Raw genomic sequence first — 57671 nt, 5'->3', positions numbered from 1 at the left:
GCGCCTGCCAGACGCCCGATTTCCGTCCCGCGCCGACACCGGGGGCCAACCTGTTCTAGAATTGGCGGGTTCAGGAATCGATCCACCCCCAGCCCATGCCCTTTGTCGTCACCGAAAACTGCATCAAGTGCAAACACACCGATTGCGTGGAAGTGTGCCCCGTGGATTGCTTCCACGAAGGCCCGAACTTCCTGGTGATCGACCCGGATGAGTGCATCGACTGCACCCTCTGCGAACCGGAGTGCCCGGTCAACGCGATCTTCCCGGAGGACGATGTTCCTGCCGGCCAGGAAAGCTTCGTCGCCCTCAACGCCGAGCTGGCGAAGGAGTGGCCGGTGCTGACCGTGCGCAAGGACCCACCCGCCGACGCCGGCGAATGGGACGGCAAGCCGGACAAGCTGAAGCTGCTGGAGCGCTGAGAAGCGCCCGCGGCGGTAACGAAAAGGGCGCCCACGGGCGCCTTTTCTGTTTTCCGGTAAACGCCAACCGCAAGATCCGGTATGCCAACCTTGCGATCCGGTAGGTGCCAACCTTGGTTGGCACAGAAGCGCCGACCAAGATCGGCCTCTCCCCGGGTGGGTGCGGACCTGGGCCGCACCCACCGACCGGCCCTTACTGGGCCAGCTTCGCCTTCAGCGCGGCGATCAGCTTCACCGGCGCTTCGGCGGTGGCCGGCAGGCCACGCGGATCGACCGCGGAGATGTAGGCGCCAGCATCGACGGCGACCACGCGGACCAGGAAGTTGCTGCCTTCGTAGGCCACGTCGTACGAGCCCAGCAGCTGCGCGCGGCTGGCGATGGTCACGCCTTCCACGCCTTCCAGCGCGGTACCAACCTTGGCGAAAGCTTCATCTTTGCCACCGGCGATGGTGAAACCGGTGTTGCCCACGGCCGGGGCCGCGGCCACCGGGGCTGCCGGCTTGGTCGCCGACGCCAGCGTCGGCACCTTGTTGTCACCAGTGGTGGTCGGCAGGTTCAGGTCCGGCGGCACTTCCAGCGGACGCATTTCCGGGGCCAGAGCGTAGTCGCCCTTGACACCACGCTTGAAGCAGCCGGTGGTGCCGGCGGCGACGGCCACGGCAAGCAGCGCGTAGGACAGCACGCGGACAGTGGAAACGGATTGACGCATGTGAATCTCCTGGGTCAGACCAAGACGGAAGGTCAGTGGCTGGAAAGGGCTTCGAGGGCGGCGATGTCGCCGGCAAGGTGGTCGGCCGCCGGATGATGCGGCGCCGACAGTGGCAGCAGAGGCAGGCGCAGATCGTGGCCGATGCCGATACGGCGCAGCAGCGCCTTGACCGGGATCGGGTTCGGTTCAACGCCGCAGAATTCATGGAACGGCTGCAGGCGCGCATCCCAGGACTCGGTGGCCTCGTGATCGTGGGCGGCGGCAAGCTCGCACATCCGGCGGTAGGCGCCGGGCAGCACGTTGGAGCCGACCGAGATCAGGCCGTCGATACCGGCCCGGATCGAACGCGCGGCCGTACCGTCGTCGCCGCTGAGCACGGCGAACTGCGGGCTGCGCAGGGCGAGCAGCGCCTGCACCCGGCCGGTGTCGCCCACCGCCTCCTTGATGCCGACGATGTTGGGGTGGCTGGCCAGTTCGGCCACGGTGTCCGGCTGCATGTCGCAACCAGTACGGCCTGGCACGTTGTACAGCACGACCGGCAACCCGCCCTGGTCGGCGACCGCGCGGTAGTGGGCGATCAGGCCGGCCTGGGTCGGCCGCACGTACGGCGGGGTGACCACCAGCGCATGGCTGGCGCCGAGCGCAGCGGCACGGCGGGTCTGTTCAATGGTTTTGGCGGTACCGGACAGGCCGGTGCCGGCCATGACCGGGATGCGGCCGCCGATGCGCTCGACCGCGCTGGCCAGCAGCAGGTCGTACTCGGCATCGGTGAGGGTTGCTGCTTCGCCGGTCGAGCCGGCAACGACAACGCCATGGACGCCACCTTCCAGTTGCAGGTGCAGCAGGCGCTGCCAACCGTCGGGATCGAGGGCGCCGTCGGCCCGGAACGGGGTCGCCAGCGCGGTGATGAGGCCGGAAAGGGACAAGGACGTGCTGCTCTTGGCTGGGAAGGGAAAACGCCCGCCACGAAAGGCCGGGGGTGACCTGAATGTTACTTGCGGCGCGAAAGCACGGGCAAGTATGCTGGACACCGGTGGATCCCCGCCTCTGGCGGGCATTCAGACTAACGCATGCATTACCCGGAATCGCCTTGACCGACACCACCCCGCGCCCCGCGCCGAGCGAAAACCACCTCCTGATCAACGCCTACACGACGCATCCGGAGTCCCCCCTGCTGTCCGTCACCCGCCGCATCGCCGACAGCGGCTGCAATCTGGTGGACGCACGCCTGGCCACGGTCGGCCGCGATGTGTCGGTCACCGCCCTGGCCACCGGCTCGTGGGACTCGGTGGCCAAGCTGGAGGCGATGCTGACCCGGCTGGAGCGCGAGGAAGGCCTGAAGCTGGTCTGGTACCGCACCGCCGCCAAGCAGGCGCAGTCCAACCTGCTGCCGTACATCGTCGAGGTGATCGCCGCCGACAAGCCGGGCATCCTGTTCCAGCTGGCCGATTTCTTCGACCGCCAGGGCATCACCATCGAGAACCTGCAGAGCACGCGCTACCGCGCCATGCAGACCGGTGCGGAGATGTTCAGCGCGCAGGTCACCATCGGCGTGCCGGCCAACATGCACATCGCCGCGCTGCGCGACGATTTCCTTGAATTCTGCGACCACCTGAACCTGGACGCGATCATGGACCCGATGAAATTCTGATTCTTCGCGCGCCTCTCACGGGCGCGTGGCGTTTCATGCAATTGTCGTAGAAAGAACCCAGGCTCGACAGAAGGACCTCATGAACAACGGCGATACCCTGGACAGCACCACCCTCTCCCTGCCGCTGGCACTGTCCGGTGGCGAACAGGCCACTCTCGGCGACTACGCCGGCCACTGGCTGGTGCTGTACTTCTATCCCAAGGACAGCACCCCCGGCTGCACCACCGAAGGCATCGACTTCAACGCACTGCTGCCGAAGTTCAAGAAGGCAGGCGCGGTGGTACTCGGTGTCTCGCGCGACTCGGTGAAGTCGCACGACAACTTCTGTGCCAAGCAGGGCTTCAACTTCCCGCTGGTCAGCGATGGCGACGAAGCGCTGTGCAGCGCCTTCGACGTGATCAAGATGAAGAACATGTACGGCAAGCAGGTACGTGGCATCGAACGCAGCACCTTCCTGATTTCCCCCGACAGCCGCATCGTGCAGTCCTGGCGCAAGGTCAAGGTTGCCGGCCATGCCGATGCCGTTCTCGCCGAACTGAAGGCCTCCCAGTCCAAGTGAGTCCCACTGCCTACTGTGTCTGCCATCACCCTGCCCCGCAGCAGGCCGTGGTGGTTTTTCCCTGTCCGTAACCAGGAATCGACGATGACCCGAGGCAAGCGCATCTACGTGCTGGATACCAACGTGCTGATGCACGATCCCACCGCGCTGTTTAAATTCGAGGAGCACGACGTTTACCTGCCCATGCAGGTGATCGAGGAGCTGGACAACGGCAAGAAGGGCACCTCCGAGGCGAGCCGCAACGCCCGCCAGGTGAGCCGCTTCCTCAATGAGCTGGTGCAGGAATCCGGCCTGGACAACCTGGCCGACGGCATTCCGCTGCAGCGCCCCAATGGCCTGCAGCTGCGCGGCAAGCAGAGCGCCGGCAAGCTGCGCTTCCAGACCAGCCATTTCGACGCGGGCAAGAGCTTTGGCAAGGTCATTCCCGACAATGCCATCCTCGGCGCGATCCTGGCGCTGAAGGAAGAAACCCCGGACCTGCCGGTGGTGTTCGTTTCCAAGGACATCAACCTGCGGATCAAGGCCGCCATCGCCGGCATCGTGTCCGAGGACTACGAGAATGACCGCGCGCTGGACGATTTCAGCCTGCTCTACACCGGCGCCACCGAGCTGCCGGAAGACTTCTGGAGGCGCCACGGCGACGACCTGCGCAGCTGGAGCGACAAGGGCCGCACGCATTACGAAATCCTCGCGCAGGATGGCGAGGAGTGGTACCCGAACCAGTACGTCTACCTGCCGGGCGAAGACGAAGTCGAGCTACGCGTCAGCCGCGTGGTCGGCGACGGCAAGGTGGTGCTGTCGCTGGTGGATGATTTCCGCCACGGCAGCCACGCCGTGTGGGGCATCAGCGCCCGCAACCGCGAGCAGAACTTCGCGCTCAATGCACTGATGGACCCGGAGATCGACTTCGTCACGCTGCTGGGTACCGCCGGCACCGGCAAGACCCTGCTGGCGCTGGCTGCCGGCCTGGCGCAGACGATGGACCAGCAGCGCTACCGCGAGATCATCATGACCCGCGCCACGGTCAGCGTCGGCGAGGACATCGGTTTCCTGCCCGGCACCGAGGAAGAGAAGATGACGCCGTGGATGGGCGCGCTGACCGACAACCTGGAAGTGCTCACGCACAATCAGGAAGGCGGCACCTGGGGCCGCCAGGCCACCAACGACCTGCTGGCCAGCCGCATCAAGATCCGCTCGATGAACTTCATGCGCGGCCGCACCTTCCTGTCACGCTACCTGATCCTGGACGAGGCGCAGAACCTCACCCCCAAGCAGATGAAGACGCTGATCACCCGTGCTGGCCCCGGCACCAAGATCGTCTGCCTGGGCAACGTGGAGCAGATCGACACGCCCTACCTGACCGAGACCACCTCGGGCCTGACCTACGCGGTGGATCGCTTCAAGAACTGGCCGCACAGCGCACACATCACCCTGCGCCGTGGCGAGCGCTCGCGCCTGGCCGACTACGCTTCGGAGGTGTTGTGAAACGCCGCACCCGCCTGCTGCTGCCCACGGCTGCGATCACCCTCGCAGCCGTGCTCGGCGCCTGCACCACCACGCGCGGCCCGGCCAGCGTGCCGACCGCCGAGCGTACCGGCCAGTCCTGGGTGGTCACCCGCCCGATCATCGCCGCGCAGGTGCTCGACACCTGCTCGCGCGCCAGCCCCGGCCGCGAGGCCGGGCGGGTCAGCGGCTACTGGGCGCCCAGCCGGCAGCAGATCGACCAGCTGGAAGCGCAGCTGTCGTCGCTGGAATCACAGGTACCGAAGGTGCTGGACTTCGACCGCCAGTACGTCGGCATTGAAAGCGCCGGCAAGCGGCTGATCTACATCAACGCCTTCCACCTGCCCGACGACAGCGGCATCAATCCGGCACGGGAAGCGATCCGCGTCTGTGACGGTGGCACGCAGTTCTGGGGCGCGGTGTTCGACCCGGCCAGCAACACCTTCAGCGAGCTGCAGTTCAACGGCGGCCTCGGCGGGCCCTGAGGGCCCCCGCCGATGGGAATACGCCTGCCCACCTGGGTCTGGATCGGCGCGGTCGCGCTCTCGTGCGTGGCCGGCATGGTCAACGTGGTCGGCTTCCTCGGTTTCGAACACCAGGCGGTCAGCCACATGACCGGCAGCACCAGCCAGCTCGGCATGGCACTGGCCCAGGGTGACTGGCGCGCGGTCGGCCACCTGTGGGGACTGCTGATCGCGTTCTCGCTGGGCGCGATGCTCAGCGGCCTGCTGATCCAGGACAGCACCCTGCAGCTGGGCCGGCGCTACGGCGTGGCGCTGGCACTGGAATCGGCGCTGCTGCTGGTCGCCATTCCACTGTTCGAACAACACCAGATCTGGGGCGCGCTGGCCGCCGCCATGGCCTGCGGCCTGCAGAACGCGATGGCCACCACCTTCAGTGGCGCGGTGGTGCGCACCACCCACCTCAGCGGCATGTTCACCGACCTCGGCATCGGCCTGGGCCACCTGCTGCGCGGGTTGCCGCTGCAGGTACGACGGCTGACCCTCAGCGGCCTGATCATCAGCGGCTTCCTCGCCGGCGGCATCATCGGCGCCTGGTTGTTCATGCGCTGGCAGTACGACGCCCTGCTCGCCCCGGCCCTGCTGACCGGCCTGACCGGGCTGGGTTATGTGCTGTACCAGCAGTGGGCGCGTTGGCGGCATTGAATCAAGGACATCCACGCATGGCGTGGATCTACCTTCCCCTCCGGGACCACGGCACAATCAACTGATGAGCCCGACCACTCCCGTTTCCGCCCTCACCATCGCCGGCTCCGACTCCGGCGGTGGCGCCGGCATCCAGGCCGACCTGAAGGCCTTCGCCGCGCACCGTGTGCATGGCCTCTCGGCGATTGCTGCACTGACCGCGCAGAACACCCGCGGCGTCATCGCCGTGCACGTGCCCCCCATCGAGTTCCTCCGCGCGCAGCTGGATGCCTGCTTCGACGACTTCGACATCCATGCGGTGAAACTCGGCATGCTGGCCAACGCCGAAGTGATCCATGCCGTCGCCGATGCACTGGAAAAGCATCGCCCGCCGCACGTGGTACTGGACCCGGTGATGGTCGCCACCAGTGGGGCACGCCTGCTGGAAAACAGTGCATTGCAGGCCATGCGTGAGCGCCTGATCCCGCTGGCCACGCTGATCACTCCCAATACGCCGGAAGCGGAACTGCTGGTCGGCCGGAAGATCAGCAACGGTGAAGACGCAGAACAGGCCGCCTCCGCCCTGCTCGACCTGGGGGCCGGTGCGGTGCTGCTGAAAGGTGGCCACCTGCATGAAGGCAACCGCGTGATCGACCGCTACTTCGACGGCGTGAGCAGCGAAGAGTTCATCCATGCCCGCCTGCCGCTGGACGCACATGGCACCGGCTGCACGCTGGCCTCGGCCATCGCCGCGCAGTTGTGCAACGGCCTGAGCCTGGCCAATGCCTGCGAAGCCGGTATCGACTACGTTGCACGCGGCCTGCAGCAGGGCTATGCCCCCGGCCGCAGCGAGGTGCTGGTGCTGGATCACTTCGGCGCGGCACCACACGCATGAGCCTCACACCGGACGTCCTCGCCGTGCAGTGCGCTGATGGCCATCGCTACGAAGTGATCGCCTGCGTGCCTGCACAGCCCATCGCGCGCCTGCTGTGGTTGCCTGCGCTGGGCGTGGCCGCACGTCACTACCTGCCACTGGCGTTGGCGCTGGCGGCGAAGGGCGTGGCGGTCTACCTGCATGAGTGGCGAGGCAATGGCAGCAGTTCGCTGCGTCCGTCACGCACGCAGGATTGGGGCTATCGCGAGGTACTCGAACAGGATCTGCCGAGCAGCCAGGCGGTACTGGCCGCAGCGGACGACGACGCCGGTGCCCTGCCCTGGGTCATCGGTGGACACAGCCTCGGTGGGCAGCTGGCCTGTGTGCACGCCGGCCGCAACCCGCACGACTTCAACCGGCTGTGGCTGGCTGCCAGTGGCTCACCGTTCTGGCGCGGGTTCCCGCCACCGCGTGGCTGGCTGCTGCCATTGGTCTACCGCTTCCTGCCGTGGATCGCGCAGCGCCAGGGCGTGCTGCATGGCCGTCGCCTCGGCTTTGGTGGCACCGAAGCGCGTGGACTGATTGCCGACTGGGCACGCGTGGGCCTGAACAACCACTACGCCGCGGCCGGCATGGATGAAGACCTCGACGCGCAGATGGCACGCGTGCATGGCAGCGCACAGGCGGTGCTGATGGAGCACGACTGGTTGGCACCCACCGGATCGATGCAGACGCTGCTGGCGAAGCTGCCGAATGTGGACGCGCAGCTGCGCGTGCTGTCCGCGCAGGAACTGGGCACCCGCGCCGATCATTTCGCGTGGCTGAAGGCCCCTGATGCCGTGGCTGACAGCTTTTTCATTCAGTTGGATGAAAATTTTCACAAAACTGTTGACGGTACGCGCCGACATCCGCATAATTCCGCTCCTGTCGCAGGGCGCCCGTAGCTCAGTTGGATAGAGTACCTGGCTACGAACCAGGCGGTCGGGAGTTCGAATCTCTCCGGGCGCACCATTACACCGAAACAGCAGGCCTTGGCCTGCTGTTTTTTTTATGTGTGTTTTTTTGGCAGGGTTGCACCCTGCACCTGCAGAAGCCACAGCCGGAGCAACAGCAACAGCACGCATTCCGTGGGGTGGCGGGGCGGTGTCGGATTGCGGGGACGCCGTGAACCCTGCCTTGGGGGCTTGGCCGCGGCATCCATGCCGCGGACACCCCGCAATCCGACACCGCCCCACCTCTGACAGATTTCCGCGATCTGATGGATCCACGCCATGCGTGGGTGAATCTCCATCGAGTTCGAGTATTTCGATAATTGATCGAAGAGCATCCACGCATGGCGTGGATCTACCGTGTCGACCAAGGTCGACACCTACCAGAGCAGTACGCCGTTCCGACAGATCGCGGAAAACTGTCGAAGGCGGGGTGGGCCCGGTTGCGGGAGTGTCCGCGGCATGGATGCCGCGGCCAAGCCCCCATGGACGGGTTTACGGCGTCTCCCGCAACCGGCCCCACCCCGCCATCCCTCAGGAAACCAGCTTCTGCTGTTGCTGTTGCTGTTGCTGTTGCTCTGGATCGTAGCGGGTGCAGGGCGCAGCCCTGCCAAACCCCTACCCTCTGGCCATTGCCTGCCACCACTGCGACAGCAGCTCCGGCCTGCGCAGGCGCTCGCGCCACCAGCGCAGTGCAGCGCCATCCTCGCCGGTGCGCCAGGCCAGCCAGAAGGTCTCTTCCGGTTTGTGTTCCTCCACCTCACGGATCACCAGCTGGCCACGCGCCACTGCAGCGCGCGCGCACGGTTCGGGCAGGAAGCCGAAGCCCACGCCTTCGCACTGCAGCTTCAGCTTGCTGGCCATGTCCGGCACCGTCAGCATCTCCTGCCCCATCAACAAGCCGACCGTGCGCGGCAGCAACCTGCGCGCGGAATCAGAGACCGCGATCGCGCAGTGCTCGACCAGCTGCTCTCGACCCAGCACGCCCGGCACTGTGGCCAACGGATGATCGGGCGCGACCGCGAACACGAACTCCACCGTGCCCAACGGCTCGACCACGTAACCGCCGCCGCTGGGCCCCTCGCCGGGCGCGCCGACCAGCAGGTCGGCACGGCGGTCCAGCAGGGCCTCCCAGGTGCCGGACAGTGCCTCTCCGATCAGCCGCAGCCGGGTCGGCGCCTCCGCCTCACGAAACGCGGCGATGTCCGGGCCGAGCAGCCAGGTCGGGAACACCGAGTCCACCGCCAGCGTCAGTTCGGTCTCCCAGCCCGACGCCACCCGGCGCACCCGCAGTTCCAGCTCCCGGGCGGCGCGCAGCAGGTGCCGCCCCTCGTCCAGCAGCGCGCGTCCGGCCTCGGTCGGCTCGGCACGCGGGCCGATCCGGTCGAACAGTTGTACGCCCAGGTCCTCCTCCAGCTTGGCCACGGTGTAGGAGATGGTCGAGGGCACCTTGTGCAGGGCCTTGCCGGCGCCGGCGAACGAGCCGCGGCGGTCGATGGCATCCAGGATCTGCAGGGCATCGAGGCTGAGCTTGAGCATTCGAATTTTTCGATGATGGCTGTCAAAACTATCCGTTTTTCAAACCCCGGGCGCAAGCGGATACTTCTCTGCAACGGGGAAACACAGCGGCTACCGGCCCACCCCGCCCCATCGAAACCATCGAACAAGGAGATTCCATCATGCTGCAGATCCGCAAGAGCGCTACCCGTGGCCTGGCCGAGCATGGCTGGCTGTCCTCGCGCCACACCTTCTCCTTCGCCAACTACTACGACCCGCGCTACGTCAGCTTCGGCCCGCTGCGGGTGATCAACGAAGACAAGGTGATCGGCGGCCAGGGCTTCGGTACCCACAGCCACAGCAACATGGAAATCATTTCCTACGTGCTGGGCGGCGCGCTGGAGCACAAGGACTCGATGGGCACCGGTTCGGTGCTGCGCTACGGCGACGTGCAGCGCATGAGCGCCGGCAGTGGCGTCAGTCACAGCGAGTTCAACCACTCGGCCGACGAGACCGTGCACTTCCTGCAGATCTGGATCTTCCCGGACACCGAGAACATCACGCCGTCGTACGAGGAGACCCATTTCGCGCCGGAGACCAAGCGCGGCCAGCTGCGCCTGATCGCCTCGCCGGACGGTGCCGACGGTTCGCTGCGCATCCACCAGGATGCCCGCATCTTCGCCACCATCCTCGATGGCGGCCAGAAGCTGCACCATGCGCTTGGCAACGGTCGTGGCGCCTATGTGCAGGTGGCGCGTGGCCAGCTGCAGGTCAACGGCATCACCCTGGAAGCCGGTGATGCGCTGCAGGTCAGCGACGAAGCGCAGTTGACCCTGGAAAACGGCAACGACGCTGAAGTGCTGGTGTTCGACCTGCCGCTGTAACGACAACGCCCGCGATGCTGCAGAGCATCGCGGGCGTACGTGTAGAGCCGAGCCCATGCTCGGCTGCGGTGCGACAGCCAGCCGAGCGTGGGCTCGGCTCTACAGGACCCGCGTCAGAACCTGTAGTTCACGGTGAGCCGTACATTGCGCGGCTCACCCCAGGTGTAGGTGCTGTACCAGTTGAAGATCGTGTAGTACCGCTTGTCCAGCAGGTTGTTGACGTTGACCGTGGCCGACAGGCGATCGTTGAACTGGTAGCGCGCCATCGCGTCGAGCAACCAGTAAGGCTGCGTGCGATGCACCACCTTGGCCTGCGTGGCCGGATTGGTGATCTCGCCGAAGGTCGAATCCTGCCAGCGCGCGCCACCACCCAGCGTCAGCGCCTGCCAGGCACCGCGCAGGCGATAGCGGGTATGCAGGCTGAACTGGTTCTCCGGTTCCAGCGTGGTCACCTTGGTGCCCGCCTGGCGGGCGATCTTGTGGGAGAACCCACCCTGCACCTGCCAGCCCTCGCCCAGCTGACCCGACATTTCAAGCTCGTAACCCTTGGTGCGCACGCCCATCAAGGCGCGGTAGGCATCCTGGCCATCCGGTGTCTTGCCGCCGGTGGGCTGGGCGAAGTTGTCCTGATCAAGCTGGAACAGCGCCGTACTGGCATTGAGGCGTCCATCGAAGAACTCGGCCTTCAGCCCCATCTCGTAGCTGCGGCCTTCCAGCGGATCCAGTGCCTTGCCCTGCTCGTCACGCTCGCCCTGCGGCTTGAAGATGGTGCTGTAGCTGGCGTACACCGAGTAGTGCTCACCGAGGTCGTAGACCACGCCGGCATACGGCACATAGACGCCGGTTTCGCGTGTATCCGGCGAGCGGTAGCTGGCCAGCCGGCTGCCGACGATCAGCTTCAACGGATCGGCCACGTCGAAACGGCCGACCACGTACAGCCCGTTCTCACGGGTCACTTCATTGTTGTCATAGGTGCGCTGCCACTGCGGTTCGGCAATGTCACCATTCCAGCTGCGGTAGTCCGGCACGGTATCCGGGAAACCCGCCTGAGGGCCGTAGCCGGTATTGGTCCAGCGCTTGCGCGAGGCACTGCCACCGACCACCAGCTCATGCTCGCGGCCGAACAGGCCGAAATGCCCACTCACATAGAAGTCGGCGGCATTGCTGACGGTCTTGCCGACGTACTTGCCGAGCCACAGGCTGACGCCTTCGCCGGTCAACGGATCCGGATTGCCGGCGGCGGCACCGGCCAGTGCGGCGTCATAGCCGTTGACCTGATGGTTGAGCTGCAGCTTGGCAATCCAATCGTTGGCGAACGTGTGCTCCAACGTGGCGAAACCGGTACGCACGTACTGGCGCCAGCCGGCCCATTGCGCACCATTGTTGAACGAGCGAGGCATGCGGTTGAAGTTGCCGGCGCTGTCCAGCAGCGGAATGCCGCCCCACGTGGAGCCCTTCGGGTCGCTGTCCATCACGTCGCCACCGATCGACAACAGCGTGCGCTCGCCCAGATCGGCTTCCAGCACTGCATAGCCGACCTTGCTGGCGCGCTGGTAGTGGTCCAGGTTGGAGTGCTTGTCTTCCCAGGCCCCCACGGCACGGCCACGCAGGCGGCCATCGGCAGTCAGCGGACCACCGACATCGAGCTCGGCGCGGTAGTCGTCCCAGCGGCCGACACCCAGTGAGGCGCTGCCGGCGAAGTCCTTGCCCGGCTTCTTGCGCACCAGGTTGATGGTCGCACCCGGATCGCCCATGCCGGTCAACAGGCCGGTCGCGCCCTTGAGCACCTCGATGCGGTCGTAGATGGCGGTATCGCTGAGCGTGTTACCGGCGGAGTACGCCGAATTGCGCGACATCGGAATGCCGTCGTACTGGAAGTTCTGGATCGCGAAACCACGCGCGTAGTACTCGGTGCGTTCGCTGTCGTAGGTGACGATGCTGATGCCGGGGGTCACCCGCATCACGTCGTCGATGCCGTGCAGGCCGAAGTCATCCATCTGGGCGCGGGTGATCACGCTGATGGTCTGCGGGGTCTGCCGTGGCGTCAGCACCAGGCGGGTAGCGGTGGCAATGGTGCCGGGCGTATAGGCGCCGCTGCCCTCGGTGATGGTACCGAGCAGGTTGGCGGTGACCTGTACCGTCTGCAGGGTCTGCGATGCAGGCGCCTGGGAATCCTTGGCTGGATCCGTGCTGGACTGGGCAGCAGCAATACTGCTGCTGGCCAGTGCAGCGATCAGCAGGCCCTGCGCGAGCGCCTGCGGCAACGCGCGGCGACGCGGCAAGGGAAACGGAGCATGGGCAACAGGCACGGACAGCACGGCGGGACCTCCACGATAGGGTGGGATCCTCTGGCGGCGGCTGGAGGGAAGAGAGGGACGCGGCCGGATAGCCGCAGGCGCAGGAGTGTACTCCCCTGCGCCCCGGCTGTCGTGCGGTGTGCTGTCGTGCGGTGCGCTGTCGTGCGGTGTGCTGCCGCGGGGTCAGCCGCCGATGGCGGAACAGGCTTCCAGGATCAGCGCCGTCACTTCCTTCGGCTGCGAGGCCAATGAGGCATGGCTGGCATCCAGCTCCAGCACGCGCTTGGGCTGCATCCTTGCGGCCATGGCCTTCTGGTTTTCCGGCGCGATCATGCGGTCGTGGCGGGACAGCTGGTACCAGCTCGGCACGTGCTTCCACGCCGGATCGCTGACCGCATCACCGAAGGTACTGGCCAGCGGCGCCTTCTGGGTCACCGCCATCACCCGGCCCTCGTCCTCGCTCAGATCCTGGCAGAAGCTCTCATGGAACTTGTCCGCACGCAACCACAGGTAGCCATCGCTGTCCGGTGCCAGGTTCGGCGCCGCCTCCGGCAGGTGCTGCTGGGTGATGCCACCGGGACTCTCGCCGGCATCAGGCGCGAACGCGGCGATGTAGACCAGGCCCTTCACGTTGGGCTCGTTGCCGGCCTGGCTGATCACCGCGCCGCCATAGGAGTGGCCGACCAGCAGTACCGGCCCGTCGATCTGCCGGATCATTTTCCGGGTTCGCCCTGCGTCGTCGGCCAGCGACGTCAGCGGCAGCTCCACCGCCTGCACACGGTCGTGGCCGTTGCGATGCAGTTCCAGGATCACCTTGGCCCAGTGTGCGGCCCCGCCCCAGAATCCATGGACGAGGAGGATGGTCGGTGTCGTGCTCATGTACGGATCTCCGGCAGCGGCCGGCGGGATGCCGACCGTGCAGCCACTGTCCGTGGGCCACGTTAATCGCCAGTGACGCGATCGGGTCACTGCAATCGTATGCGTCGCCCGATGTCACGCATGGCACTTGCCGAGCCGACCTGAAAACGTTTCCATAAACGTCCCTTGGAGCTTCGCATCGCGCATGACGCCTTCATCCCCACGTGCCCAGCAGCACGCCACCCGCGCCGCCTTCTTCATTCCCGGATTCGCCACCGCCGCGTGGGCGCCCATGGTGCCCTACGCCAAGGCCAAGGCCGGACTGTCCGACGCCAGCCTCGGCGCCGTGCTGCTGTGCCTCGGGCTCGGCTCGCTGCTGGCGATGCCGTTGGCGGGTGCGCTGACCGGGCGACTGGGCTGCCGCCGGGTGATGGTGATCACCTGCGCGATGATGCTGTGCGCCCTGCCCCTGCTGGTGCTGGCGCCTTCGCCGGTGGCACTGGGCGCGGCACTGTTCGTGTTCGGCGCCGGCGTCGGTGCGCTGGATTGTGCGATGAACATGCAGGCGGTGGCGGTCGAGCGCGACGCCGGGCGCGCGATGATGTCCGGCTTCCATGCCTTCTACAGCATCGGGGGCTTCGTCGGCGCCGGATGCATGACCGGCCTGCTGATCCTGGGTACACCGCTGTGGCTGGCCGCGCTGGTTTCGGTGGCGGCGCTGCTGCTGGTCGCGGTGCTTTCGGCGCCGCACTGGCGTCCGCAACGGATCCTGCACGAAGGACCGTTGCTGGCGCTGCCGCACGGCGTGGTGCTGTTCATCGGCATGCTGGCCTTCGTGGTGTTCCTCGCCGAGGGCTCGATGCTGGACTGGAGCGCGGTGTTCCTGGCCGAAGTGCGGCAGGTGCCGCGTGACCAGGCCGGCGCCGGCTTCGCGCTGTTCACCCTGGCGATGACCGCGATGCGCCTGTTCGGCGACGGCATCGTCGAGCGCCTCGGCCGCACCCGCACCCTGGTCTTCGGCGGCATCACCGCCGCAGCCGGTTTCACGTTGGCCACCCTGGTACCGTCGTTCCCGGTGGCGCTGGCGGGCTATGTGCTGGTCGGGCTGGGCTGCGCCAATATCGTGCCGGCACTGTTCTCGATGGCCGGTCAGCAGCGGGCGATGCCGGAGAGCATCGCCATCACCGCAGTGACCACGCTGGGTTACGCCGGCATTCTCGCCGGCCCCGCAGCGATCGGTGCGCTGGCACACGGCACCAGCCTCGGCTTCGCCTTCCTGTGCGTGGCCGCATTGCTGCTGGGCGTCGCGGCGTCTGCCCGCTCGCTGGCACGACGGGTGGCCTGACAGAAAAAGGGGACGGAGGGGATTAAGTCGTTTGCAGCACACCTGTGGCAGATGCGACTTAATCCCCTCCGTCCCCTTTTCTCAGCTGCGCGTCAGCCACTCGGCCTGGGCCGGCAACTGGGGAGCCGGGCAGGCGCTCTGCGGATGGTGCTCGTCGCGCGCCATCCAGTCATCGACCACGCCGGCCAGCAGGTCCAGCCGCAGCGGCAGGGTGATGTGGTCCTCGCCGCGCATCTCGATGTAGTGCGCGCGCGGGTTGGCCTGGGCCAGTTCGCGCCCTTGGCTGACCGGAATGTGCTGGTCGCCCTGCCCGTGCAGCAGCAGCACGCAGGCGCGGGTATCGGCCAGCGCGCGCGCTACATCCACGCGGTCCAGATCGACGTCGATGCGGCGGCTGGCGGCGGCGATCACCTGGTTGATGTCCTGGCCGCCATAGCGCCAACGCGCGTACGACGCCACCGCCTGCGCCTTCAGGCCTTCCGGCTGCAGTCCCATCAGGTGCGGGATCATCGTGCGGATCGCTACGCCGGCATTGGCGAACGATTCCATCGCCACCACGCCTTCCACCTGGTCACCGAGCTTGTCGGCGGTGAACACCGCCGTGGCCGCACCATAGGACACGCCAAACAGGTACAGCGGACCGGTCACTTCACCACGTGCACGCAGCTCGCCGATCACATCGACCACGTCATCCGATTCATAGGTGCCATAGCCCGACGGCCCGGTACCGGACTGTCCATGGTTGCGCAAGTCGAGCGTGACCACGCGGTAGCCGGATTCGGCCAACTGCAGCGACCATGGCAGCATCGAATCACCGTTCATCATCCAGCCGTGCAGCAGCACCACGGTGCCGCGCGGTGCCTGCGCGCGGAACGGCTGCGGTACTGCCAGGCTCAGGCCGGTATCCAGCGGCAGGCCGTTCTCGTGGCGCTGCGGCAGGTAGTGGTAACGCGCGCCGTAATCGCCAGGATCGAACACGCGCCAGAAGATCGGCACGCCATCGCGGCCGGGCGCAAAACCGTGGCGGTTGGGCAGCTCAGCGATGGCCGCAGCAATGCGCGGGCGATCGAGCAGGGTCGATACGCCACCCGGCGCGATCAGCCGATCGGCGAGCGAGGTGGACGAGGCATTGATCGAGGACGAGCATGCAGCCAGCCACAGGCCGGCGCACGCCAGCAACAACAGCAGCAGGCGCTTCATGGGCAATCAGGGAAAAGGTGCGACAGCGTGGCAGGTTAGCGATGCGGGCGTGGGCCATCTATCGCGCGCGGATGACGGCTTGATGACAACGCAGGAACGATTCAGCTTGGTGTGAACGCTGTATCCGTTCAGTCATTGATCCGGATCAATGAACGCGCGCGCGGCATTGCCCACAGTGCCGCCATGCGCACCTCGTTCAAGCTCGCCATTGCCCTGGCCGCCACGCTGGCCGCCGCCTACGGCATCGCCCGCACCACGCCCTACTGGTTCGCACCACGACAGTCGGCGCAGGTCGACATCCACGATCCGACCCTGATCGCGCAGGGACAGTACCTGTCGCGCGCCGCCGACTGCGCGGCCTGCCACACCGCGCCGGGCGGCAGGCCGTTCGCCGGTGGCCTCGGCATGCAGACGCCGATGGGCACGATCTACTCGACCAACATCACGCCCGATCCGGACACCGGCATTGGTGCCTATGACTACGCCGATTTCGAACGCGCGGTGCGCCGCGGCATCCGCCACGACGGCCAGCCGCTGTATCCGGCCATGCCGTACGCCTCGTACGTGATCGCCAGCGATGCCGAGATCAAGGCGCTGTATGCCTATTTCATGGGCTCGGTGCAGCCGGTGAAGCAAAGCAACGCCGACAGCACGATTCCATGGCCGGCCAACATGCGCTGGCCCCTGGCCTGGTGGCAGCTGCTGTTCGCACGCCCGCGCACGTTCAACCCGGATCCGTCGCAGGATGCCGGCCAGCAGCGCGGCGCCGAACTGGTGGAAGGCCTGGCCCATTGTGGCGCCTGCCACACGCCACGCGGGCTGGCCTTCCAGGAAAAGGCGATGGCCGACGATGGCGGTCGCCAATTTCTGTCCGGCTCGGTACTGGAAGGCTGGTACGCGAAGAACCTGCGCAACGAATCGACCGGCCTGGCCAGCTGGAGCGAGGGTGAGATCGTCGATTTCCTGCGCACTGGCCGCACCGATCGCTCTGCGGCCTTCGGTGGCATGGCCGACGTGGTCGAGCACAGCACGCAGTACCTGTCCGACGCCGATCTGCTGGCCATGGCCCGTTACCTGAAACAGCTGCCGGCCCGCGAAGGACGTAGCGCACAGTGGTCGCCCGGTACCGACACCACCACCGCCGCACTGCGCAGTGGCGACTATCGCGTGGCCGGCTCGCTGGCCTATGCAGAGCACTGCCAGGCCTGCCATCGCGCCGACGGCCGCGGCATGCCACGGGTCTACCCAGCACTGGCTGGCAACTCGATCGTGTTCGCCGATGATCCCAGTTCGCTGGTGCAGGTGACCCTGATCGGTGGCCGCACGCCGCATACCCCGCACGACCGCATGGCGTTCACCATGCCCGGTTTCGAGCGGCTGCCGAATGCACAACTGGCACAGATCCTGACCTTCATCCGCAGCAGCTGGGGCAACCAGGCCAGCGCGGTCAGCGAGGTAGACGTGGCGAGGATGCGCCGGGTGGTGCGTGACAAGCCGGTGCATTACGTTCCGCAGGAGGCTGCACGATGAAGCGTTCGCGCAAACGTTCCCGCCTGCTGCCCGGCAGTGCGATCGCCGTTGTGCTGCTGGCCGGTGCCGGCACCCTCGCCTACCGCCATCTGTACCCGGACCTGGATGCCGCCGTGGCCAGCGCGATCGATATGCTCGACGCGCAGGGCACGGTGGTCGGCCAGTACCACGCCCCCAGCGCCGAGGAAATTGCCGGGCTGGGCAATGCCGGGTCGGTGATGCTCGGCCGCCGCCTCCTCAACGAGACCGCGCGGCTGCTGCCGGACAACGTCGGCAACGATCTGAACTGCAATTCGTGCCACATGGCCGAGGGCAAGCGGCCGTTCGGCAACCACTACTTCAATACGGGTGGTGGTGCCTACCCGCGCTACATGCCACGGCCAGGCAAGGTGATCGGGCTGACCGAGCGCATCAATGGCTGCCTGCAGCGCTCGATGAACGGCAAACCGCTGGCCAAGGACGCGCCGGAAATGCGTGCCATGCTGGAATACATGACCTGGTTGAGCCGTCCCGTTCCCGAAGGTGCGCGCGTGGCGGCACCCAGCGAAGGGCCGATCGACAGCTCACTGACACCTGATCCGATCCGCGGCCAGGCGCTGTACGCCGCGCAATGCGCCGCCTGCCACGGTGACAACGGCGAAGGCCGGCGCGATGCCAGCGGTGATATCGCTTTCCCTCCTCTGTGGGGTGACCGCAGTTTCAACATCGGCGCGGGCATGGCGCGGCTGTACAAGGCCGCCGGCTTCGTCAAGCACAACATGCCGCCGGCAGTGACCCGCGAGCCCCCGCTGGGACAGCAGGTGATGCCCGACCAGGATGCGGTGGACATTGCCGGCTATTTCATCAACCAGCCGCGGCCGGATTTTGCCAACAAGGGTAAGGACTGGCCACGCGACCCGAAACCCAAGGACGCGCGGTACTGAAGCAGGCAGCAGGTGCCGGCCGTCGCTCAACACGATTCCTGCATCGCCACGTCATGCCGATGTCATTGGCGCTGCCGACACTCCGGGGCTTCCCTCCTCTGAAGGTCCGGTCTCGATGCGAACGTCTGCGCGCTTTCCCCGTGTCTCGCTGCTTGCCCTGCTGATCGCCCCCGCACTGGACGCCCTTGCCGAAGCACCGCAGGGCGATGCCGCTGAAGCGCGCAGCAGTGAGGCCCGCACCCTCGACCAGGTGCAGGTGATCGGCCAGGCCACCAGCTACGCCAAGACCTCGGTGCGCGCGGAAACGCTGAACCGCCAGACGGTGATGAGCAGCGTCAACGACGCGCTCAACGAGGTACCTGGCGTGGTGGTCAGCGAGGCCGATGCCACCGGCTCGTCGGTGTGGGGTACGCAAATCAGCATGCGTGGCTTCGTCACCAACCGCGACACCCAGCAGATCGGCACTACCATCGACGGCCTGCCCAATGGCGGCTCAGGTTACGGCGGCGGCTCGCTGGCCAACCGCTACATCGACACCCTGGACCTGGAAACGGTGGAAGTCAGCCAGGGCACCGCTGATATCTCCTCGCGCTCGAACGAAGCCCTCGGGGGCACCCTGAACTTCCTTACCAGCGATCCGCTGCAGGACAGCCGCCTGCGCTTCGTGGTCGGCGCCGGTGACAACGAGGCACGCAAGTACTACGTGCGCTACGACACCGGCCTGCTCGGCGGCCACACCCGCGCCTGGGTCAGCGCTTCCTCCGCGCGCGTGCACGACTGGATCGACGGCAGCGGCAAGACCAGCAACGACCACATCGCCGGCAAGTTCATCACCGAACTGGACCGCTGGACGCTGACCGGCTACCTGTCCTACAACGATGCCGACGAGCCGGAATACACCAGCGTCTCACCGAAGGGCTTCGCCACCAATCCGGATCGTGACAACCTGGTGGGGACCCTCACCGGCATTCCCTACCTGGACCAGAACTACCGCTCCGGCTCGCGTGCACTGCGCGAGAACACCTTCGGCTACCTGCGTGCGGCCTTCGACGGCGGCAACGGCTTCAAGGCCTCGGTGGCCGCCTACGGGCACCGCATGCAAGGTCGTGGCGATTGGCTGCCCCCCTACCTGGCACAGGTCAGCGATGAGGGTACGGGCCGCCCCGAATCGGAATACGTCGGTGGCAAGACCGTGTATGGCGGCAGCAACCGCGGCCAGATCTTCTTCGTCAATCCCGATGGCAGTGCCGCCCAGCGCCTGGCCAGCTGCACCCCGCGCCTGGGCTTCACCGCCGAGTATGATCCAAACTGCTACGCCGGCAACGTGCTGGGCGCGCAATCGTATCGCCACACCCACTACGACAACGACCGCATGGGCGTGACGACCGACGTCGAGTGGCGCCAGACCTTCGGCGCAGTCGACAACACGATCCGTGGCGGCCTGTGGGTGGAGAAGCTGGACCGTTCGGCACGCCGCGACTGGCACCGCCTGCTCAACGTCGGCCAGGACATCGCCTTCGACCATCAGCCGTACTGGGTGCAGTTCGAGGACAAGTACAAGGTCGACGAGCAGATGTACTACGTCGAGGACGTGGCCCGCTTCGGGCCGTTCAGTGCACGCTTGGGCGTGAAGCAGTTCTTCGTCGACCAGTCGCGTCGCCGCGTGATCGGCGCCAGCGACCACGTGACGTCCGATTCCAAGTCCGATCCGCTGCTCTCCACCGGCTTCACCTGGGCGCCGGGCGTGGAAGGCATGGAGCTGTTCGCGGGCTTCTCGCAGAACTTCGCCGCCATTCCCTCCGGCGTGCTTGGCGAGACTGATCCGCAACGCTTCCGCAACGTCGAGCCGGAGACCGCCGACAACATCGAAGTGGGCATGCGCATCAGCCGCTGGCCGCTGACCGCCTCGGTGACCCTTTACAAGATCAAGTTCGACAACCGCATCGTCTACCTGCCGGCAGGTTTCGTCAGTGGCATCGACTATCTCGGCGAGACCGACGGCGTCTACGAGAATTTCGGCGGTGTGGAAAGCAACGGCCTGGAAGCCGCGTTCGGCTACGGCTGGGACAACGGCTGGCGCCTCAACGCCGCCTATACCTACAACCGCTCCAAGTACCTGGGCAGTGGCGATGCCGCGCGCGATACCCAGCTGGGCATCGTCGATGGCGCCAAGGTGATCGGCCAGCCCGAACAGACCCTGGTGCTGTCGGCCGACTGGCAGGGTGAAAGCTGGAACCTCGGCCTGTCCGGCCGCTACCTGGGCACGCGTTACCTTGATGCAGCCAACGTCAACAAGCTGCCCTCGGCCACCGTGTTCAACGCCAACATCGGCTTCGACCTGCAGGGCCTGTCGCCGCGCCTGAAGGGCATGGGCGCCAACCTGGTGGTGAGCAACCTCACCGACAAGCGGTATCTTGCAGGGGTGGATGGCCGCGACAACGCCTTCATCGGCGCACCGCGTACCGTCGGCATCTCCTTCCGTGTGGACCTGTGAGTGAACCCGTGACCGATATCGGCCGACGCCGGTTGTTGCAGGCCGGCGCTGCCGCCGGCCTTTCCCCCCTGCTGCCCAGCATCGCCCGGGCTGCAGCGATCGCACCCGCCGCGCAGACGCGCAGCCTGGAAGACCTGCAGCACATCGTGGTGTTCATGCAGGAGAACCGCTCGTTCGACCACTACTTCGGCACGCTGCCGGGGGTACGTGGCTTCGGCGACCGCTTCGTGGCCCCGGCCGCCGCGCTGCAGGCCGGTGACCGCGCGCGCAGCCTGTGGCTGCAACCCGATGCCAGCGGCACGCGCGCGATCGCACCGTTCCCGCTGGATACCGCTGCGCACTTCGGCTACATGCGGGTGGAAGGCACGCCGCACACCTGGCCTGATGCACAGCGTGCCTGGGACCATGGACGCATGGGGCAATGGCCGAAAGCCAAGCAGAACCATTCGATGGGCTATTTCCAGCGCAGCGACCTGCCCTTCCAGTTCGCCCTGGCCGATGCCTTCACGATCTGCGATGCCTACCACTGCGCGATGCAGGCAGGCACCAACCCGAACCGGGTGTTCCTGTGGACCGGCCACAACGATGCACAGGCCCGCGCCGGCGGCCCGGTGATCGCCAATTCGCATGACAACTTCCCCGAACACGGCGGGCATCCGGCGTCGTACCGCTGGACCAGCCATGTCGAGCGCCTGCAGAAGGCCGGCGTGTCCTGGCAGATCTACCAGGACATGGCCGACAACTTCACCGACAACCCGCTGGCCGGCTTCGAGGCGTTCCGTCGGGCGTACAGCGCTGCACCCGGGCATGATCCGCAGCTGCGCGCACGCGGTGTCAGCACGCGTGGCCTGGCACAGCTGCGCCAGGACGTACTCGACGGGCGCCTGCCGCAGGTCAGCTTCATCATCGCCGACGCGGCCGGCAGCGAGCACCCCGGGCCCTCCAGCCCGGCGCAGGGCGCGGCCTATACCGCGCGCGTGCTGGATGCGCTGACTGCCGATCCGGAAGTCTGGAGCCGCACCGCGCTGTTGCTGATGTTCGACGAGAACGACGGCTTCTTCGACCACATGCCTCCGCCGGCTCCTCCTTCACCAGTGGGCACTGGCTGGGCGGGTGCGTCTTCGGTCAGTACCGAAGGCGAGTACCACCGCCATCCTGCGCCGGGTGATGAGAAGTACGACCTCGCCGAACTGCGCGGCCGCCCGTATGGACTGGGCCCGCGCGTGCCGCTGTATGTGATCTCGCCGTGGAGCCGGGGTGGCTGGGTCGATTCGCAGGTGTACGACCACACCTCGGTCATGCGGCTGATCGAACGACGCTTTGGCGTGGCCGCACCGGACATCTCGCCGTGGCGCCGCGCGGTCTGCGGTGACCTGACGGGTGCCTTCGACTTCGCCCAGCGCGATACCCGCCCGTTCGTCCGCAGCCTGCCCGATGTGAGCGCGGTGGCCGCACGTGCCGCTGCCTTGCCAGGGCGTACCGTGCCGGCGCTGCCGGAGGGGCTGAAACCAGCAAAGCAGGAAATCGGCGTACGCCCGGCGCGCGCCCTGCCCTATCGACCACAGGCATCGATCGCTGCGGTGGACGCCTCGGGTGTGGATCTGGCGCTGGCCTGCGAAGGTGCAGCGGCGGTGCTGCATGTCTACGACCGGCTGCGGCTGGATGCGGTGCCACGCCGCTACACGCTGCTGCCGGGTATACCGCTGCGCGAGCGCTGGCCGCTCGATGCGCAGGGCCGCTATGACCTGTGGCTGCTGGGCCCAAACGGCTTCCACCGCCACTTCCAGGGGGCGGCCAAGGATCCTGCCGTGCAGGCTTCAATCGATCGCGCGGATAGCCAATTGCGGCTGCACCTGCGCAACCTGGATGACAGCGCACAGCAGGTGCGTGTGCAGGCGGGCGCCTACGCCGGCCACATGCCCGAGCAGACGGTGGCCCTGCCGGCGCGCGCGGAGACCACGTTGGCGTGGGACGCAACGCCCACCGCAGGCTGGTACGACCTGCACATCGGTGCGGGCGACAGTACCCTGCGCCTGGCCGGCCGCGCCGAGGATGGGCGCCCCGGCACCAGTGACCCGGCGATGGGCAGCGAGCCATTGCGGTTCGAACACGATTGAGCAACCCGGCCGTTGTAGAGTCGAGCCATGCTCGACTCTACACGGGGGCTGGCCTGATCAGGCCTCCTGCAGCCCCGGCCGGCCGTGTTCCACCGCATAGCGCTTCCAGCTCTGCACCGCGCCATTCGGCTGCATCACGGTGTCCATCGTCTTCATGTCGCCGATCCACGCGTCGCGGGTGACATCGCACAGCACGTAGCCACGCTTGTCGGTGGTCGCCTTCAGATAGGGGCTGTGCGCAAGCTGGTTCCTGGCATACGCGTCCACACCCTGGCCATCGGCGCCGGAAGTGATCGACGTGGCGAGGAACTCGCTGGAGACCACACCCGAGTCACGGTAGTCCTGCACCAGATCGCTGGCATAGTGGCGATGCGCGTCGCCGCAGGCGGTCACCACGTTGCCGAAGCCCACCTTCTGGATGTGGTCAAGCAGGCGCCGGCGGCTGTCCAGGTAGCCCGACCACTGGTCATCGGACGACTGCACCACGCCGTCCTTCTCGCGCATGTAGTTGCCCAGCGCCACCTGGTGGGCGATGGTGTGCCAGCGCGGTGCGGCATCGGCCAGGCCGTCGAACAGCCAGCGCTCCTGCTTCGCCCCCACGATGCTGCGCTCCGGCGATTCCACCTCCTCACGCAGCGCCATGTTCACCTGCTTGCTGCGGTACTGGCGGGTATCGAGCAGGTGCAGATCCATCAGCGTGCCGTAGCGTGCGCGCCGGTACATCTGCATGTGGCCATTGCGAGGGAATGCCGAACGGCGCAGTGGCATGTTCTCGTAGTAGGCCTGGAACGCCTGTGCGCGGCGCAGCAGGAACACTTCGCTGGGCGTATCGTCCTGGTCTTCGGCACCAGCCCAGTTGTTGTCCACCTCATGGTCATCGAAGGTGACGAACCAGGGTGCCGACGCATGCGCGGCCTGCAGGTCGGCATCGCTCTTGTACTGGGCGTAGCGGCGGCGGTAATCGTCCAGCGTGTAGGTCTGCGGCCCGACATGATTCCGCAGGTTGGTGAACGGCTGGCCGTTCATCTTCCGCAGGCCCGGCTGGCTTTCGCCTTCGTAGATGTAATCACCGTAGTGGAAGACGAAATCCAGCGGCTCCTCGGCAATACGCCGCCACGCGGTGTAGTGGCCTTCTTCGTAGTGCTGGCAACCGGCCACCGCAAAACGCACGCGATCCACCACGGCCGTGGCTGCGGGCAGCGTGCGGGTGCAACCGACCGCACTGGCGTGGCCGCCGATGGTGAAGCGGTACCAGTAGGGCCGTCCAGGCGCCAACCCGTCCAGCTCCACGTGCACGGCGTGCCCAAGCTCGGGATGCGCCATTGCCGAGCCCTGGCGTACCACCTTGCGCATGCCATCGTCTGCTGCCAGTTGCCATTCGACCACCATCGGTCGGGTCGGCATGCCGCCGCCGAACACCAGTGGCTCAGTTGCCAGCCGTGTCCACAGCACCATGCCATCGGCCGAGGGATCACCCGAGGCCACGCCCAGGGTGAAGGGTGTGCTGGCGAAGCGCGGCTTGGCCAGCAGGTTGCGCGGGTTCAGCGCGGTGGCATCGGCCTGCGCGGCCAGCGCGTGTGCGGTGCCCATCCAGGCGCCGGCGGCAGAGAGGCCGGCCAGGGCCAGGAATCGCCTGCGATTGATCGTATCCACGGCTGTGCCCTCAGTTGTAGATGATGTGGAAGTAGAAGAAGCGGCCGTAGTCGTCGATCTCGGTACGGAAGCGCCCGTTCGGACCGGTGCTGTAGGTCGGCTGGGTGTTGAACAGGTTCTTGGCCTCGTACTTCAGCGTCACGTGCCTGCTGACCTTGTGGCTGAAGCCCATGTTGAAGGTCATGTAAGGGTCGTAGTACGAATCCAGCCACTGGGTGTCGCCGAAGTCGACCAGCATGCGGCTGCGGTAGGTGCCGGACAGGCGCAGCTGCGCGCTCTTCCACGGCATGCGCCAGATCACCGAACCGTTGAGCGACCAGTCCGGCTGGTACAGCAGCCGGTCCAGGCGGCGCTCGGTGCCATCACTGATGCGGTAGTTGGTCTGGCCTTCCAGCCGCGTGGCGTTGAAGTACATGTCGAAACGCTGGCGGCCCCACTGCAGGTTGCGGTTGGCCACCGCGAACTCGACACCGCGCAGCGTGGACTCATCGGTGTTCATCGGCTGAGTCACCCGGTAGCGGGTATCACCCACGTTCTCGAAGGTGGTCAGGGTGTAGATGTCGTCCTTGATCACCTTGTCGAACAGCGCCACCGAGACCAGGCCGTTGTTGCCGTTGAAATACAGGTCCCACGCCAGGTCGATATTGGTGGAACGGCGCGGCTGCAGGTTGGCATTACCCTGCTTGATGCTGCAGAAGCCCCTGCCCTCCTCGTCATCGCCGCAACTGGTGCTGGTGGCCTGGGCGATGTTGCTCGGCGTCGGCCGGCCCAGCGTTCGGCTGGCGGAGAAGCGCAGGCGCTGGTTCTCGGTAAGCTTGAAGGTTGCATTCAAGGAGGGCAGCAGATTGTTGTAGCCACCGCTCGTGTTGCGGAAGGCGGAGGTATAGGTAGTGCCGCCATCATCGCTGAACGGGCTGTAGGCATCGAAGCGGGTGTGGTCGTAACGCAGGCCGCCGATCAGCAGCAGCCGGTCCCAGGCGTAGTGCGCGGATACATAGGCATTGGTGATGTCCTCCACATACTTGTAGTCACTGGTGACGTTGGCATTCGGATACGCCGCATTGTTGTTGCCCAGTTTTGGCAGCAGTTCCTCGTTCCACTTGCGGTTGTCGATCAGCGGAAAGCCCGGCACGCTGCCCAGCAGCGTCGAACCCGGGTACAGGTAATCGTTGAGCGTGGCACTGCTCTTGAAATAGTCGAAGTCGATGTCCTGCCAGATCTTCAGATGGCGGTACTCGGCACCGGCGGCCAGGCCGAAACCTCTCGCATCGGCATCGATGTTGTAGCTGAAGTCGGCGCGCAGGTTGTCGATGCTCTCCTTGGCATCGCGCGGGGAGACGTAGGCCTGCGCCGGATTGAGCTTGAATGCGGAACTGGTCAGCAGGCTGGAATCGGAAACGGCCACCGCGTTGGGGAAGCCGTGGCTGTCATTCTCGTAATCGACGAACAGATTGCTTGGGTAGGCGCGCACCCCCCAGTAAACCTGGTTGTTGTGGAAGGTCTCTTCGGTATGGCCACCGCGCAGGGTCAGCTGCGATCGATCACCGATATCCCAGTTGAAGCTGGCGATGGCACCGCGGTTGTTGCGGTCCCAACGGTCGTGCCGGTTCTTGATGTAGATGCTGTTGATCTGGGTGGTGCCGCTGTTTTCGGTCTGGTTGCGTATCGGAAACTTGGCGTTGCCGTACAGATCGGTCTTGTTCATCGTCGAGTTCTCGTAGAACCGGTACGAGTACAGCAGCAGCGATGCGTAGAACGGATCATCCGAGGGCTTCCACTCAAGCTTGGCGGAGCCACCGAAGTTGGTGATGAAGTTGGTATAGGTGCCGGTGCTGAAGTTGCCAGGCGCACGCAACCCGTTCCAGCCCTTGGCCTCGTCCGGACCCGTGGTACCGTCGGTGAGGTATTTGCCAGCGTCGTTGTAGTAGTAGTTCGACTCCACCCAGCGCTTGACGCTGTTGCGCGAACGCTGCTCATAGCGTGCCACCGCAACGATGCCGAACGACTGGTCGACGCCGAACTGGTTGGAGAACACCATCTTGGCGCTCTTGCCGAAGTGGCCCAGGGTCTCGTGGTTGCCGCCAGCGCTGCGCTCGACGTTGGTCTCGGCGGTGGAATAGATGCCTGCCACATCGGCAAACACGTACTTGCCGGACCGATCGAAGGCGCTGCGGCTGATGATGTCGATCACGCCGCCGATCGCATCCGGGGCCTGCTCGGCACTGAAACTCTTGTAGATGTCGGTACGGGTGCCGATGTCGCTGGGAATCAGCTGCAGGTTGTTCATGCGCTCGCCGGAGCCACTGCCTCCCACGCTGGCAATCGCGATGCCATCGATGGTGGTGTAGTTGAGGTTGGCCTGTACGCCGCGCACGGTCACGTAACGTGGCTCACCGGCATCTTCCACCGCACTCAGGCCTGGCGCGGCCATCAGGCTTTCGGCCAGGGTCTCGTCGCCGTAGCTGTCCATCTCGTCATACACCACCGAATCCTTGATCACCGGCGACGACTTCTTCTGGTCGATGACCTCATGTGCGGCAATCACCTTCACCGTGTCCAGGGTCGGCGCCACCATCGCCTCGGCCTCGCGCGGCTTCGGCGGGGCCGGCTTCGGCGCGTTGCGTACGGGTGCCGGATCGATTGCGATGACATTGCCATCCACCACGGTGTAGCCCAGGCCGGTACCGGCCAGCAGTGCATCCAGCGCCTGCTTGACGGTGGCACCGCGCGGCACCGCACCGGCCATGCGGGCATCACCGCCGGCCGAGTACAGGAACTGCACCCCGGAACTGCGCGACAACTGCTCCAGCGCACGCGCCAACGGCTGCGCCTCGATCGGCGCCGAAACGCGGGCCTCGAGACCATCGGTAGTGGCCGCAGCCGCCGACGGCACGCTGCAGGGAGACAGGGCGAGGATGATCGACAGGTAGAGCGTGTTGCGCATCACGGGTCCTTGGAAGAGAGAAGGCAGCAGGTGCCGCTGCGCGGATCGGCAGCGGCTTCTCCCAAGTAAGAGCCCGCATCCACTGAAGTGGAGAACGCGGATTCGATGAATTTTTTCTGACAGTCCACGACCACACGGGCCTCAGCGGCTGCCAACCCGCACGGTGTCGCCTTCGCGCCTCACCACGAAGCGCGGGTCGCGTTCGAGGAAGGCCTGCAGCGCACCGATGCGATGCGCATCGAGGCTGCCCGACAACCGTGCCGATGCCGCACCTTCGTCCAGCACGCGCACCTGCACCTGGTTGTGCCGGTTGAAGGCAGCGGCCACCTCGTCCAGCCGCTCATCCAGGAAGGACACTTTGCGCCGCTGCCAGTCCAGCAGCATCGACAACGGTACATCCAGCGACTCCACCGCATGGCTGCGCGCGTCGACCTGCACCACCCGGCCTTCGCCCAGTTGCGCAAGGCGCCGGGCGTCCGCGCCCTGGCTCCATACCTCCACCTCGCCGGAAACCACGCCGATGCGCGTGCCCTGCAACCGTCGGGACACATCGAACACCGTGCCGATATCGCGGATCTGCAAGCCGTTCACCTGCACCTCGAACGGCCGTCGGTCACCGGCGATATCGAACGTGGCCTCACCCTGCAGCAACTCCACCTTGCGGCTGAACCAGCCCATGCGTACCCGCAGGCGGCTGTCCGCGTTGAGCCGCACCTGGGTCTGGTCGGGCAGCACCAGGTCGCGAAGTTCACCCTGTCCGGCACTGTAGAGCTGCCCGGTGGGCATCACCTGCGGAACCAGGCCCACGCCGAGCAGGGCGATACAGGCTGCGGCGGCCATCACCCACCAGCGCGCACGACCGCGACGCGGTACAGCGCGCGGCGGTGCGTGCACGCTGGCGAACAGCGGCACCACCTTGGCAGCGACCTGCCGTGGCGGCACCAGCGCCTCTTCAGGCAACGGTGATTGCAGCGCCTCACCGACCTGCCGGTGCAACGCGAGGGCTTGCATGTAGGCGCGCACGTGCTCCGGCGAGTGCTTCATCCAGCCCAGGAACGCAACCCGCTCGGCCTCGCCCAGTGTTCCGTCGCGATTGCGCAGGAACCAGTCCATGGCCTCGCAGGCGATCGTGTCGTCGACTACGGGCGATGAGGTCCGGTTCATGTGTGCTCCCTGGCGCCCAGCGCCTTCCTGCAGGCCTCCAGCCCCTTGCCGATGTGCTTGCGCACCATGTGCACCGACACCTGCAGCTGCTGACTGATGGCCGGGCAATCCAGCCCGTCGCGGTAGTGCAGCTCCATCACCCGACGCGTGGTTGCCGGCAGTCGTGCGATGGTGCTGCGGATATCATTCCAGCGCTGCGCACGCTCGAATTCACCTTCGATGTCTTCTTCGCTTTTCAGCACTTCGGCCAGCAGATCGACGTCTTCCAGCGGCGGCAGCGACGACCGCGCACGCGCATGCTCGCGCGCGAGGTTGGCCGCCACGGTGAACAGGTAGGCTTCCGGGTTCTCGACCGCACCGGCATCTTCGCCGGTGCTGCGCAGCAGGCGAAGATAGACCTCCTGCGCCAGGTCTTCGGCATCCTCGCTGGCCGAACCGCGACGCAGGAAGAAGCCACGCAGCAGCCGGCGCCGCAGCGCGTAGCTCTTCTCCCAGATCCTCACGCTGTTCACGGCCGGCCAACCACCCCGAGGCTGGAAAGCCCCGCAGGGTGACCGCCATCGATGACAGTGGCGTTTCAACGACCGGCGGGCAGCCGCTGGAGTGCCGCCCCTGCAATGTCCCGACGGCCGTCGTTTACCGGAACCCGCCCAACGCCTGGCGCGCTGGTTGCCCATCGTCGCCTGGTGCCTGCTGGGCGTCGGCGTGGCGATCATCCCGGTGTTCCTGCCGGGGCTGTCCCCGGCCTGATCAGCGGCCGCGCCCAGCGCATCGACCCATGATAAGGTGCGCGGCACCAACCCTTGCTTGCCAGAGACCCAAGCCCCGCCCGCCTACCGAAGCGTAGGGGGCAGGCCTACGCTTGTCTTCTCGGTGGCCGCCACGGTCGCCCTTCGCGTCACGGCCCCCGCCGTTGCGACCCCGCTCCAGTGCCGTGCGCCCTGCCGGTGTTGTCGCCCAGGCAGACGTCCGACCGGCGCCCTCTGGAGACAGCCATGAACCAAGCCCTCATTCCCTTCGATACCGATCCACTGGAAACCCAGGAGTGGCGTGAATCGCTGGAGGCGGTGATGCAGGCCGGCGGCCGGCCGCGCGCGCACTACCTGATCGACCAGCTGAGCGATCTGGACGCGCAGCAGCACGGCGACCTGCATACCCGTGCCTGGACCGCCTATGTCAACACCATCCCGCCCGAGCGCCAGCCGGCCTACCCGGGTGACCTGCCCATCGAGCGCCGCCTGAACGCGATGATCCGCTGGAACGCGATGGTGATGGTGCTGCGTGCCGGCATGCACTCCAACGTCGGCGGCCACATCGCCACCTACCAGTCGGCGGCTGTGCTGTACGACGTGGGCTTCGATCATTTCTTCCGTGGCCGTACTGACACCTTCGACGGCGACATGATCTACATCCAGGGCCACTCCGCGCCGGGGATCTACGGCCGCGCGTACGTGGAAGGCCGCATCGATCCAGCGCGCATGGACAACTTCCGCCGCGAAGCCGGCCGCGAAGGCCTGTCCTCGTATCCGCACCCGCGATTGATGCCGGAGTTCTGGCAGTTCCCCACCGTGTCGATGGGGCTGGGCCCGCTGACCGCCGCCTACCAGGCGCGCTACATGCGTTACCTGGAGTACCGCGGCCTGAAACAACACCAGGGCCGCAAGGTCTGGGCCTTCCTCGGCGACGGCGAAATGGACCAGCCCGAATCGCTGGCGGCAATTTCCCTGGCCGGCCGCGAGCGGCTGGACAACATCGTGTTCGTGGTCAACTGCAACCTGCAGCGCCTGGACGGTCCGGTACGCGGCAACGCCAAGGTCATCCAGGAACTGGAAGGCACCTTCCGCGCGGCCGGCTGGAACGTGATCAAGCTGATCTGGGGCAGTGGCTGGGACGACCTGCTGGCCCGCGACCACAGCGGCCTGCTGCGCCAGCGCATGATGGAGTGCGTGGACGGCGACTACCAGACCTTCAAGTCGCAGAGCGGCGCCTACGTGCGCGAACACTTCTTCGGCCGTTACCCCGAGCTGCTGGCGCTGGTCGCGCACATGAGCGACGACGACATCTGGGCGCTGGCACGTGGTGGCCACGATCCGCAGAAGGTGTACGCCGCCTACCAGCAGGCGGTGAACACCCGCGGCCGGCCGACAGTGATCCTGGCCAAGACGGTCAAGGGCTTCGGCATGGGCGAGGCCGGCGAAGGCCAGAACATCAACCACCAGCTGAAGAAGATGAGCGCCGACGCGGTGCGTGCCTTCCGTGACCGCTTCAACCTGCCGGTCAGCGACGAGCAGCTGGAGGAGATGCCCTACCTGCGCCCGGAACCGGGCAGCGCCGAGGCGGCTTACTTCGCCGAGCGCCGCCGCATCCAGGGTGGGCAGTTGCCAGCGCGCCTGGCCAAGGTCGATCCCCTGCCGCTGCCACCATTGTCGATCTTCAACACCCAGCTGCAGGGCAGTGGCGATCGCGGCCAGTCCACCACCATGGGCTTCGTGCGCATCCTCACCAGCCTGTTGAAGGACCCGGAACTGGGCAAGCTGGTGATTCCGATCGTGCCCGATGAATCGCGCACCTTCGGCATGGAAGGCCTGTTCCGCCAGATCGGCATCCACTCCTACCTGGGCCAGCTGTACACCCCGCAGGATGCCGGCCAGCTGAGCTATTACAAGGAAGCCAAGGACGGTCAGATCCTGCAGGAAGGCATCAACGAATCCGGTGCGATCTGTTCATGGATCGCCGCCGGCACCGCCTACAGCAACCACGGCCTGGCGACGATTCCGTTCTGCATCTTCTATTCGATGTTCGGCCTGCAGCGCGTCGGTGACCTGGCCTGGGCCGCTGCCGATGCGCGTACCCGCGGCTTCCTGCTCGGTGCCACGTCGGGCCGCACCACGCTGATGGGCGAAGGCCTGCAGCACGATGATGGCCACAGCCATGTGCTGTCGTCGGTGATTCCGAGCTGCGTGTCCTACGACCCGACCTACAACTACGAGCTGGCGGTGATCATCCATGACGGCCTGCGCCGCATGTATGTCGACCAGGAAGACATCTACTACTACATCACCGTGCTCAACGAGAACTACCCACAGCCGGCACTGCCCGAAGGCGCCGAGGCCGGCATCCTGAAGGGCCTCTACCTGCTGCGTCCGGCAGCCGCCGATGCCGCCTCGCAGCCACGCGTGCAGCTGATGGGCAGCGGCTCGATCCTGCGCGAAGTGGAAGCCGCGGCAGAACTGCTGCAGCAGGACTTCGGCATCGCCAGCGATGTGTGGAGCGCGACCAGCCTGACCGAACTGCGCCGCGACGGCCTGGCCGCCGAACGCTGGAACCTGCTGCACCCGGCCGAGGAACCGCGCGTACCCTACGTGCAGCAGTGCCTGCAGAGCCATGAAGGCCCTGTGGTGGTGGCCACCGACTACATGAAGATCGTCGGCGACCAGATCCGTCCCTTCATCAACGACCGTCGCTTCACCGCACTCGGCACCGATGGCTTCGGCCGTTCCGACACGCGTGAGTCGCTGCGCACGTTCTTTGAAGTGGATCGCCACTTCATCGTGCTGGCAGCCCTGAAGTCGCTGGCCGACGAAGGCCGCATCGAGCGCTCGCGGATGCAGGAGGCCATCGACACGTATGGCATCGACACCGGCAAGCGCGACCCGGCGACGGTGTAAGGTGCCGGTGCCATGCCCGCGGAGTTCCTCCCCGTGGGCATGGCGCAGGCGGCGCCGCTACGGTATCCGCTTGAACAGGTTGGTCTGCAGGATCGGCGTACCGTCGTGACCGTAGAACGCCTTGGTCTCGGTCATCGTCGTACGGTCGGCCGCCACGGTATAGATGCGGGTGGAGGCCGGCGTGCCATGGTCCACCAGCTGCATCACCAGGGTGTTCGGCGCCGGCAGTTTCAGGTTGGCCTTGTCCGCGCCGTAGGTGCCGGACAAGGGCCCCGGCGTACCATCGAGCGCCAGCGCGCCGTCGGATTTCATGGTCTTGCCGTCGTGCAGGACGATGTCCACGTGTGAACTCCAACGACCCGCACCGGCGTCCTTGAACTCCAGCACCACCTGCTTCGGGCGCTGCGCTTCGGGTAGCGCAGACGTGGCGATATCCAGCGACCAGCGCCCCAGCAGCGGGGAAGGCGACGCTTCCACTGCGAGCGCCGGAACGGCGGGTAGCGAAAGCGCAGACAACAACACAGCGGACAACAGCTTCATACGTTGCTCCGTTCCAGTGAAGAAGGCGCTGCGTGACGCGTGATGGGGCAGCAGGGCGAATGCTGCGCGCCTGCGGCAGGCGGTGCAAGCCACTCGCTGAATGCCCGGCCACCCGTCATGTCAGGACCATGTCACACAGGGGTAGTAGAACGATCCAGCATCTCCGGCTCTTCCCCCCAGTACACGGCGTTGAACGCGCAGCCCTCGCCACGGCACCTCTATGCCGCCGGCCACTTTGCCCGCACCCTGGTCTGGTCGTTCGTGGATCTGGTGCTGGGCTACTACCTGCACGCCCGGCTGGGGCTGTCGGCGGCCCACACCGGCCAGCTGCTGGCCATTTCATTTGCCTACAGCAGCCTGCTCGATCTGCTGCTGGCCGCCGTATTCAGCCGCCTGCGCAACCAGCAGCGCGTGGCCCTGCGCCTGCAGCTCATCGGCGGGCTCGGCACGGCCGCCAGCGCCTGCCTGCTGTTCAGCCCGGGCAACGCGGCCGAGACCGTCTTCCTGCCATTGCTGGTCGCATCGTTGCTGTTCCGTAGCTGCTATGCGGTCTACGACGTGGCGCAGAATGCGTTGACTTCGTTGCTGCCCCGTGACGAGGACGAGGCCATGCGCTATGTCTCCACGCGCGCCGTGGTGGTACCCATTTCCAAGCTGTGCATTGCCGCGGCGCTGTTCGGCGTGGTCGGTCCGCCTGCGTCCCAGGGCAGTGGCAACGCGTTGCTGATCTGCATGATCATCGGCGTGCTGATCGCGGCCGCTGCGCTTCCCCTGGCCTGCGTCGCAACGCCCCCACGACCCTCAGCAACCAGGACGTCCGCTGCTGTTGCCCTGCCCCTGCCGGCGCTGCTGCCTGTTCTGCTGGGCGCAGCGGCAGAGACGGCGCTGGTAGGCCTGGCCGGGCGTCTGTTCCCCTTTGCCGAACACGGGGCAGCACTGACCTTCGCGATGGTGGCGGGCATGGTGGTTGCCCCCTGGCTCTGCCTGCGCCTGCGTTCAATGCTGCACAGCGAGACCGGGATGCTTGCGCTGATGTCGGTGCTGGCCGTCGCCACCGTTGTCGTGTACGTGGCCATCCCCTCTCCCCCCATAGCGATTACATGTGCCGCCATCCACGGGACGGCGGTGGCCAGCGTCGGCCTGGTGCTGTGGCGACGCACCGCGCTGATCGCCCGTCGCCATGCCATCCATGGCGGACGCGACGATGACCTCAGCTGTTTTGCACTGCTCACCGGAACCATGAAGCTATCCATCGCGGCCTCTTCGTTGCTGCTGGGCGAAGTGCTGCCCGGTGTACAGGCGGGCGATCCGGGCACCGCGGCCGCTCTGGTCTCGCTGGTCGCCGCCGGCAGCCTGCTTTCGCTGGCCGCATTGGCCTGGCCCATCCCGGCAGCACGCACCGAGGGCCTGCGCCCGTGAGTCTGGCCCCGACATCGCGGTTGCGCCGCAAGCCGCTGATCGCACTGGAGGCCGACCACAAGCGCATCATCTGGCTGTTGCGCACGATGGGCGCGGTTCCCCGCATCACCATCGCCCACCAGCTGGGCATGCACAACGGCGCGCTGACACGCCTGGCGCGGGAACTGCTGATGCTGGAAGTGATCGAGGAACAAGGACAACTGTGCGATGGCCAGCGCGGCCGTCCCTCGGTGCCACTGGCGCTGTCCGGTCGGGGCGGCTATGCCGCCGGTGCCACGGTGCATCCGGGTTGGCTGGAGATCGCACTGGTGGATTTCGCCGGCCAGGTCATCGCCCGTGATGCCACCGCCTTCGACAGCGCAGATCCCCACGATTTCGTCCATTGCGTGGACCAGCGCCTGCGCAGCCTCACCAGCAGCACCGGACTGATGCGCGCGCGCTTTCTGGGCCTGGGTGTAGCCGTTCCCGGGCCCGTGGTCGAAACCGGTCCGGCACGCCGGCACGCGGTGGACTGGCTGCATGGCTGGCGCGATATCGACAACGACCACTTCTTCGAAGACTACTTCGGCTTTCCGGTCTGGGTGGAGAACGATGCAACCCTGGCGGCGTTGGCGGAGTACTACGACAGCGGGCTGATCCGCGACTGCGCCTCGGCGCTGCTGCTGTATGTCGGCCACGGCGTGGGTGGCGGCGTGATCCATCGGCGTGATGTGATGCGCGGTGAATTCGGCAATGCCGGCGACATCGGTCGCCTGTTCCGTATGGACGCACCGCGCCCGTCGGGCATCGACCTGCTGGCCACGTTGCGCGAGGCCGGCGCCGGAATTCCTTCGCTGTTCGAGCTGGAGGCCTGCCTGGACACCCATGCCGGCATCATCAGTGCCTGGGCCGAGCGCGCGGGCAACCAGCTGGGCGCAGCGGCCAATACCGGCGTGGCGTGGCTCGATCCGGGCGCTGTGATCCTGTCCGGTTCACTGCCCCGCCAGGTACTGGAAGCGTTGGGGCAACACCTGCAGCAGCCCGCACGCTGGAGCAGTGCGCTGGACAGCCTGCGCCTGCCGCAGGTGCATGTGTCACGGCTGGGAGGATCCGCAGTATCGGTGGGCGCAGCGCTGCTGCCGATCCACCAGCTGGGCGCCGATGCCAGCGTTTAATTGTTTATTTCCGCCGAAGTAAACAATTCCGTCATCGCCCGGACCTACCGTGCAGCGGTCCCCCTTCCCTGCATGGCCGCCCTCCGATGAACATCAGCCCCCTGGTCCTGGGAATCTCCCTGGCCTTGATATCCCTGCACGGCAACGCTTCTGCGCAGGATGCCCCGGTCCCGAACAAGGACAGCGCCGACGCCGCAACGCTGGATGCGGTGGTGGTCACCGGTGCAGCACGCACCCAGCGTCGCTTCGATGCGTCCTTCGCCGTCAATTCACTCAGCCGCGAAGACGTGCAGAAGCTCGCACCGAAAAGCTATGCCGACCTGCTCGGCTCAGTGCCCGGTATCCATGTCGAGGCCACCGGCGGCGAGGTGCAGAACATCACCCGGCTGCGCGGCATTCCCACCGATCGTGGCTTCATCGCCTTCCAGCAGGACGGCCTGCCCCTCTACCACGAGCTGGATGGCCACTTCTTCAACTCCGGCGACGGCATGAACCGGTTCGACGTGATGAACCAGCGAGTGGAGATCGTACGTGGTGGCCCGGCGCCGATCTATGCAAGCAGTGGCGGCGCCATCGTCAACAACATCCTGGCCGAGGGCTCCGAAGAGACCCACGGCAAGGCCCAGCTGACCGTCGGTGACACCGGGCTGTACCGCGGCGAGATGTACCAGTCCGGCGCCCTCGGCAAGGACACCTTCTACGCGGTCGGTGGATTCCTGCGCCAGCACGATGGCTACCGCGACAACGGCTTCCCGAACGACAAGGGCGGGCAGATACGCGGCAACATCAAGCACTACTTCGACGACACCAGCTGGTTCAAGGTCAGCGGTACCTTCGTCGATGACCACAATACGTTCTACCTGCCGATCCCGGTCGCCGATCCGCGCAATCCCAGCGTTCCGCTGGACCCGTACATCGACTACTTCGACGGTACGCTGAACTCGCCGTCGCTGCGCAGTGTCAACCTGAAGTACCTCGATGGCGGCGGCGTCCTGCAGGGCATGAACCGCGACCTGGCCGATGGCCGCCACATGCGCTTCGGCAACATCGGCTTCCAGTACGAAAACACTGCCAGCGATTGGACGATCTCGCTGAAAACCGGCTACACCAAGGGTCGCAACACCTTCGACGCACTGTACTCGACCACCAACCCGGTCGACGCACGCACCTTCGCCAACGGCTATCTGGGTGCGGCCCGTACCGCCTTCGGTGCCGGCGTCGCGCGGATGGGCTACGCCCTGGCTGGCAGCAACGGGGCGAGCGCCTACGATCCCTATGCCGACTCCGGCCTGGTGATCTCGGCCCAGTACCGGGCCGCAGATTCGGATTTCTACTCCGGCCAGGCCGACTTCAGTGCGACGCGGTTGTTTGAAACGGCCTGGGGCAGCCACGATCTGAACATCGGCGCATACACAGCCTTCTTCGGCACCACGGCCTTCAGCCTGTACCAGGACATGCTGATGGAGATGCGCGGCAAGCCACGCCTACTGGATCTGGTGGCCTACGGCAACGAAGGCACCCCGCTGGGTTATGTGACCGACAAGGGCACGCTGCGTTACACCACCACCTTGAATCGCGGCAAGGTCGATGCCCGCATCTTCGCGGTGTATGCCAATGACACATGGGCACTGACGGACCGCTTCAAGCTCGACGCTGGTATCCGCCATGAACGCTATCGCTATGAAGGCTACGCAGAGCAGACCGCGCAGGTCGACCTCGGCGACCGCAGCACACTGGCCGACAACACCACGCGCCGGTTCACCGGCGTCGTCCAGAACCATCGCCTGGATCCGTCCGCGACCAACTGGACCGTGGGTGCGAATTTCGATTTCACCCCTTCGGTGGGCGCCTACGCCCGCGTCTCGCACATGGAGATCGTTCCCAACTCGTCAGTGGCACGCTCGATCGATCCCACCATCGTGCAGACCCAGCTGGACCAGTACGAGCTGGGCCTGAAGGCCGGATTCGGCCGGTCCTACCTGTACCTGACCGCGTTCTATACGAAGTTCGACCCGCTCAACGCCTCGTTCGTAGCGTTCAACCCGACCACCGGCCGCAATGACCAGTCGGTGCCGTTCATCGGTACCGCCGTCTCCAAGGGCATCGAACTGGATGGGCTGTTCCGACCGCTGGACTGGTTCAGCATTGCCGGCTCGATCACGGTCAGCGATCCGCAGTACGACAGCCTGCAGAACGATTCCGGTGCCGATCCGGCTGCCGTCAACGGCAAGCAGATCGTTCGCGAGCCCAAGCTCTACGGCAACCTCCGCCCGACCTTCAGCTTCCAGCACGGCCAGGACCAGTTCGAGACCTGGCTGCGTTATGACGTGGTCGGCAAATCCTATGTTGATCTGTTCAACCAGACGGCGCTGCCTGCCTACCAGACCCTGGGCCTGGGCGTTTCATGGAAGCGCGGCAACTGGGGTGCACAGCTGGTAGGCGACAACCTGACCAATGAAAAGGGACTCACCGAGGGCAACACCCGCACCGATGCCCTGGCCGGACAGGGTTCGGCCGAGGCAATCTATGGACGGCCGCTGTTTGGCCGCAACGTCCGCCTGATGGTGAGCAGGAGCTGGTGATGCATCGACGATTTGCCTTGTCCATCGCCCTGCTTGCCACGGCAGCGCTGCCATTTGCGGCGGCGGCCGACGACCGCGACAGCGCCGCGCTGGCCGCACGCCTGTTCCCGACCCTCACGCAGTTGACGCCCGATATGCTGCCCGACGATGCGCGTGCCCTCCTGGCCGAACGCACGCAGCAGCTGGCCCGCTGCCGGACCGCCACCTGCACGCTCGCGTCCGCACGCTGGACGCCCGCGCAGGCAGGCCTGTTGACCGCCGCGGCTCCCGCGCACGCCGAGGCCATCGAACGGGAGCTGGCGGGCCTCAACAACATTCTCTCCGTCTATGGCCAGGGCCAGCCGCCCCGCTACGACGCCATCGACGGCCCGATCGGCGCAGCGGGCAGCACGCGACTGGCCGGCGACGTCGCCATTGCCATGCAGATGAGCGAGGTGGACGCCAGCGCCGCCTACGCCGTATTCGATCGCAGCATCGCGGTGGCGGTAGGCCTGCTCGATGCCAATGACCGCCTCGATGCGATCCGTTTTGAGCCCATCAGCGCGGGGATGAACGCCGCGCCGTTTGCGCGTGCGCGGCAGCTCGATTGGAATGCGCATCCGTACACCGCGATCATCGTGCTGGGCCAGGGACCGGATGAACTGACCACCCCGCTCAGCGCCGGCAGCAAGCTGCGCCTGAAGGCGGCCGCGCAGCGCTACGCGGCAGGTGATGCGCCCTTCCTCATCGTCTCCGGTGGTGCGGTACATCCGCGCGGCACCCGCAGCGTCGAAGCGGTGCAGATGCGCGAAGCGCTGATGGCACGCTTCGGCATTCCCGCAGATGCGATCATCATCGAGCCGTATGCCCGCCACACCACCACCAACCTGCGCAATGCAGCCCGGTTGCTGGCGGCCCTGCAGTCACCGCCGCGGCAACCGGCACTGGTGGTCAGCAGTCCATCGCATATCGATTCGGTCGCCAGCAGCGCCTTCAGCGAGCGCAACCGCCATGAACTGGGTTACGTTCCGGGCAAGGTCGGTTCACGCGTTTCGCCCTACGCGATCCCGTTCGTGCCGGCTCCCGAATCGCTGCGCATCGACCCGATGGATCCGCTGGATCCCTGACTGACGCGACGGCATCGTCAGTAGCCAACCTTCAGCGTGAACATCACGTTTCGCGGTGCCCCGTACCAGCCCTGGTTGTAGAAGCCGATCTGCGAGTAGTAGCGGCGGTCAAACAGGTTGTTGATGTTGACCGCCGCCGACACATTGGAACTGAACTGGTAGCGCGCCATCAGGTTCACCAGAGCGTAGCTGGGCTGCTGCACCGGCACCCGGCGATTTCCGGGCGCGGTGGCGGTCTGGTACATGCGGTTCTGCCAGTCCACGCCACCGCCGATGGTCAGCCGGTCCCAGGCACCCGGCAGCCGCCAGGTAGTGAACAGCTTGAACAGGCTGCGCGGCTTGGCGGTGTTGATCGCCCTGCCCTGCGCGTCCTGCGCGATGAAGGTGGTGAAGCTGGTGCCCAGGCTCCACCCCGGCAGCGGCTCACCGGCCAGTTCCAGTTCCAGGCCGTCTACCGTTGCGCCCTTCACTGCGCGGTAGGCCGCCTGCGTGCTGCCTTCGACCAGACCACCGGTGGCCTCGGCGAGGTTGTCCTGCTGGGTGCGGAACAGCACCACCGACGCATTCAAGCGCTCCTGCAGCCAGCTGCCCTTGACGCCCAGCTCATAGCTGCGGCCGCTGACCGGGTCGAGGATCTGCCCGGATTCGTTGCGGTTGTTCTGCGGCTTGAAGATGCCAGTGTAGCTGGCGTAGGCGCTGCTGTAGTCGTTGAGGTCCCAGACCACGCCGGCATAGGGCACGAACTCGTTGCGGTAGCGGTACTTCCGTTTGCTGCCGAAGTAGACCTGGTCGGTCTCCCAGTTGCTCAGGCGGCCACCGACGATCACATGCAGCGGATCAGCCAGCGACAGCCGCGCCACGGCATAGGCACCGCTCTGATGATTGTCCAGATCATCGGCCTGGGTCTTGTTGCTGGCCCACACCGGCTCGGGCGTGCCCGGCCCGTGCCAGTCCAGGTAGCTGGCCAACGGCGGCAATGGCGCCAATGCGCGGTACTGCCCCAGTGCGATCTCGTCGCGTGAGCGCGACCAGCCGACGGACGCCGTGTGCTGGCGGCCGAACAGCTGGAAGGGACCGGTCAGGCTGACACTGACCGCCTCACGGCGCACCGGACCATCGTAGCGGGTGAAGCTGTTGCCATTGGGCATCGCCCCGGTCACCGGATCGGGATAGCCGCCCCGGTAGAGATGCTTCATCTCCATATCGGTATGCGAGCGGCTGTAGGACACGCGTGCCTGCCAGTCGTTGCCGAAGCGATGGTTGAAATCGAAGAAGCCGTTGCGGGTATCGGTGCTCATCCGTGCCCACGGCGCGGTGGCCGATGCCGAGCGGTCGAAGCGGGTACGCGTGCCGTCGGCGTTGAACAGCGCAAAGCCGCTGCCGAAGCCACGATTGTCGTTGGCCTGGTAGGAGATACCGGCGATCAATCCGGTGTCCTCGCCCAGGTCCACGCTGACCACGCCGTAGAGCGTCTTCGTGGTGCTGTCCAGGCCAGCGGTGTAGCTGTCGCCCTCGGCCTGCGCAGCGACCATGCGGCCACGCACGCGCCCTTCCCGGCTGAGTGGGCTGGACACGTCCACCCAAGCACGGCGCGCGTCCCAGCTGCCGAGGCTGATGCCGCCACTGGCAGCAACGTCGCGCAGCGGGCGCTTGCGCACGTAGTTCACCGCCGCCGACGGATTGCCGGCACCGGTCATCAGGCCATTGGCGCCGCGCACGATCTCGATGCGGTCGTACACCACCATGTCCAGGTTGTTCTCGCCGAAATTCCACGGCGACAGCACCGGCATCACCACGCCATCGAACTGATAGTTGTCGATGTCGAAGCCGCGTGCCGAGAACGAGTAGCGGTTGGCATCACTGCGCGTGACCGAGATGCCCGGAGCAGTGGCCAGCGCATCGGCGGTGCTGAGCAGGCCCCGGTCCTCGATCTGCTGGCGGGTGATGACGCTGACCGACTGCGGCGTCTGCCGCGACGTCAGCGACAACCCCGTCGCCGTGCCCATGGAATCGGTGGTGTAGGAACGCGAGGATTCGGTGCTGCCATCGAGGTCGGCCGTGACCTGCACGGTGGGCAACTGCGAGGCGTTCGCGGCGGGGGCGCGCTCGGCGCCATGGGCAGTATTGAACAGCGCCAGGGTCGTGCCGATGGCGGTTGCCAGGGCGCGCGGGCGGATACAGGCGGGCATGGGAGATCCAGCAGGAGGGAAAGGCTGGATGAGAATTATTGTCATTTGAGCGTGAGCACACGTATGCCCGGACGCAGCAGATGTATGCGCGTTGCCGACGCTGATCCGGCGTCAGCGCAGCTGGCTGGGCGCGATGCCGTAGCGCGCACGGAACGCGGTCGCGAAATTCGTGGCATGCCGGTAACCGACGAAATGCGCGGCCTGCTGTACGCTGCAGCCCTGCCGCAGCTGCGCGCAGGCCAGTTGCAGGCGATGCTCGCGCAGCCAGCCGAACACCGAGCACTGATACACCTGCTGGAACTTCAGGCGCAGGCTGCTTGGGCTCATGCAGGCCAGGCGCGCCAGATCCTCCAGGCAATGGTCGGCGGCCGGAGCCGCCTGCAGGCAATCGATCACCCGCTGCAGCATGCAGCGGTCACGTGCTGAAACACGCAGGTCCGGCGATGCCTCCCTCGCAGGCGCCCCCAGCGCCAGGGCCAGCATCTGCAGGCCGATACTCTCGCACAGCAGTGCATGCATCGCGCCGTGCCAGCTGCCCGACAGCAGCTGGTCAGCGGCGTGCTCGAGATGCCAGGGAACCTGCCAACCACGTAACCGCGGGTGACCGATGCGATGCGCGGTGGATAGCAGTTCGCTGATCATCGGGTCGTCAATCCCGGCAGGTGCGTCCAACGAGACATTCAGGCTGCGCATCCGCTGCCCGGCGGGATGAATCGCGGTCATCGGTGCTGCCTCGGCCAGCACCATCGTGCCGGCACCCGGGTTCATGCCGATCACTGCCTGCCCCGCCAGCCGCGCCCCTGCGCGTCCCTCCAGCATCACGATCGCCGAGAAGGCCGGCGGCGATTCCGAAGTTGCCTCGAACGGCTGATGGGCGATCACGTCCGACAGCGCCAGGGTCATGCCCGGGCGCAGGCGACGCTGCTCCACCCTGCCTTGCACCACGCACTGTTCACCCGACAGATCGGCGGCCGACGCCGGCAGGCGATAGCGGAAGCCGCTGCTGCGGCCCAGGCGATCAAGGTCGGCAAGGGTGAGGTTGAGCATGATGGGACCAGAGGGGATCGTCCCGCATTTTCATATGAGAACCATTCTCATATCCACCGCCTGCCGCAAGGCCCATTTCGCCCTTGTCGATACAAATAGTTACGTTATAACATTTCACATTGTTTTCACGGATCATGCCATGCGTCGCCACCTGCTTGCTGCTGCCATTCTGTTCGCCGTACACACCGCCCAGGCCGCGGACGAACCCACCCTCCCCACCCTCCAGGTCCAGGCCTCCCAGCCCTCGCGCATCGACACCCGGGTCACTGTCGACAATCCACAGGCGCAGAACCGCACCCTCGGCGGCCTGCTCGAACACGTCTCCGGCGTGCAGAGCAGCGCCTTCGGGCCAAACGCGGGCGCTCCGGTCATCCGCAGCCTCAGCGGCAACCGCGTGCAGATCCTGCAGGACGGCCAGTCCATCCTCGGCATGAACGCGATCAGCGGCGACATCAACATTCCGTTCGATCCGCTGTTCGTACGCAGTGTGACCGTCAACAAGTCCTCCGACACCGTGCGCTACGGCGGCAATGCGATCGGAGGCAGCGTGGAGATCGATCCGGGCCTGATCTCGCGCAGCATGGAAGACAAGGACCAGTCGATGGAACTGGTCCTGCGCAAGGGCTTCAATGCCGCCGACGCGCAGGGCTTCCGCATGAACTTCAACAACCAGCGCAACCTCTCGACCAACCTGCAGGTCTCTCGGCAGCGCATCTCGCACTACGACATCCCCGGCAACAGCAAGGCCAGTGTCTGCAACACACGACTGTTTCCGCCGACCGGCGGCGTCAACTCGGCGCTGGCCGACAGCTGCCAGAAGGAGGCGCGCGTCCAGCAGATCTACAACAAGGCCTCGCAACCTTACATCGACCAGTTCATGACCGAGAACCCGGACTGGGCCGATGGTGATTTCTCGTTCTACACCAACAACCCGACTTCGGTCTGGCAGCGCCGTACCTATATCAATCCGGTCAATCCGGCCTATGTCGCCGGCACGCCGTCATACGTACAGAAGCAGATCAACAATGATGTGACGCCCGATTACCATCACCGGTTGGGCAACAGTTACGCGCGCAATTCGCAGGTGGCGTTCGGGTCGACCCTGTTCTTCGACCGTGGTTACGTGGGTGTCAGCATCGATGCCAAGGACAGCGAATACGGCGTGCCCGGGTTCTCGATGCAGAACCTGTCGTTCGGTTCCAACTACGCCAACGCATTGCCGGTGGGCGTGGTGATCAAGCAGGAACGCTACGCACTGGAAGCCCTGTTGCGCGACCCGCTGCCGTGGTTCGAGCGCGCCGAACTGCGTGTTTCCAAGCTGGACAACACCTCGGGCGAACGGCTGGGTGCCACCCGGGCCAACGACTACGATTTCGAGAGCGCCCAGGCCGAACTGCTGCTGAGCCATCAGCGTGTCGGTCCGCTCAGCGGCCTGCTCGGTTACAGCCACCAGTCGCGTGATGTCACCGGCAGCGGCTCGCTGCGCTACCTGCCTGACGTCGACACCCGCAGCAATGCAGTGTTCTTGAAGGAGACGCTGGACTACGGCTGGGCCAGTTTCGACGCTGGCGTGCGCCACGAGCGTGTCGACCACGAACTGCAGCCGAGCCGCTTCAAGACCGCGCGCAATGCCGCCAACACGAAACTGCAGGATCGTTCCTACCGGCTCAACAGCTACGGCCTGGGTTCGTATGTCGAGCTCGGTCCGTTGTTCGCCGCCAAGGTGCGCTACTCGTCCTCGCAGCGCGCACCGGAGATCAATGAGTTGTATGCGAGCAACGCGCACTACTCGGTGATGACCCAGGAAGAAGGCAACCAGAACCTCGAGCCAGAGCGCGCGAAAAACCTGGAGCTGACCGGCCTGTTCCATATCGGAGGGTTCGAACTGTCGGCCACCGCGTATCGGATGAAGTACGAGAACTATCTGTACCTGGGTTACTCGGGCGTGCAGACCGCCAACCGCCTGCCGCTGAAATACTGGAAGCAGACCGACACCACGGTGAAGGGCTTCGAGATCGACGCATCGCAGGCCCTGGACCTTGGCCGCTATGGCACGTTGAACATCTCCGCCTTCGCCGACCTGGTGAAGAACAAGGCCGATCACCCCGATTCGCTGCGTGCCCACAACGACGGCGAGTACCTGCCGAACATGCCGACCAACCGCTACGGCGCCAATCTGCAGTGGCAACGCGAGGGTTGGAAGGCGCAGCTGTCCAGCACCTACTACGACACGCAGAAGTACCTCGGCCGCAACGTCAGCGAGGAAGTGCCACTGGATGCCTTCAACCTGGTCGACCTGCAGGTCAGCCGTGAGCTGCCGGTACGCAACAGCTACATCGCCGGCATGGAGGTGTTCGTCAACGGCAGCAATCTGCTCAATGAAGAAGCACGCCCGCACAACTCGCCGTTGAAGTACATCGCGCCGTTGCCGGGGCGCGGTTTCCAGGTGGGGGTGACGGTGAGGCTCTGACGGTCAACCGATGGCGCCGCCCGCGGTTCGATGAACTTCGGGCTCGGCGTAGTGGCGGCAACGTTGCGCTTCAAACCCGGTCTGATCCACCATCAGCAGAAAATGGAGATGGGAATGAACTGGATGCGCCCCCTGTCACTTGGCCTGTTGCTGTGCCTGTCATCCGGCGCCAACGCGGCCTCCGCCATCGTCTACGACGACGATGGCCGCTACGGCTACGCCATGAACCACAGCACGCTGTCGGCTGCGATGCAGCGCGCACTGCAGCACTGCGCCGTTCGGTCCCGCAACTGCGCGCAGACTGCCACGACCACCGCGGTGGGATATTCGGCGATCGCTACCGGCACCGTCGCCATGGGCTTTGCACTTGGGGAAAAGACGGCGGACGCCGCACAACGCAAAGCGGAAAGAATGTGCAGGCAACGTGCCAATGACTGCACACTGGCAATTCTCTGGCGCGAAACGCCAAGCGGCATTGCGCCGCCCGCTCATCCGGGTCATGCGGTGCCGGAGCCCAGGCTCTATTCCTCGCCCGAAGTCGGGCAGGACGCGGCTGGCACCACCCACTAGGCCTGCACAACGCCCGTGCGGCGCGGCCGTGTGTTACCGCGTTGAACAAAGAAAAACGCCTGCAGATCGACGATCTGCAGGCGCTTCTTTGTATCTGGCGGAGTGAGAGGGATTCGAACCCTCGATAGAGCTTTTGACCCTATACTCCCTTAGCAGGGGAGCCCCTTCGGCCACTCGGGCATCACTCCGGGGTTTTCTCCGCGTCTGGTGCGTTGCACCTCAGCGGGGCGTGAATCATAACGTTAATCGAGTGCGAAGGTAAAGCGTTATTCGGCAGAATTTTCGCTACCGGTGCCACCGGCTTCATCACCACGCTGGATGCGCTGATAGATCTCTTCGCGATGCACAGCGACGTCCTTCGGCGCGGTGATGCCGATACGCACCTGGTTACCCTTGACGCCAAGCACGGTGACGCTCACCGAGTCACCGATCATCAGGGTTTCGCCGACGCGGCGAGTCAGGATCAACATTTTTGTAAGTCTCCATGGAACCGTGTGGAAGGGTATCCCCCACCGGCTTGACGCTCCGTCAAGAAGCGCTACCACGACAAAGGGAAAAGATTCGCAATGGTACCGTCAGCCGTCCCGCTCCTACAAGGAGGGGGACGGCCAGGTTCATCACAGGCGGGGGCTGACCCATTCGACGACTGCAGCCAGCGCAGTGGCAAGGGCGGGCCCGTCCTCGCCACCACCCTGGGCGAGGTCCGGGCGTCCGCCGCCCTTGCCCCCGATCTGACTGGCGATATGGGACAACAGTTCCCCAGCCTTCACCTTGCCCATTGCGCTGCCGTTCACACCCGCGACCAGGGCGGCCTTGCCGTCCTGGGCGCCGGCCAGCACGATCACAGCGTCGCCCAGCTGCTGCTTGAGGCGGTCCATGGCGTCACGCAAGGCCTTGGCGTCGAAGCCCTCCAGGCGGGCAGCCAGTACTTTCACGCCAGCAACCTCGACGGCCTGGCCGGACAGGTCGGCCGTGGCACCCGCGGCAACCTTGGCCTTCACGGCTTCCAGTTCGCGTTCCAGCTGCTTCTGGCGCTGGCCGAGGGCACGGATCTTCTCGACCACGTCGGCGGCGCTGCCGCCGAGCAGTTCAGCGGCCTCTACCAGGCGGGCCTCTTCGGCGTCCACGTAATCCAGCGCACCCTGGCCGGTAACAGCCTCGATGCGGCGCACGCCGGCGGAGACGCCGCCCTCGGAGGTGATCTTGAACAGGCCGATGTCGCCGGTACGGTTGACGTGGGTACCGCCACACAGCTCGGTGGAGTAGTCACCCATCTTCAGCACGCGCACATGCTCGCCGTACTTTTCGCCGAACAGGGCCATCGCGCCGAAGTCCAGCGCTTCCTGCATGCCCATGTTGTGCACTTCGGCGGCGTTGTTGGCGCGCACCTGCTGATTGACCTTACGCTCGATCACAGCCAGCTCTTCCGCGCTGATCGGCTGGAAGTGCGAGAAGTCGAAACGCAGGCGGTCCGGAGCGACCAGCGAGCCCTTCTGCTGCACGTGGGTGCCCAGCACTTCGCGCAGGGCGGCATGCAGCAGATGGGTGGCCGAGTGGTTGAGGATGGTGGCGCCGCGGCGCTCGCCATCGACCTGGCCGGACAGCACGTCGCCGACCTTCAGGCCGCCGTCGGACAGGGTGCCGACGTGGCCATGGAACTGGCCGGCGAACTTCTGGGTATCGTCCACCGCCAGGCGCACTCCGTTGCCGGTCAGCACGCCGGTGTCGCCGACCTGGCCACCGGATTCGGCGTAGAACGGGGTCTGGTCGGTGATCACGATGACTGCGTCACCGGCATCGGCCGACTGCACCGGACGACCGTCCTTCAGCACGGCCAGTACGGTCAGGCCGTCGGCCTGCAGGCGGTCGTAGCCGAGGAACCGGGTCGGGCTCAGGGTCGCCACCAGCTCGGCCGGCAGGGTCACGCCGCCACCGAACTTGCCGGCCGCACGTGCGGTTTCGCGCTGCTGTTCCATCGCAGCATCGAAGCCGGCGATGTCGACGGTCAGGTCGCGCTCGCGGGCGATGTCCTGGGTCAGGTCGAGCGGGAAGCCATAGGTGTCGTACAGGCGGAAGGCGTCAACGCCCGGGATCACGCCATTGCTGGCCTTGCCCGCGACGTCTTCGAAGATCTTCATGCCGGCGTCGAGGGTTTCAGCGAAACGCTCCTCCTCGGCCTGCAACGCACGGGTGACGGTGTCAACCGCTGCCGGCAGTTCCGGATAGGCCTCGCCCATCTGCTCGACCAGGGTGGGCACCAGCTTGCTGAAGAACGGCTGGCGCACACCCAGCATCCAGCCATGGCGCAGGGCGCGGCGGATGATACGGCGCAGCACATAGCCACGGCCTTCGTTGGAAGGCAGCACGCCATCGACGATCAGGAACGAACAGGCACGGATGTGATCGGCGATCACACGCAGCGACTTGTTTTCCAGGTCGGCGGTGCCGGTCAGCTCGGAGGCCTTGCGGATCAGGGCCTGGAACAGGTCGATCTCGTAATTGGTGTGCACGTGCTGCAGGATCGCCGCCAGGCGCTCCAGGCCCATGCCGGTATCCACGCACGGGGCCGGCAGCGGCACCAGGGTGCCGTCGGGCTGGCGGTCGAACTGCATGAACACCAGGTTCCAGATCTCGATGAAGCGGTCACCGTCTTCATCCGGAGAACCCGGGGGGCCACCGGCGATATGGTCGCCGTGGTCGTAGAAGATCTCGGTGCACGGGCCACAGGGGCCGGTGTCAGCCATCTGCCAGAAGTTGTCCGAGGCGAACGGTGCGCCCTTGTTGTCGCCGATGCGTACGATGCGCTCTTCCGGAACGCCGACCATGTCGCGCCACAGCGCGTAGGCTTCGTCGTCGGTCTGGTAGACGGTGACCAGCAGGCGCTCGGCCGGCAGCTTCCAGACCTGGGTCAGCAGTTCCCAGGCCCAGGCGATCGCGTCCTTCTTGAAGTAGTCGCCGAACGACCAGTTGCCCAGCATTTCGAAGAAAGTGTGGTGGCGCGCGGTGTAGCCGACCTGGTCGAGGTCGTTGTGCTTGCCGCCCGCGCGCAGGCAGCGCTGGACGTCGGCCGCGCGCACGTAGCTGCGCTTTTCCGCGCCAAGGAACACGTCCTTGAACTGCACCATGCCGGAGTTGGTGAACAGCAGGGTCGGATCATTGCCCGGCACCAGCGGCGCCGACGGCACGATGGTGTGGCCTTTACCCTTGAAGAACTCAAGGAAGTCGCTGCGGATCTGGGAAGTCGTGAATTTGGCGGATGCGTTCATTGGGGGCTGGCAGTCTGCGGGCCGGCGGGCCCGGACCACCGGCCGCGTTGGCCAGGGTCACGAGGGACCGCCGAAAACCTAAAGGGTATCAGGCCCGGCGCCGCCAGTCTCAGTCATCCGGGTCGTAGCGGGTCGCGCGGCGGATGCTGTCGCCGTCGAAGCCCCGTCGGGCCAGCAGATCGGCGGCCTTGCGCCGCTGTGTCAGGTCCTGCGGGCCGGCCTCGCCAAAGCGTCGGCGGACCAGATCACGGGCGTTTTCCTGCCAGTCGCCTTCGTAGCTGTCCATCGCCGCGGCAATCGCGGCGCTGTCCAGGCCGTGGGTCCCCAGCTCGGCGCGGACATGGATCGGCCCATAGCCGGTGTTGGCGCGCATCCGCACCAGATTTTCGGCAAAACGGGTGTCGTCCTGCCAGCCGGCCTCGGTCAGCTTGGCGACAGCCGCCTGCGCAGCCTCGTCTTCGATGCCACGAGCGGTCAGCTTGCGGGTGAGTTCCTTGCGCGAGTGCTCGCGGCGGACCAGCAGGCCCAGCGCTCGTTGCACGGGCGTCTGCTCGCGCGACCGGCGTTTGCGGCCGGTGGGAATGTCGTCGGCGTCGGACATCGGTGCTCCAAGGGTGGCGCCGTCCGTGGCGCCCTGCCCATCCCTGGGCGATTCGAACCTGCGGGACAGGGCGACGTCACTGACGGCGCCACCCTGCCCCACAGCAAGCCTTATTCGTCGTCGCCTTCGTCGTCGCCTTCCTCACGGGTGGCTTCGGTCGGCTGGAACTTCTCGCGCAGTTCGGCTTCGAGCTTCGCGGCAACCGTCGGGTTGTCGCGCAGGTAGCCGCGGGCGTTGTCCTTGCCCTGGCCGATGCGCTCCTCACCGTAGCTGTACCAGGCGCCGGCCTTCTCGACCAGCTTGGCATCCACACCCATGTCGATCAGCTCGCCCTCGCGGCTGATGCCTTCGCCGTACAGGATCTCGGTGATGACCTGCTTGAACGGAGGCGCCAGCTTGTTCTTGACGACCTTGATCTTGGTCTGGTTGCCGATGATCTCGTCGCCCTTCTTGATCGCGCCGATTCGGCGGATGTCCAGGCGGACCGAGGCGTAGAACTTCAGCGCGTTGCCACCGGTGGTGGTTTCCGGGCTCTGGCCCGGCATCATCACACCGATCTTCATGCGCAGCTGGTTGATGAAGACCACCAGGGTATTGGAACGCTTGATGTTACCGGTCAGCTTGCGCAGCGCCTGGCTCATCAGGCGGGCCTGCAGGCCCGGCAGCTGATCGCCCATCTCGCCTTCGATTTCAGCCTTCGGGGTCAGCGCGGCCACCGAGTCGATCACCAGGATGTCGACCGAACCCGAACGGACCAGCATGTCGGCGATTTCCAGCGCCTGCTCACCGGTATCCGGCTGCGACAGCAGCAGGTCGTCCACGTTCACGCCCAGCTTGGCGGCGTAGATCGGGTCCAGCGCGTGCTCGGCATCGATGAAGGCCGCAGTGCCGCCCATCTTCTGGCATTCGGCGATGGCCTGCAGGGTCAGCGTGGTCTTGCCCGAGGATTCCGGCCCGTAGATTTCAACGACACGGCCCTTCGGCAGACCGCCAATGCCCAGTGCGATGTCGAGCATCAGCGAACCGGTCGGGATAGCCTCGACGGGCTCAACCACGCGGTCGCCCATGCGCATCACCGAGCCCTTGCCGAACTGCTTTTCGATCTGGCCCAGAGCTGCAGCGAGGGCGCGCTTCTTGTTCTCGTCCATCGGATTGGTCCTTGCAGAGGTCGTGTCGTTGGAAGTGCTGTCTTTGGGGGTCTTCTTTGCCATGGGCTCACTTTAAGTCGGATGTATCGCACAGGCTGAGATTCTGCCCGGCGCTCTGAAAAGAATTATCGGACATCCGTACCAACCTCAGTGGAACCAGAGAATCGCCACAAAAGACCGCGGGGTAATGCGCTATGGAACGGGTCAACGATTGGGTCGCAGCAGGCCGCAATAGAGGCCTTCGATCGCGAAATCCTGATCCGGCAGCACTTCGATCGGCTTGTAGTCGGGATTACGCGGCAGCAGGCGGATACGATCCTTGGCGATCTTCAGCAGCTTGACGGTGATCTCGTCATCGATGCGCGCCACCACGATCTGGCCGGAATGGGCGTCGCGGGTGCGATGGACGCCGATCAGGTCACCGTCGAAGATGCCCTCATCGATCATCGAATCGCCCTGCACCTTCAGCAGGTAGTCCGGCGCCGGCGAGAAGAACACCCGGTCCAGCACCACGAAATCGTCCGAGCCGATATCGGCGCCGATCGGCAGGCCCGCCGCAACCCGGCCGAGCACCGGCAGGCGCAGCACGCTGTCGGGCAGGCCTGGCTCGGCCAGTTTCTCGACCGGCGGCGCCTGCACCAGCCGGATGCCGCGGGCCTGGCCCGGGATGCGACGGATCGCACCGGCCTGCTCCAGGGCCTCCAGGTGGTACTGGGCCGCGCGCACGCCCTTGAAGCCGAACGCACGTGCGATTTCAGTCTGCGACGGCGGTGCGCCTTCGCTCTCGATACGCTCGGCGATCAACTGCAGGATCGCCTGCTGGGTGTCGGTCAGGTCCATGGTTAGTAGTATTACTACTAACTCACAGGACTGCAAGTGCCGGAGACGACACGGCGACATCTGTAGTACCGAGCCGTGCTCGGCAATGTGGCGAATGTCTGGGCTGACCTGGGCAAGAGCAGCCGAGCATGGCTCGGCTCTACAGGAATCGCTGCGCGATTCCGCGGTAAACACACTCACGTGTGCTTACCGCTTCTCCATATCGAGAACAGGATCCACACGCCGCAGAAGCCGGCGCCGATGAAGCCGCAGACGCCCAGCGCCAGCAGCCAGCGGCTGGAGACGCCGCCGACGCTGTGCATCACGATCGAGGAACCGATGATCAGCGCAGCAGTGACGATGCCCATCACCAACCGGTTCGCTGCGCGGTTCACCTGTTCGCCAAAGCCCTGCAGCGCCGTGGTTTCCACCTTCAACTGCAGGCGTCCCCGGCGCGCCGCCTGCACCAGCTTGCGCAGGTCGCGGGGAAGCTCACCGGCGAAGTCGACCAGGCCCAGCAGGCTGCGGCGGCCGCGCTTGAGCAGCGCCTTGGGCGCATAGCGCTGCAGCACCACCCGCTCCAGGAACGGGCGCGCGGCGCTGGCCATGTCGAAATCCGGGTCCAGCTGCCGGCCCATGCCTTCCAGGGTCAGGAACGCCTTGATCATCAGCGCCAGGTCAGCCGGCAGGGTCAGGCTGTAGCTGCGCAGCAGCTGGGTGATGTCGCCCAGCATCAGGCCGATGCGCAGGTCCTTCAGCGGCACGCCACGGTACTGGTCGACGAACTGGCTGATGTCGTGCTGCAGCCGGTTCTCGTCCACCTCAACTCCGCCGGCCCAGTCCAGCAGCACGTCGGCCACGCCCTGCGGGTCCTGCTCGACCAGCCCGTGCAGCAGCTGCGCCACCTGGAAACGCCGGACTTCCGACAAGGCGCCGACCATGCCGAAATCAATCACGCCGATGCGGCCATCACGTAGATAGATGATGTTGCCCGGGTGCGGATCGGCGTGGAAGCTGCCGTCCTCCAGCACCATCTTCAGCACGATGTCCGCACCGCGCCGCGCCAGTTCGCGCCGGTCCAGTCCTGCCGCGTCGACGCCAGCCAGGTCACGCCCGGGAATGCCGTCGACGAAGTCCTGCACGTTCAGGCTTTCGCAGGTCCACTGCCAGTGCACCTTCGGAATCAGTATGTCGTCACGGCCGCTGAAGTTGCGCGCGATGCGCTCGGCATTGCGGCATTCGGCAGCGAAATCCAGCTCGCGGCGCAGCGACACGGTGAACTGCTGCACGACTTCGGCCGGGCGGTAACGACGCAGGTCCGGCAGTCGCGCTTCAACGATCTCGGCCAGGCGGGCCAGCAGACGCAGGTCGGCCTCGACCACATCGCGGATGCCGGGGCGCCGCACCTTCAGCACCACCTCGCGACCATCATGCAGGCGCGCGCGATGGGCCTGCGCCAGCGAGGCGGCAGCCATCGGGGTCTCATCGAGGAACGCGAACACCTCTGCAGGCGATGCGCCAAGGTCGGCCTCAAGCTGCTCGCGGATATCCGCATACGGCAGCGCCGGCACCGCGTTCTGAAGTTCAGAAAGCTCGGCGATCCATTCCGGCGGCAACAGGTCGACACGCGTTGCCAGCACCTGCCCAAGCTTGACGAAGGTCGGGCCAAGATCCTGCATCGCGCTGCGCACACGCACCGGCGCGGTCATCCGCAGCAGTTCCTGCCGCTCCTCGTTCCAGTGCAGCAGGCGCCCTGCCCGCTCCAGCGTGCTGGCCAGGCCGATGCGCCGCACCACGTCACCGAAGCCGTAGCGGATCAGGACGACGGCAATTTCCTGCAGTCGGCCCAGGTCACGGACCGTGCCCAGCGTTTCCCACATCATGCGTGCTCCGGACGATTACCGGAGCAGCATGTCACAGCTGGGCGTCGATACCGCGCAATGCCGCTGCCACGGTTTGCCGGCGGATGGCTTCGCGGTCGCCATCGAACTGGAACAGCTCGGCGCGGGCGTAGCCGCCGCGCCGCTTCCAGCCGATCCAGACACTGCCGACCGGCTTGTCCGGGCTGCCACCGCCAGGACCGGCGATGCCGGTCACCGCCACGGCGATGCCGGCACCGGAATTGACCAGTGCGCCGGACACCATCTCCAGCACGGTTTCGCGGCTGACCGCACCGAACTGCTCCAGGGTCTGCGCGCGCACACCCAGCAGGCGCTGCTTGGCCTCGTAGCTGTACACCACCATGCCGCAGTCGAAGAACGCCGAGGAACCGGCGATATCGGTCATGCACTTGGCGATCCAGCCACCACTGCAGCTTTCAGCGGTCACCAGCTGCAGCGAGGCCTGCTGCAGGCGCTGCCCGAGCGCGGCGGACTGGGCATTGAGTTCAGCGTCGGTGGGAATGGACATCGGCATGACGGTGGGGTGAAGAACCTGCACGTTGTACCGCAGATGACAGGCGGATGTCGCGCCCCTCCGGCGCGGCTGCGTTGCCGGCCAGCGGCCGGCACTACCCGGTATCGGCCGCTAGCTCACCACTCCGGCAGCCTCTCCGGCAGCAGCGCCCGGATCGGCGCACCGTCGGCACTGGCGGCCAGCTTTTCGGCTTCGGCGATCGGCAGATCGACCTGCAGCAGCCAGCCGTCTTCATCGGCCTGCTCGCTGCGGATCACTTCCAGCTGGTGCAGGCGCGCACGCAGGCGGCCGGCATCCGGCGGCAGGCGCAGTTCGCCGGTGACATGCTGCAGGCCCAGGCGCTTGCCCAGCACCGCCTGCAGCAGCTCCAGGCCCTGCCCGTCACGCGCGGAAATCCACACCCGCTCGCGACGCGACTCATCCGGGATACCGTCCTGGCCATCGTGGCGGACGTCGGCACCGTCGATGCGGTCGATCTTGTTGAACACCAGCAGCTGCGGCAGGTCACCGGCACCGACCGCGGTCAGTACCTCGTCCACCTGGGCGATGCGCTCCTCGCGGTGCGGATCAGCAGCGTCGACCACGTGCAGCAGGAAGTCAGCCTCGCGCGCCTCGGACAGGGTCGAGCGGAACGCGGCGACCAGATCATGCGGCAGATCGCGGACGAAGCCGACGGTATCGGCCAGCACCACGTTGCCCCCGGGCACCGCAATGCGTCGCACGGTCGGGTCCAGCGTTGCGAACAGCTGGTCGGCGGCATACGCCTCGGCCCCGGTCATGGCATTGAACAGGGTCGACTTGCCGGCGTTGGTGTAGCCCACCAGGGCCACGCGCGGCAGTTCGCTGCGCACGCGCGCGCGCCGCATCTGGGTGCGCTGCACCTCCACCTTTTCCAGGCGCTTCTGCAGCTGCTCGACCCGCTTCTGCAGCAGGCGGCGGTCGGTTTCCAGCTGGGTTTCACCCGGGCCACGCAGGCCGATGGAACCACCGCGCTGGCGCTCCAGATGGGTCCAGCCGCGCACCAGCCGCGTGGCCAGGTGGCGCAGCTGCGCCAGCTCGACCTGCAGCTTGCCCTCGTGGCTGTGCGCACGCTGGGCGAAGATGTCCAGGATCAGGCCGGTACGGTCGATCACCCGGCGCTCGAGGAAGCGTTCCAGGTTGCGTTCCTGGCCCGGGCTCAACGCATGGTTGACCAGGATCAGGTCGGCACCGCTGGCGTCGGCCGCAGCCTTGATCTCGTCCAGCTTGCCGCTGCCGATCAGGGTCGACGGATTCGGACGGTCCAGGCGTGCGGTGATCGTCGCGGCGATGCTGGCCCCAGCCGAGCGGGCCAGATCACCGAATTCTTCCAGCACATCGTCTTCCAGCTTGCCGAAATGGGGCTGGATCAACAGGGCGTGTTCGCCCTTTTTCGAGCGGTCAAACATTCACCGCTCCGGTATTACTCGTCTGCTTCATCACCTGCCTGACCACCTTCACCCGACTGCACGTAACCACCGCCCGGACCGACCTTCACGTTGCGTGCCGGAACGACCGTGGAAATGGCGTGCTTGTAGACCATCTGACTGACCGTATTGCGCAGCAGGACGACGAACTGGTCGAACGACTCGATCGTGCCCTGCAGCTTGATGCCGTTGACCAGGTACACCGAAACCGGCACGCGCTCGCGCCGCAGTGCGTTCAAGAAAGGATCCTGCAGCGATTGCCCCTTGGACATTGCACACTCCTGATTATTGTTCTTATTGGGTTGCCGACGGTTGCCACGGCCCCCGAGCCGCCCGCCGAACGATGATGTTACACGGCTGGCGGGGGTTCAGCGTGCGACGAAGGTCGACACCGCGCCGGCAAGGCGCTCGTGGTCGATATGGGGGTCGAACCAGCGCGCATCAAGTTCGCCGCGCAGCCAGGTCAGCTGGCGCTTGGCCAGCTGCCGGGTGGCGAAGATCGCCTTGTCCCGGAAGCGGGCGGCATCGCCCTCCCCGCCCAGATACTCCCAGGCCTGGCGATAGCCGACCGCGCGCACTGCCGGCAGGTCCAGCGGCGCCTCCACGGCGGCCATTTCCGGCATCGCGCGCAATGCCCGCACCTCATCCAGAAAGCCCTGTGCCAGCATGGCGTCGAAGCGCGCCTCGATACGCTGGTGAAGCACCGCGCGGTCACGCGGCGCCAGGATCAGCTTGAGCGTGCGTACCGGCAACGGCGCCACGCCTGGCCGACGCTGCCATTCAGTGATGGGGGTACCGGTCAGGCGATAGACCTCCAGCGCCCGCTGGATGCGCTGGGGGTCGGTGGCATGGATGCGTGCGGCGGCGGCCGGGTCGACCTTGGCCAGCTCAGCGTGCAGCGCTGCCCAGCCGCGTTCGGCCGCCTCGGCGCTGAGCGCTTCGCGCGTCGCCGGATCGGCCTCCGGCATCGGCGACAGACCCTGCAGCAGCGCCCGGAAATAAAGACCCGTGCCGCCGGCCAGGATCGGCATCTTGCCGCGCGCCACGATGTCAGCAACGACCCGGCCGGCATCGGCGGCGAATTCGGCTGCCGAGTAGGTCTGCCACGGATCGCGCAGGTCCAGCAGATGGTGCGGCGCCTGCGCACGCTCGGCCGCATCCGGTTTGGCCGAGCCGATATCCAGGTGGCGGTATACCAGCGCCGAATCGACGCTGACGATTTCGCCATCCAGCTGCTGTGCCAGAGCGATCGCGGTGGCGGTCTTGCCACTGGCGGTCGGCCCCATCACGGCGATCGCCAGTGGCCGCCGGTCGATGCCCATCAGTCTTCGTCCGGCCAGCGGATCGTCGGCGTGGCATCGGCACGCGGCGTCGGCACGGCCTCGACCGCCTGCCAGATCTTCAGCGAATCGACGGTGGCGGCTACGTCATGCACGCGCACGATGCGTGCGCCGCGCTGCACCGCGATCAGGTGCGCGGCCACCGACGCGGCCACGCGCTCGGACGGTGTGTCGCGACCGGTCAGTTCGCCCAGGCTGCGCTTGCGCGACAGGCCAGCCAGCATCGGCACGCCCAGCTCCAGGAAGCGCTCGGAGCGTGCCAGCAGGGTCATGTTGTGGGCAGTGGTTTTGCCGAAACCGAAACCGAGATCGATCAGCAGGTTCTTCTTCGCAATGCCCGCCATCTCGGCAGCGAACAGGCGCTGGACCAGGAAGCCGTGCACCTCGGCGACCACGTCGTCGTAATGTGGATCGGCCTGCATGTGGCCTGGCTCGCCCTGCATGTGCATCAGCACCACCGGCATGCCGGTTGCAGCGGCGGCGTCCAGTGCCCCTTCCTGACGCAGGCCGTAGATGTCATTGATCATGCCGGCGCCAGCCGCCACGGCCGCGCGCATCACTTCCGGCTTGAAGGTGTCGATGCTGATCGGCACCTGGGTACGGGCCGCCAGCTGCTCGATCACCGGAATCACCCGGCGCAGCTCCTCCTCCACCGATACCGGCGCAGCGCCCGGGCGGGTCGATTCGCCGCCGATATCCAGCAGATCGGCGCCTTCCTCGACCAGCTTGAGGCCATGAGCGACCGCGGCCTCGGTGGTGTCGTGCGCGCCACCATCGGAGAACGAGTCCGGAGTGACGTTGACGATGCCCATGACCCGGGCACGGTCGAGGCGCAGGATGCGACCGGCGCAATCGAGCTGGGGCGAGGTATCGAACATCGGTAATCCTGTTGGGACAACGGCGGGTAGTTTAGTTCGGCAGGGCGGCGCCCTGCACCCGCAAAGGCTAGAGCAACAGCAACAGCAACAGCGGGTTTCCTGTGGGATGGCGGGGTGGGTCCGGTTGCGGGGGCCGCTGCAAGTACGTCCGTGTAAGCTCGGTCGCCGCATCCATGCGGCTCACGCCCCCGCAACCGGACCCACCCCGCCTTCGACAGATTTCCGCGATCTGTAGGGCCTTGTTTTCTGTAGAGCCGAG

General features: G+C 66.1%; 46 protein-coding genes and 2 tRNA genes. 23 read left to right on the top strand and 25 right to left on the bottom strand.

Annotated elements, in window-relative coordinates:
• Positions 1-95: 95 nt before the first annotated feature.
• Positions 96-419: a ferredoxin FdxA gene (gene fdxA / locus FQS62_RS08545; protein WP_004153066.1), complete on the top strand. Its 324-nt coding sequence runs from the start codon at positions 96-98 to the stop codon at positions 417-419.
• Positions 420-612: 193 nt separating this feature from the next.
• Here the strand turns inward: fdxA and FQS62_RS08540 are convergent, their stop codons facing one another.
• Together FQS62_RS08540 and dapA are read right to left on the bottom strand one after the other, a co-directional pair.
• On the bottom strand, positions 613-1128 hold the full coding sequence (locus tag FQS62_RS08540) for a hypothetical protein (protein WP_049410369.1): 516 nt from the start codon (positions 1126-1128) through the stop codon (positions 613-615).
• Positions 1129-1160: 32 nt separating this feature from the next.
• Positions 1161-2054, bottom strand: coding sequence for a 4-hydroxy-tetrahydrodipicolinate synthase (dapA, locus tag FQS62_RS08535; RefSeq protein ID WP_088479150.1), 894 nt, complete (start codon positions 2052-2054; stop codon positions 1161-1163).
• 164 nt (positions 2055-2218) lie between these two features.
• Between dapA and FQS62_RS08530 the strand changes: the two genes are divergently transcribed.
• The 8 genes from FQS62_RS08530 to FQS62_RS08495 all read left to right on the top strand — a co-directional run bounded on the left by FQS62_RS08530 (position 2219) and on the right by FQS62_RS08495 (position 7871).
• Positions 2219-2779 carry a glycine cleavage system transcriptional repressor gene (locus FQS62_RS08530; protein ID WP_005409051.1) on the top strand — a complete coding sequence of 187 codons (561 nt, stop codon included), beginning with the start codon at positions 2219-2221 and terminating at the stop codon, positions 2777-2779.
• Between the two features lie 79 nt (positions 2780-2858).
• Positions 2859-3338 (top strand): peroxiredoxin, encoded by a 480-nt coding sequence (locus tag FQS62_RS08525; RefSeq protein ID WP_049445310.1) that lies wholly within the window; start codon positions 2859-2861, stop codon positions 3336-3338.
• Positions 3339-3422: 84 nt separating this feature from the next.
• Complete coding sequence (locus FQS62_RS08520) at positions 3423-4823, top strand: PhoH family protein (protein ID WP_099588753.1); 1401 nt, start codon at positions 3423-3425, stop codon at positions 4821-4823.
• Positions 4820-5326: a hypothetical protein gene (locus tag FQS62_RS08515; RefSeq protein ID WP_208043707.1), complete on the top strand. Its 507-nt coding sequence runs from the start codon at positions 4820-4822 to the stop codon at positions 5324-5326. The genes FQS62_RS08520 and FQS62_RS08515 overlap by 4 nt, the downstream gene beginning before the upstream one ends.
• 12 nt (positions 5327-5338) lie before the next feature.
• Positions 5339-6007: a YoaK family protein gene (locus FQS62_RS08510; RefSeq protein WP_010484284.1), complete on the top strand. Its 669-nt coding sequence runs from the start codon at positions 5339-5341 to the stop codon at positions 6005-6007.
• A gap of 64 nt (positions 6008-6071) precedes the next feature.
• Positions 6072-6881, top strand: a complete 810-nt coding sequence (gene thiD / locus FQS62_RS08505) for a bifunctional hydroxymethylpyrimidine kinase/phosphomethylpyrimidine kinase (RefSeq protein WP_049445318.1) — start codon at positions 6072-6074, stop codon at positions 6879-6881.
• Entirely contained in the window at positions 6878-7804 is a 927-nt protein-coding gene (locus FQS62_RS08500) for an alpha/beta hydrolase family protein (protein WP_099588755.1), read from the top strand. The genes thiD and FQS62_RS08500 overlap by 4 nt, the downstream gene beginning before the upstream one ends.
• Positions 7795-7871: transfer RNA gene (locus FQS62_RS08495), tRNA-Arg, on the top strand. Before FQS62_RS08500 ends, FQS62_RS08495 begins: the two co-directional genes overlap by 10 nt.
• A gap of 596 nt (positions 7872-8467) precedes the next feature.
• On the opposite strand, the gene FQS62_RS08490 is transcribed toward FQS62_RS08495, so the two are convergent.
• Positions 8468-9388 (bottom strand): LysR family transcriptional regulator, encoded by a 921-nt coding sequence (locus tag FQS62_RS08490; RefSeq protein WP_057501248.1) that lies wholly within the window; start codon positions 9386-9388, stop codon positions 8468-8470.
• Positions 9389-9528: 140 nt separating this feature from the next.
• On the opposite strand from FQS62_RS08490, the gene FQS62_RS08485 reads away from it, so the two are divergent.
• Positions 9529-10230 carry a pirin family protein gene (locus FQS62_RS08485; RefSeq protein WP_049434728.1) on the top strand — a complete coding sequence of 234 codons (702 nt, stop codon included), beginning with the start codon at positions 9529-9531 and terminating at the stop codon, positions 10228-10230.
• A 113-nt stretch (positions 10231-10343) separates the two neighbouring features.
• Here FQS62_RS08485 and FQS62_RS08480 read toward each other — a convergent pair whose 3' ends face one another.
• Positions 10344-12548: a TonB-dependent siderophore receptor gene (locus tag FQS62_RS08480; RefSeq protein ID WP_208043390.1), complete on the bottom strand. Its 2205-nt coding sequence runs from the start codon at positions 12546-12548 to the stop codon at positions 10344-10346.
• 162 nt (positions 12549-12710) lie between these two features.
• The gene (locus tag FQS62_RS08475; RefSeq protein WP_208043389.1) at positions 12711-13406 is read right to left on the bottom strand and encodes an alpha/beta hydrolase; all 696 of its coding nucleotides are present in this window, start codon (positions 13404-13406) and stop codon (positions 12711-12713) included.
• A 184-nt stretch (positions 13407-13590) separates the two neighbouring features.
• Between FQS62_RS08475 and FQS62_RS08470 the strand changes: the two genes are divergently transcribed.
• Entirely contained in the window at positions 13591-14730 is a 1140-nt protein-coding gene (locus FQS62_RS08470) for an MFS transporter (protein WP_208043388.1), read from the top strand.
• An 81-nt stretch (positions 14731-14811) separates the two neighbouring features.
• On the opposite strand, the gene FQS62_RS08465 is transcribed toward FQS62_RS08470, so the two are convergent.
• On the bottom strand, positions 14812-15930 hold the full coding sequence (locus FQS62_RS08465) for an alpha/beta fold hydrolase (RefSeq protein WP_049449596.1): 1119 nt from the start codon (positions 15928-15930) through the stop codon (positions 14812-14814).
• 183 nt (positions 15931-16113) lie between these two features.
• Here FQS62_RS08465 and FQS62_RS08460 point away from each other — a divergent pair, with 183 nt between their 5' ends.
• The 4 genes from FQS62_RS08460 to FQS62_RS08445 all read left to right on the top strand — a co-directional run bounded on the left by FQS62_RS08460 (position 16114) and on the right by FQS62_RS08445 (position 22994).
• Positions 16114-17460, top strand: a complete 1347-nt coding sequence (locus FQS62_RS08460) for a c-type cytochrome (RefSeq protein ID WP_208043391.1) — start codon at positions 16114-16116, stop codon at positions 17458-17460.
• Positions 17457-18383: a c-type cytochrome gene (locus tag FQS62_RS08455; protein ID WP_208043387.1), complete on the top strand. Its 927-nt coding sequence runs from the start codon at positions 17457-17459 to the stop codon at positions 18381-18383. The genes FQS62_RS08460 and FQS62_RS08455 overlap by 4 nt, the downstream gene beginning before the upstream one ends.
• A gap of 115 nt (positions 18384-18498) precedes the next feature.
• Positions 18499-20877: a TonB-dependent receptor domain-containing protein gene (locus FQS62_RS08450; RefSeq protein ID WP_208043386.1), complete on the top strand. Its 2379-nt coding sequence runs from the start codon at positions 18499-18501 to the stop codon at positions 20875-20877.
• Positions 20878-20885: 8 nt separating this feature from the next.
• On the top strand, positions 20886-22994 hold the full coding sequence (locus FQS62_RS08445; protein ID WP_049449591.1) for a phosphocholine-specific phospholipase C: 2109 nt from the start codon (positions 20886-20888) through the stop codon (positions 22992-22994).
• A 57-nt stretch (positions 22995-23051) separates the two neighbouring features.
• On the opposite strand, the gene FQS62_RS08440 is transcribed toward FQS62_RS08445, so the two are convergent.
• From FQS62_RS08440 to FQS62_RS08425, 4 genes are all read right to left on the bottom strand, one after another.
• On the bottom strand, positions 23052-24647 hold the full coding sequence (locus FQS62_RS08440) for an alkaline phosphatase D family protein (protein WP_049449589.1): 1596 nt from the start codon (positions 24645-24647) through the stop codon (positions 23052-23054).
• A 10-nt stretch (positions 24648-24657) separates the two neighbouring features.
• The gene (locus FQS62_RS08435) at positions 24658-27591 is read right to left on the bottom strand and encodes a TonB-dependent receptor (protein WP_208043823.1); all 2934 of its coding nucleotides are present in this window, start codon (positions 27589-27591) and stop codon (positions 24658-24660) included.
• 141 nt (positions 27592-27732) lie between these two features.
• A complete protein-coding gene (locus FQS62_RS08430; protein WP_099588765.1) occupies positions 27733-28755 on the bottom strand; it encodes a FecR family protein in 1023 nt (340 codons plus the stop codon).
• Positions 28752-29267 (bottom strand): RNA polymerase sigma factor, encoded by a 516-nt coding sequence (locus tag FQS62_RS08425; RefSeq protein ID WP_049449583.1) that lies wholly within the window; start codon positions 29265-29267, stop codon positions 28752-28754. Before FQS62_RS08425 ends, FQS62_RS08430 begins: the two co-directional genes overlap by 4 nt.
• Positions 29268-29358: 91 nt before the next feature.
• Between FQS62_RS08425 and FQS62_RS08420 the strand changes: the two genes are divergently transcribed.
• The gene (locus tag FQS62_RS08420; protein WP_226053530.1) at positions 29359-29505 is read left to right on the top strand and encodes a hypothetical protein; all 147 of its coding nucleotides are present in this window, start codon (positions 29359-29361) and stop codon (positions 29503-29505) included.
• Positions 29506-29750: 245 nt separating this feature from the next.
• Positions 29751-32423: a pyruvate dehydrogenase (acetyl-transferring), homodimeric type gene (gene aceE / locus FQS62_RS08415; protein WP_208043824.1), complete on the top strand. Its 2673-nt coding sequence runs from the start codon at positions 29751-29753 to the stop codon at positions 32421-32423.
• Positions 32424-32480: 57 nt separating this feature from the next.
• Here the strand turns inward: aceE and FQS62_RS08410 are convergent, their stop codons facing one another.
• On the bottom strand, positions 32481-32963 hold the full coding sequence (locus FQS62_RS08410) for a LuxR family transcriptional regulator (RefSeq protein WP_208043825.1): 483 nt from the start codon (positions 32961-32963) through the stop codon (positions 32481-32483).
• Between the two features lie 189 nt (positions 32964-33152).
• On the opposite strand from FQS62_RS08410, the gene FQS62_RS08405 reads away from it, so the two are divergent.
• From FQS62_RS08405 to FQS62_RS08390, 4 genes are all read left to right on the top strand, one after another.
• Entirely contained in the window at positions 33153-34382 is a 1230-nt protein-coding gene (locus tag FQS62_RS08405; RefSeq protein ID WP_208043826.1) for an MFS transporter, read from the top strand.
• The gene (locus tag FQS62_RS08400) at positions 34379-35536 is read left to right on the top strand and encodes an ROK family protein (RefSeq protein WP_208043827.1); all 1158 of its coding nucleotides are present in this window, start codon (positions 34379-34381) and stop codon (positions 35534-35536) included. Before FQS62_RS08405 ends, FQS62_RS08400 begins: the two co-directional genes overlap by 4 nt.
• An 86-nt stretch (positions 35537-35622) precedes the next feature.
• Positions 35623-38118 (top strand): TonB-dependent receptor, encoded by a 2496-nt coding sequence (locus FQS62_RS08395; RefSeq protein WP_208043828.1) that lies wholly within the window; start codon positions 35623-35625, stop codon positions 38116-38118.
• Positions 38118-39224, top strand: coding sequence for a YdcF family protein (locus FQS62_RS08390; protein WP_088479986.1), 1107 nt, complete (start codon positions 38118-38120; stop codon positions 39222-39224). Before FQS62_RS08395 ends, FQS62_RS08390 begins: the two co-directional genes overlap by 1 nt.
• A gap of 17 nt (positions 39225-39241) precedes the next feature.
• Here FQS62_RS08390 and FQS62_RS08385 read toward each other — a convergent pair whose 3' ends face one another.
• Positions 39242-41413, bottom strand: coding sequence for a TonB-dependent alcaligin siderophore receptor FauA (locus tag FQS62_RS08385; RefSeq protein ID WP_088479987.1), 2172 nt, complete (start codon positions 41411-41413; stop codon positions 39242-39244).
• A gap of 111 nt (positions 41414-41524) precedes the next feature.
• A complete protein-coding gene (locus FQS62_RS08380; protein WP_208043829.1) occupies positions 41525-42460 on the bottom strand; it encodes a helix-turn-helix transcriptional regulator in 936 nt (311 codons plus the stop codon).
• A 139-nt stretch (positions 42461-42599) separates the two neighbouring features.
• On the opposite strand from FQS62_RS08380, the gene FQS62_RS08375 reads away from it, so the two are divergent.
• Together FQS62_RS08375 and FQS62_RS08370 are read left to right on the top strand one after the other, a co-directional pair.
• Positions 42600-44930, top strand: a complete 2331-nt coding sequence (locus FQS62_RS08375) for a TonB-dependent receptor (protein WP_099588772.1) — start codon at positions 42600-42602, stop codon at positions 44928-44930.
• Between the two features lie 30 nt (positions 44931-44960).
• Positions 44961-45500 (top strand): DUF4189 domain-containing protein, encoded by a 540-nt coding sequence (locus tag FQS62_RS08370; RefSeq protein ID WP_226053529.1) that lies wholly within the window; start codon positions 44961-44963, stop codon positions 45498-45500.
• A 95-nt stretch (positions 45501-45595) separates the two neighbouring features.
• Here FQS62_RS08370 and FQS62_RS08365 read toward each other — a convergent pair.
• The 12 genes from FQS62_RS08365 to folP form a co-directional block, all read right to left on the bottom strand.
• Positions 45596-45688, bottom strand: a tRNA-Ser gene (locus FQS62_RS08365).
• 78 nt (positions 45689-45766) lie between these two features.
• The gene (gene csrA, locus FQS62_RS08360; protein ID WP_004152909.1) at positions 45767-45970 is read right to left on the bottom strand and encodes a carbon storage regulator CsrA; all 204 of its coding nucleotides are present in this window, start codon (positions 45968-45970) and stop codon (positions 45767-45769) included.
• A gap of 147 nt (positions 45971-46117) precedes the next feature.
• A complete protein-coding gene (gene alaS, locus FQS62_RS08355) occupies positions 46118-48766 on the bottom strand; it encodes an alanine--tRNA ligase (RefSeq protein WP_088480338.1) in 2649 nt (882 codons plus the stop codon).
• 109 nt (positions 48767-48875) lie between these two features.
• Positions 48876-49367, bottom strand: coding sequence for a recombination regulator RecX (gene recX, locus FQS62_RS08350; RefSeq protein WP_049449562.1), 492 nt, complete (start codon positions 49365-49367; stop codon positions 48876-48878).
• A 110-nt stretch (positions 49368-49477) separates the two neighbouring features.
• Positions 49478-50515 carry a recombinase RecA gene (gene recA / locus FQS62_RS08345; RefSeq protein WP_049449560.1) on the bottom strand — a complete coding sequence of 346 codons (1038 nt, stop codon included), beginning with the start codon at positions 50513-50515 and terminating at the stop codon, positions 49478-49480.
• A gap of 204 nt (positions 50516-50719) precedes the next feature.
• Positions 50720-51355 (bottom strand): transcriptional repressor LexA, encoded by a 636-nt coding sequence (gene lexA / locus FQS62_RS08340; protein WP_005412936.1) that lies wholly within the window; start codon positions 51353-51355, stop codon positions 50720-50722.
• A 176-nt stretch (positions 51356-51531) separates the two neighbouring features.
• Positions 51532-53214, bottom strand: a complete 1683-nt coding sequence (ubiB, locus tag FQS62_RS08335; RefSeq protein WP_088480351.1) for a 2-polyprenylphenol 6-hydroxylase — start codon at positions 53212-53214, stop codon at positions 51532-51534.
• Positions 53215-53248: 34 nt separating this feature from the next.
• A complete protein-coding gene (locus tag FQS62_RS08330; RefSeq protein WP_010484249.1) occupies positions 53249-53743 on the bottom strand; it encodes a CinA family protein in 495 nt (164 codons plus the stop codon).
• Between the two features lie 122 nt (positions 53744-53865).
• Positions 53866-55176, bottom strand: a complete 1311-nt coding sequence (gene hflX / locus FQS62_RS08325; protein WP_100442734.1) for a ribosome rescue GTPase HflX — start codon at positions 55174-55176, stop codon at positions 53866-53868.
• Positions 55177-55190: 14 nt separating this feature from the next.
• A complete protein-coding gene (gene hfq / locus FQS62_RS08320) occupies positions 55191-55466 on the bottom strand; it encodes an RNA chaperone Hfq (protein ID WP_004152891.1) in 276 nt (91 codons plus the stop codon).
• 96 nt (positions 55467-55562) lie between these two features.
• Entirely contained in the window at positions 55563-56516 is a 954-nt protein-coding gene (gene miaA, locus FQS62_RS08315; RefSeq protein ID WP_154348829.1) for a tRNA (adenosine(37)-N6)-dimethylallyltransferase MiaA, read from the bottom strand.
• Entirely contained in the window at positions 56516-57412 is an 897-nt protein-coding gene (gene folP, locus FQS62_RS08310; protein WP_208043830.1) for a dihydropteroate synthase, read from the bottom strand. Before folP ends, miaA begins: the two co-directional genes overlap by 1 nt.
• Positions 57413-57671 lie beyond the last annotated feature (259 nt).

Source organism: Stenotrophomonas sp. SBJS02, assembly GCF_020428325.2.
In the GTDB taxonomy this organism is placed as follows: Bacteria; Pseudomonadota; Gammaproteobacteria; order Xanthomonadales; family Xanthomonadaceae; genus Stenotrophomonas; species Stenotrophomonas africana.
This window is presented reverse-complemented; position numbering and strand designations above follow the sequence as displayed.

Coding starts and splice junctions, on each gene's coding strand:
- FQS62_RS08540 (WP_049410369.1), bottom strand. CDS start 1,128: ATGCGTCAATCCGTTTCCACTGTCCGCGTGCTGTCCTACGCGCTGCTT.
- FQS62_RS08490 (WP_057501248.1), bottom strand. CDS start 9,388: ATGCTCAAGCTCAGCCTCGATGCCCTGCAGATCCTGGATGCCATCGAC.
- FQS62_RS08500 (WP_099588755.1), top strand. CDS start 6,878: ATGAGCCTCACACCGGACGTCCTCGCCGTGCAGTGCGCTGATGGCCAT.
- FQS62_RS08485 (WP_049434728.1), top strand. CDS start 9,529: ATGCTGCAGATCCGCAAGAGCGCTACCCGTGGCCTGGCCGAGCATGGC.
- FQS62_RS08410 (WP_208043825.1), bottom strand. CDS start 32,963: ATGAAGCTGTTGTCCGCTGTGTTGTTGTCTGCGCTTTCGCTACCCGCC.
- FQS62_RS08455 (WP_208043387.1), top strand. CDS start 17,457: ATGAAGCGTTCGCGCAAACGTTCCCGCCTGCTGCCCGGCAGTGCGATC.
- FQS62_RS08435 (WP_208043823.1), bottom strand. CDS start 27,591: ATGCGCAACACGCTCTACCTGTCGATCATCCTCGCCCTGTCTCCCTGC.
- FQS62_RS08375 (WP_099588772.1), top strand. CDS start 42,600: ATGCGTCGCCACCTGCTTGCTGCTGCCATTCTGTTCGCCGTACACACC.
- FQS62_RS08520 (WP_099588753.1), top strand. CDS start 3,423: ATGACCCGAGGCAAGCGCATCTACGTGCTGGATACCAACGTGCTGATG.
- FQS62_RS08450 (WP_208043386.1), top strand. CDS start 18,499: ATGCGAACGTCTGCGCGCTTTCCCCGTGTCTCGCTGCTTGCCCTGCTG.
- FQS62_RS08430 (WP_099588765.1), bottom strand. CDS start 28,755: ATGAACCGGACCTCATCGCCCGTAGTCGACGACACGATCGCCTGCGAG.
- hflX (WP_100442734.1), bottom strand. CDS start 55,176: ATGTTTGACCGCTCGAAAAAGGGCGAACACGCCCTGTTGATCCAGCCC.
- folP (WP_208043830.1), bottom strand. CDS start 57,412: ATGTTCGATACCTCGCCCCAGCTCGATTGCGCCGGTCGCATCCTGCGC.
- recA (WP_049449560.1), bottom strand. CDS start 50,515: ATGGACGAGAACAAGAAGCGCGCCCTCGCTGCAGCTCTGGGCCAGATC.
- FQS62_RS08370 (WP_226053529.1), top strand. CDS start 44,961: ATGAACTTCGGGCTCGGCGTAGTGGCGGCAACGTTGCGCTTCAAACCC.
- hfq (WP_004152891.1), bottom strand. CDS start 55,466: ATGTCCAAGGGGCAATCGCTGCAGGATCCTTTCTTGAACGCACTGCGG.
- FQS62_RS08385 (WP_088479987.1), bottom strand. CDS start 41,413: ATGCCCGCCTGTATCCGCCCGCGCGCCCTGGCAACCGCCATCGGCACG.
- fdxA (WP_004153066.1), top strand. CDS start 96: ATGCCCTTTGTCGTCACCGAAAACTGCATCAAGTGCAAACACACCGAT.
- thiD (WP_049445318.1), top strand. CDS start 6,072: ATGAGCCCGACCACTCCCGTTTCCGCCCTCACCATCGCCGGCTCCGAC.
- FQS62_RS08395 (WP_208043828.1), top strand. CDS start 35,623: ATGAACATCAGCCCCCTGGTCCTGGGAATCTCCCTGGCCTTGATATCC.
- miaA (WP_154348829.1), bottom strand. CDS start 56,516: ATGGGCATCGACCGGCGGCCACTGGCGATCGCCGTGATGGGGCCGACC.
- FQS62_RS08330 (WP_010484249.1), bottom strand. CDS start 53,743: ATGTCCATTCCCACCGACGCTGAACTCAATGCCCAGTCCGCCGCGCTC.
- FQS62_RS08380 (WP_208043829.1), bottom strand. CDS start 42,460: ATGCTCAACCTCACCCTTGCCGACCTTGATCGCCTGGGCCGCAGCAGC.
- FQS62_RS08475 (WP_208043389.1), bottom strand. CDS start 13,406: ATGAGCACGACACCGACCATCCTCCTCGTCCATGGATTCTGGGGCGGG.
- FQS62_RS08390 (WP_088479986.1), top strand. CDS start 38,118: ATGCATCGACGATTTGCCTTGTCCATCGCCCTGCTTGCCACGGCAGCG.
- alaS (WP_088480338.1), bottom strand. CDS start 48,766: ATGAACGCATCCGCCAAATTCACGACTTCCCAGATCCGCAGCGACTTC.
- FQS62_RS08460 (WP_208043391.1), top strand. CDS start 16,114: ATGCGCACCTCGTTCAAGCTCGCCATTGCCCTGGCCGCCACGCTGGCC.
- csrA (WP_004152909.1), bottom strand. CDS start 45,970: ATGTTGATCCTGACTCGCCGCGTCGGCGAAACCCTGATGATCGGTGAC.
- FQS62_RS08465 (WP_049449596.1), bottom strand. CDS start 15,930: ATGAAGCGCCTGCTGCTGTTGTTGCTGGCGTGCGCCGGCCTGTGGCTG.
- aceE (WP_208043824.1), top strand. CDS start 29,751: ATGAACCAAGCCCTCATTCCCTTCGATACCGATCCACTGGAAACCCAG.
- ubiB (WP_088480351.1), bottom strand. CDS start 53,214: ATGTGGGAAACGCTGGGCACGGTCCGTGACCTGGGCCGACTGCAGGAA.
- FQS62_RS08510 (WP_010484284.1), top strand. CDS start 5,339: ATGGGAATACGCCTGCCCACCTGGGTCTGGATCGGCGCGGTCGCGCTC.
- FQS62_RS08470 (WP_208043388.1), top strand. CDS start 13,591: ATGACGCCTTCATCCCCACGTGCCCAGCAGCACGCCACCCGCGCCGCC.
- lexA (WP_005412936.1), bottom strand. CDS start 51,355: ATGGACCTGACCGACACCCAGCAGGCGATCCTGCAGTTGATCGCCGAG.
- FQS62_RS08525 (WP_049445310.1), top strand. CDS start 2,859: ATGAACAACGGCGATACCCTGGACAGCACCACCCTCTCCCTGCCGCTG.
- recX (WP_049449562.1), bottom strand. CDS start 49,367: ATGTCCGACGCCGACGACATTCCCACCGGCCGCAAACGCCGGTCGCGC.